This is a genomic window from Viridibacillus sp. KH_047, assembly GCF_057838945.1.
In genome coordinates, this window is record NZ_CM174479.1 from 1 (window position 1) to 57,671 (window position 57,671).

The 57,671-nt window shown below is 39.0% G+C and carries 46 protein-coding genes, 1 tRNA gene, 6 rRNA genes, 1 other RNA gene, 1 pseudogene and 1 other annotated feature (1 of these 56 running past the window's edge); of the genes and pseudogenes, 49 read left to right on the forward strand and 6 right to left on the reverse strand.

Annotated features, from left to right (window positions below):
* The 18 genes from dnaA to AC3IS5_RS00090 all read left to right on the forward strand — a co-directional run bounded on the left by dnaA (nt 1) and on the right by AC3IS5_RS00090 (nt 25,286).
* A complete protein-coding gene (gene dnaA, locus AC3IS5_RS00005) occupies nt 1-1,344 on the forward strand; it encodes a chromosomal replication initiator protein DnaA (protein ID WP_038178759.1) in 1,344 nt (447 codons plus the stop codon).
* Between the two features lie 171 nt (nt 1,345-1,515).
* On the forward strand, nt 1,516-2,652 hold the full coding sequence (gene dnaN, locus AC3IS5_RS00010; RefSeq protein ID WP_489426063.1) for a DNA polymerase III subunit beta: 1,137 nt from the start codon (nt 1,516-1,518) through the stop codon (nt 2,650-2,652).
* Between the two features lie 178 nt (nt 2,653-2,830).
* Complete coding sequence (gene yaaA, locus AC3IS5_RS00015) at nt 2,831-3,058, forward strand: S4 domain-containing protein YaaA (RefSeq protein WP_038179148.1); 228 nt, start codon at nt 2,831-2,833, stop codon at nt 3,056-3,058.
* A 1-nt stretch (nt 3,059) separates the two neighbouring features.
* On the forward strand, nt 3,060-4,181 hold the full coding sequence (recF, locus tag AC3IS5_RS00020) for a DNA replication/repair protein RecF (RefSeq protein ID WP_489426064.1): 1,122 nt from the start codon (nt 3,060-3,062) through the stop codon (nt 4,179-4,181).
* Between the two features lie 73 nt (nt 4,182-4,254).
* The gene (gene gyrB / locus AC3IS5_RS00025; protein WP_489426065.1) at nt 4,255-6,180 is read left to right on the forward strand and encodes a DNA topoisomerase (ATP-hydrolyzing) subunit B; all 1,926 of its coding nucleotides are present in this window, start codon (nt 4,255-4,257) and stop codon (nt 6,178-6,180) included.
* Between the two features lie 26 nt (nt 6,181-6,206).
* A complete protein-coding gene (gene gyrA / locus AC3IS5_RS00030) occupies nt 6,207-8,738 on the forward strand; it encodes a DNA gyrase subunit A (protein ID WP_489426066.1) in 2,532 nt (843 codons plus the stop codon).
* Nucleotides 8,739-9,320: 582 nt separating this feature from the next.
* Entirely contained in the window at nt 9,321-10,334 is a 1,014-nt protein-coding gene (locus tag AC3IS5_RS00035) for an ABC transporter ATP-binding protein (RefSeq protein ID WP_489426067.1), read from the forward strand.
* The gene (locus AC3IS5_RS00040; RefSeq protein WP_390394437.1) at nt 10,331-11,278 is read left to right on the forward strand and encodes an ATP-binding cassette domain-containing protein; all 948 of its coding nucleotides are present in this window, start codon (nt 10,331-10,333) and stop codon (nt 11,276-11,278) included. The genes AC3IS5_RS00035 and AC3IS5_RS00040 overlap by 4 nt, the downstream gene beginning before the upstream one ends.
* Before the next feature lies 1 nt (nt 11,279).
* On the forward strand, nt 11,280-12,242 hold the full coding sequence (gene opp4B, locus AC3IS5_RS00045) for an oligopeptide ABC transporter permease (RefSeq protein WP_489426068.1): 963 nt from the start codon (nt 11,280-11,282) through the stop codon (nt 12,240-12,242).
* 33 nt (nt 12,243-12,275) lie between these two features.
* Nucleotides 12,276-13,187 carry an ABC transporter permease gene (locus AC3IS5_RS00050; protein ID WP_489426069.1) on the forward strand — a complete coding sequence of 304 codons (912 nt, stop codon included), beginning with the start codon at nt 12,276-12,278 and terminating at the stop codon, nt 13,185-13,187.
* A 16-nt stretch (nt 13,188-13,203) separates the two neighbouring features.
* Nucleotides 13,204-15,006, forward strand: a complete 1,803-nt coding sequence (locus AC3IS5_RS00055) for an oligopeptide ABC transporter substrate-binding protein (RefSeq protein ID WP_489426070.1) — start codon at nt 13,204-13,206, stop codon at nt 15,004-15,006.
* Between the two features lie 188 nt (nt 15,007-15,194).
* Entirely contained in the window at nt 15,195-16,295 is a 1,101-nt protein-coding gene (locus AC3IS5_RS00060; protein ID WP_489426071.1) for an HD-GYP domain-containing protein, read from the forward strand.
* A 408-nt stretch (nt 16,296-16,703) separates the two neighbouring features.
* A 16S ribosomal RNA gene (locus AC3IS5_RS00065) occupies nt 16,704-18,256 on the forward strand.
* Nucleotides 18,257-18,440: 184 nt separating this feature from the next.
* Nucleotides 18,441-21,370 (forward strand): 23S ribosomal RNA (locus AC3IS5_RS00070).
* 63 nt (nt 21,371-21,433) lie between these two features.
* Nucleotides 21,434-21,549 (forward strand): 5S ribosomal RNA (rrf, locus tag AC3IS5_RS00075).
* Together the 16S, 23S and 5S rRNA genes form the textbook arrangement of a ribosomal RNA operon.
* A gap of 226 nt (nt 21,550-21,775) precedes the next feature.
* Nucleotides 21,776-22,255, forward strand: a complete 480-nt coding sequence (locus tag AC3IS5_RS00080; protein ID WP_489426072.1) for a glutathione peroxidase — start codon at nt 21,776-21,778, stop codon at nt 22,253-22,255.
* Between the two features lie 105 nt (nt 22,256-22,360).
* On the forward strand, nt 22,361-23,827 hold the full coding sequence (gene guaB / locus AC3IS5_RS00085; RefSeq protein ID WP_489426073.1) for an IMP dehydrogenase: 1,467 nt from the start codon (nt 22,361-22,363) through the stop codon (nt 23,825-23,827).
* Between the two features lie 145 nt (nt 23,828-23,972).
* On the forward strand, nt 23,973-25,286 hold the full coding sequence (locus AC3IS5_RS00090) for a D-alanyl-D-alanine carboxypeptidase family protein (protein WP_489426074.1): 1,314 nt from the start codon (nt 23,973-23,975) through the stop codon (nt 25,284-25,286).
* Nucleotides 25,287-25,319: 33 nt separating this feature from the next.
* On the opposite strand, the gene pdxR is transcribed toward AC3IS5_RS00090, so the two are convergent.
* Nucleotides 25,320-26,729: a MocR-like pyridoxine biosynthesis transcription factor PdxR gene (gene pdxR, locus AC3IS5_RS00095; RefSeq protein WP_489426075.1), complete on the reverse strand. Its 1,410-nt coding sequence runs from the start codon at nt 26,727-26,729 to the stop codon at nt 25,320-25,322.
* 103 nt (nt 26,730-26,832) lie between these two features.
* On the opposite strand from pdxR, the gene pdxS reads away from it, so the two are divergent.
* The 3 genes from pdxS (at nt 26,833) to serS (ending at nt 29,971) form a co-directional block, all read left to right on the forward strand.
* On the forward strand, nt 26,833-27,720 hold the full coding sequence (gene pdxS / locus AC3IS5_RS00100; protein WP_489426076.1) for a pyridoxal 5'-phosphate synthase lyase subunit PdxS: 888 nt from the start codon (nt 26,833-26,835) through the stop codon (nt 27,718-27,720).
* A gap of 4 nt (nt 27,721-27,724) precedes the next feature.
* Nucleotides 27,725-28,318, forward strand: a complete 594-nt coding sequence (gene pdxT, locus AC3IS5_RS00105; RefSeq protein WP_489427784.1) for a pyridoxal 5'-phosphate synthase glutaminase subunit PdxT — start codon at nt 27,725-27,727, stop codon at nt 28,316-28,318.
* A 31-nt stretch (nt 28,319-28,349) separates the two neighbouring features.
* Nucleotides 28,350-28,564 (forward strand) — a binding site (T-box leader).
* A 120-nt stretch (nt 28,565-28,684) separates the two neighbouring features.
* Nucleotides 28,685-29,971 (forward strand): serine--tRNA ligase, encoded by a 1,287-nt coding sequence (serS, locus tag AC3IS5_RS00110; protein ID WP_193737880.1) that lies wholly within the window; start codon nt 28,685-28,687, stop codon nt 29,969-29,971.
* On the opposite strand, the gene AC3IS5_RS00115 is transcribed toward serS, so the two are convergent.
* The 3 genes and pseudogenes from AC3IS5_RS00115 to tadA form a co-directional block, all read right to left on the reverse strand.
* On the reverse strand, nt 29,953-30,138 hold the full coding sequence (locus AC3IS5_RS00115) for a hypothetical protein (protein WP_489427785.1): 186 nt from the start codon (nt 30,136-30,138) through the stop codon (nt 29,953-29,955). The genes serS and AC3IS5_RS00115 overlap by 19 nt on opposite strands.
* A gap of 24 nt (nt 30,139-30,162) precedes the next feature.
* Nucleotides 30,163-30,615, reverse strand: a complete 453-nt coding sequence (locus AC3IS5_RS00120; RefSeq protein WP_489427786.1) for an SF0329 family protein — start codon at nt 30,613-30,615, stop codon at nt 30,163-30,165.
* Nucleotides 30,616-30,636: 21 nt separating this feature from the next.
* Nucleotides 30,637-31,113: pseudogene (gene tadA / locus AC3IS5_RS00125) on the reverse strand (tRNA adenosine(34) deaminase TadA); the annotation flags it as partial.
* 89 nt (nt 31,114-31,202) lie between these two features.
* Here tadA and AC3IS5_RS00130 point away from each other — a divergent pair.
* From AC3IS5_RS00130 to AC3IS5_RS00145, 4 genes are all read left to right on the forward strand, one after another.
* A complete protein-coding gene (locus AC3IS5_RS00130; protein WP_489426077.1) occupies nt 31,203-32,345 on the forward strand; it encodes a glycosyl hydrolase family 18 protein in 1,143 nt (380 codons plus the stop codon).
* 173 nt (nt 32,346-32,518) lie between these two features.
* The gene (locus AC3IS5_RS00135) at nt 32,519-33,157 is read left to right on the forward strand and encodes a deoxynucleoside kinase (protein WP_489426078.1); all 639 of its coding nucleotides are present in this window, start codon (nt 32,519-32,521) and stop codon (nt 33,155-33,157) included.
* Nucleotides 33,154-33,825: a deoxynucleoside kinase gene (locus AC3IS5_RS00140; protein ID WP_489426079.1), complete on the forward strand. Its 672-nt coding sequence runs from the start codon at nt 33,154-33,156 to the stop codon at nt 33,823-33,825. Before AC3IS5_RS00135 ends, AC3IS5_RS00140 begins: the two co-directional genes overlap by 4 nt.
* A 143-nt stretch (nt 33,826-33,968) precedes the next feature.
* The gene (locus AC3IS5_RS00145) at nt 33,969-34,505 is read left to right on the forward strand and encodes an LOG family protein (protein ID WP_489426080.1); all 537 of its coding nucleotides are present in this window, start codon (nt 33,969-33,971) and stop codon (nt 34,503-34,505) included.
* A gap of 215 nt (nt 34,506-34,720) precedes the next feature.
* On the opposite strand, the gene AC3IS5_RS00150 is transcribed toward AC3IS5_RS00145, so the two are convergent.
* Nucleotides 34,721-34,813 (reverse strand) — tRNA-Ser (locus tag AC3IS5_RS00150).
* 269 nt (nt 34,814-35,082) lie between these two features.
* Between AC3IS5_RS00150 and ffs the strand changes: the two genes are divergently transcribed.
* The 18 genes from ffs to rsmI all read left to right on the forward strand — a co-directional run bounded on the left by ffs (nt 35,083) and on the right by rsmI (nt 50,729).
* Nucleotides 35,083-35,349: signal recognition particle sRNA large type (ffs, locus tag AC3IS5_RS00155), an RNA gene on the forward strand.
* Between the two features lie 144 nt (nt 35,350-35,493).
* Nucleotides 35,494-37,272 carry a DNA polymerase III subunit gamma/tau gene (gene dnaX / locus AC3IS5_RS00160; protein ID WP_489426081.1) on the forward strand — a complete coding sequence of 593 codons (1,779 nt, stop codon included), beginning with the start codon at nt 35,494-35,496 and terminating at the stop codon, nt 37,270-37,272.
* A gap of 29 nt (nt 37,273-37,301) precedes the next feature.
* Entirely contained in the window at nt 37,302-37,622 is a 321-nt protein-coding gene (locus tag AC3IS5_RS00165; protein WP_390395659.1) for a YbaB/EbfC family nucleoid-associated protein, read from the forward strand.
* Nucleotides 37,623-37,633: 11 nt separating this feature from the next.
* Nucleotides 37,634-38,230 (forward strand): recombination mediator RecR, encoded by a 597-nt coding sequence (recR, locus tag AC3IS5_RS00170; protein ID WP_489426082.1) that lies wholly within the window; start codon nt 37,634-37,636, stop codon nt 38,228-38,230.
* Nucleotides 38,231-38,247: 17 nt separating this feature from the next.
* Entirely contained in the window at nt 38,248-38,463 is a 216-nt protein-coding gene (locus AC3IS5_RS00175) for a YaaL family protein (RefSeq protein ID WP_081730036.1), read from the forward strand.
* Nucleotides 38,464-38,522: 59 nt separating this feature from the next.
* A complete protein-coding gene (locus AC3IS5_RS00180) occupies nt 38,523-38,801 on the forward strand; it encodes a pro-sigmaK processing inhibitor BofA family protein (RefSeq protein ID WP_489426083.1) in 279 nt (92 codons plus the stop codon).
* Between the two features lie 386 nt (nt 38,802-39,187).
* A 16S ribosomal RNA gene (locus AC3IS5_RS00185) occupies nt 39,188-40,740 on the forward strand.
* A gap of 184 nt (nt 40,741-40,924) precedes the next feature.
* A 23S ribosomal RNA gene (locus AC3IS5_RS00190) occupies nt 40,925-43,854 on the forward strand.
* Nucleotides 43,855-43,917: 63 nt separating this feature from the next.
* Nucleotides 43,918-44,033 (forward strand): 5S ribosomal RNA (gene rrf, locus AC3IS5_RS00195).
* Nucleotides 44,034-45,041: 1,008 nt separating this feature from the next.
* Nucleotides 45,042-45,668: a dTMP kinase gene (gene tmk, locus AC3IS5_RS00200; RefSeq protein WP_489426084.1), complete on the forward strand. Its 627-nt coding sequence runs from the start codon at nt 45,042-45,044 to the stop codon at nt 45,666-45,668.
* 72 nt (nt 45,669-45,740) lie between these two features.
* The gene (locus AC3IS5_RS00205; protein WP_489426085.1) at nt 45,741-46,070 is read left to right on the forward strand and encodes a cyclic-di-AMP receptor; all 330 of its coding nucleotides are present in this window, start codon (nt 45,741-45,743) and stop codon (nt 46,068-46,070) included.
* Nucleotides 46,071-46,089: 19 nt separating this feature from the next.
* Nucleotides 46,090-46,527 carry a YaaR family protein gene (locus tag AC3IS5_RS00210; protein ID WP_489426086.1) on the forward strand — a complete coding sequence of 146 codons (438 nt, stop codon included), beginning with the start codon at nt 46,090-46,092 and terminating at the stop codon, nt 46,525-46,527.
* Between the two features lie 67 nt (nt 46,528-46,594).
* Entirely contained in the window at nt 46,595-47,599 is a 1,005-nt protein-coding gene (gene holB / locus AC3IS5_RS00215; protein WP_076035405.1) for a DNA polymerase III subunit delta', read from the forward strand.
* Nucleotides 47,592-48,410 (forward strand): PSP1 domain-containing protein, encoded by an 819-nt coding sequence (locus AC3IS5_RS00220; RefSeq protein WP_489426087.1) that lies wholly within the window; start codon nt 47,592-47,594, stop codon nt 48,408-48,410. Before holB ends, AC3IS5_RS00220 begins: the two co-directional genes overlap by 8 nt.
* A 22-nt stretch (nt 48,411-48,432) precedes the next feature.
* Nucleotides 48,433-48,798, forward strand: a complete 366-nt coding sequence (gene yabA / locus AC3IS5_RS00225; protein WP_464940505.1) for a DNA replication initiation control protein YabA — start codon at nt 48,433-48,435, stop codon at nt 48,796-48,798.
* Between the two features lie 65 nt (nt 48,799-48,863).
* Nucleotides 48,864-49,613, forward strand: coding sequence for a tRNA1(Val) (adenine(37)-N6)-methyltransferase (locus AC3IS5_RS00230; protein ID WP_489426088.1), 750 nt, complete (start codon nt 48,864-48,866; stop codon nt 49,611-49,613).
* Nucleotides 49,597-49,860 carry a GIY-YIG nuclease family protein gene (locus tag AC3IS5_RS00235; protein ID WP_489426089.1) on the forward strand — a complete coding sequence of 88 codons (264 nt, stop codon included), beginning with the start codon at nt 49,597-49,599 and terminating at the stop codon, nt 49,858-49,860. Before AC3IS5_RS00230 ends, AC3IS5_RS00235 begins: the two co-directional genes overlap by 17 nt.
* On the forward strand, nt 49,857-50,729 hold the full coding sequence (gene rsmI / locus AC3IS5_RS00240) for a 16S rRNA (cytidine(1402)-2'-O)-methyltransferase (RefSeq protein ID WP_489426090.1): 873 nt from the start codon (nt 49,857-49,859) through the stop codon (nt 50,727-50,729). Before AC3IS5_RS00235 ends, rsmI begins: the two co-directional genes overlap by 4 nt.
* A gap of 146 nt (nt 50,730-50,875) precedes the next feature.
* On the opposite strand, the gene abrB is transcribed toward rsmI, so the two are convergent.
* Nucleotides 50,876-51,154 (reverse strand): transition state genes transcriptional regulator AbrB, encoded by a 279-nt coding sequence (gene abrB, locus AC3IS5_RS00245; protein WP_489426091.1) that lies wholly within the window; start codon nt 51,152-51,154, stop codon nt 50,876-50,878.
* 351 nt (nt 51,155-51,505) lie between these two features.
* Here abrB and metG point away from each other — a divergent pair, with 351 nt between their 5' ends.
* The 6 genes from metG to veg form a co-directional block, all read left to right on the forward strand.
* Nucleotides 51,506-53,473 carry a methionine--tRNA ligase gene (gene metG / locus AC3IS5_RS00250; RefSeq protein ID WP_489426092.1) on the forward strand — a complete coding sequence of 656 codons (1,968 nt, stop codon included), beginning with the start codon at nt 51,506-51,508 and terminating at the stop codon, nt 53,471-53,473.
* 341 nt (nt 53,474-53,814) lie between these two features.
* On the forward strand, nt 53,815-54,585 hold the full coding sequence (locus AC3IS5_RS00255; protein WP_390012204.1) for a TatD family hydrolase: 771 nt from the start codon (nt 53,815-53,817) through the stop codon (nt 54,583-54,585).
* 130 nt (nt 54,586-54,715) lie between these two features.
* Nucleotides 54,716-55,765, forward strand: a complete 1,050-nt coding sequence (locus tag AC3IS5_RS00260) for a 3D domain-containing protein (protein ID WP_489426093.1) — start codon at nt 54,716-54,718, stop codon at nt 55,763-55,765.
* A 179-nt stretch (nt 55,766-55,944) separates the two neighbouring features.
* Nucleotides 55,945-56,511, forward strand: coding sequence for a ribonuclease M5 (gene rnmV, locus AC3IS5_RS00265; RefSeq protein WP_340708328.1), 567 nt, complete (start codon nt 55,945-55,947; stop codon nt 56,509-56,511).
* Nucleotides 56,504-57,385 carry a 16S rRNA (adenine(1518)-N(6)/adenine(1519)-N(6))-dimethyltransferase RsmA gene (gene rsmA / locus AC3IS5_RS00270; protein ID WP_489426094.1) on the forward strand — a complete coding sequence of 294 codons (882 nt, stop codon included), beginning with the start codon at nt 56,504-56,506 and terminating at the stop codon, nt 57,383-57,385. Before rnmV ends, rsmA begins: the two co-directional genes overlap by 8 nt.
* A gap of 158 nt (nt 57,386-57,543) precedes the next feature.
* Nucleotides 57,544-57,671, forward strand: partial view of a biofilm formation stimulator Veg gene (gene veg, locus AC3IS5_RS00275; protein WP_038179237.1) — the beginning only. The gene runs 136 nt beyond the window's last position; the window shows 128 of its 264 coding nt (coding positions 1-128); its start codon is at nt 57,544-57,546; the stop codon falls past the right edge of the window.

Consider the following 57,671-nt stretch of genomic DNA (forward strand, 5'->3'; position numbering starts at 1 on the left):
TTGGAACATTTAGAAGAGTTATGGGACAAAGTGCTCTCACAAGTTAAACAAAAGATCTCAAAACCAAGCTTTGAAACTTGGCTTAAATCCACGAAGCTACTTTCTTACAAAGGTGATACCGTAACTATTGCAGCGCCAAATTCATTTGGGCGTGAATGGTTGGAAAATCACTATGTACAGCTAATTGCTTCTATTTTGGCAGAATTAACAGGAAAAGATTTGCATATCCGTTTTGTAGTTCAACAAGACCCAGGCTTTGATGATTTTGATATTCCATCGCCACGTGTCCAAGAAAAACAAGATGATCGTCCAGATTTCTCCCCTGGTATGCTGAATTTAAAAAACACATTTGATACATTCGTTATTGGGTCTGGTAACCGCTTTGCACATGCCGCTTCGCTAGCTGTTGCAGAAGCACCAGCAAAAGCATATAACCCATTATTTATATATGGGGGAGTAGGTTTAGGAAAAACCCATTTAATGCACGCAATTGGCCACTATGTATTAGAACATAACCCTAATGCTAAGGTGGTTTATTTGTCATCTGAAAAATTCACAAATGAGTTCATTAACTCTATCCGCGACAACAAAGCTGTAGAATTCCGTAATAAGTATCGTAGCGTAGATGTCCTACTAATTGATGATATTCAATTCTTAGCTGGAAAAGAATCAACTCAGGAAGAATTTTTCCATACATTTAATACTTTACACGAGGAATCGAAGCAAATAGTTATTTCTAGTGATCGACCTCCAAAGGAGATTCCAACTTTGGAAGACCGCTTACGCTCACGCTTTGAATGGGGTCTAATAACAGATATTGCACCACCTGATTTAGAAACGAGAATTGCAATATTACGAAAAAAAGCAAAGGCCGATGGATTAGATATTCCAAATGAGGTTATGCTATATATTGCAAACCAAATTGACTCTAATATTCGTGAATTAGAAGGTGCTTTAATCCGCGTAGTAGCTTACTCATCGCTTGTAAATCAAGATATTACGGCTGAATTAGCTGCACAAGCATTAAAGGATATTATTCCAAACTCCGTACCTAGAATGGTAACGATTTTAGATATTCAAAAGGCTGTCGGAGAACACTTCCATGTAAAATTAGAGGATTTTACTGCGAAAAAACGTACAAAATCAATTGCATTTCCACGTCAAATCGCTATGTATTTATCACGCGAGTTAACCGATTTTTCATTACCTAAAATTGGTGAAGAATTTGGAGGTCGTGATCATACAACGGTCATCCATGCACATGAGAAAATCTCAACCATGTTTAAAGAAGATCAGAAATTGCAGCAAGATATTAAACAGATAAAAAGTATGCTAGGTAAGTAAAAACCTGTGGATAACCAGAAAAGTTAACAACATACTTATACACAGCCTGTCTACACCCGGATAGGCTGATTTTATTCGTTAAATTAGACTTATCCACAAATCCACAGGCCCTACTACTATATCTATTAATCTTTTAATAAATAATAATATATATAAGTGAGGTATAATTTTATGAAATTTGATATCATGCGAGATCGTTTATTGGATGGACTAAATGATGTCATGAAGGCAGTTAGTTCAAAAACAACAATCCCTATTTTGACAGGGATAAAAATTGATGTAAGCGAAGAAGGAATGCGTTTAACTGGTAGTGATGCAGATATTACGATTCAAACGTATATACCTGTTGAAGAAAATGGCGAACAATTAATCAATGTTGAAAAACCAGGTTCAATTGTGCTGCAAGCAAAAATGTTCAATGAGATCGTTCGTAAGCTACCTACTAATGACGTTGAATTTGAAGTATCAGAGAAATTCCAAACACGTATCCGTTCAGGTAAATCCGATTTTCACTTAATTGGTTTAGATTCAACTGAATATCCTTTATTACCAGAAGTGAGTGAAGACAATCAATTTACTGTACCTGCTGATTTATTAAAATCAATTATTCGCGAAACAGTATTTGCAGTATCAACAAGTGAAAGTCGTCCAGTGTTAACAGGTGTTCACTGGCAAATTAAAGATGGGGAACTTGTATGTGTTGCAACTGATAGCCATCGTCTTGCTCGTCGTAAAGTTACTTTAGAACATTTACCAAGTGAACAATCTAGTGTTGTTGTACCTGGGAAAAGTTTGACTGAATTAAGTAAAATATTGAACGATGCAACTACTCCTGTAGATATTGTTATGACAAACCAACAAGTTTTATTCAAAACAAATGATGTTTTATTCTTCTCACGTCTACTTGAAGGGAATTATCCTGATACATCTCGACTAATTCCTGAAGAATATAAAACAGATGTGACTGTAAATGGTCGCTCTTTACTTCAAGCCATTGACCGTGCTTCTTTACTTGCACGTGAAGATCGTAACAACGTAGTACGTTTTACAACAATGCAAGATGACACGATTGAAATTTCTTCTAATTCACCTGAGGTAGGAAAAGTGGAAGAACAAATTCAAGTTAGTTCACTTGTAGGGGAAGAATTGAAAATTTCTTTTAGTGCAAAATATATGATGGATGCATTAAAGGCAATTGATGGACAAGATGTTGTCATTCAATTTACAGGTGCTATGAGACCATTTATTATTCGCTCTGTACATGACGATGCTATATTACAATTGATTTTACCTGTTCGTACTTACTAAAAATAACTATTTTAATATAACGATGAACGTGAATTATTTCCCAAGATTATTTATGACCAGGTCATAAATAACTGGTTTTGCTAAAGGATAGTCGTTTTGATGACTATCCTTTTTACTTATGAACAAAAGTTCGGTAAAATATAGGGATAAAGAAAAAAAGAAGAGGATGAAATTAACCGTGAATGAAATTGCTATTGATACTGAATTTGTAACGCTTGGCCAATTATTAAAAATAACAGATGCTATTAGCTCAGGCGGAATGGCTAAATGGTTCTTACAAGAGAACGATGTCTATGTAAACGGGGAAGTAGATAATCGCCGTGGACGTAAATTATATGTTGGAGATACTGTGAACATTCCTGGAACAGGGAGATTTCAGATAACTGGTCCAACGAACGGAGAATAACATGTATATAGATCGGTTAAAGCTGACGAATTACCGTAATTATGAATCGTTAGACTTGTCATTTTCTCCGAAAATTAATGTTTTCTTAGGAGAAAATGCACAGGGGAAAACAAATGTTATGGAATCTATATATGTTTTATCGATGGCAAAATCGCATCGTACTTCGAATGAGAAAGAATTGATACGGTGGAGCGAAGATTATGGTAAAATAGAAGGTGACGTTCAAAAAAAGTATGGTCATCTACCTTTGGAATTAACTCTTTCTAAAAAAGGAAAAAAAGCAAGGGTTAACCATTTAGAACAAAGCCGTTTAAGTGATTATATTGGACAGATGAATGTCGTGATGTTTGCCCCGGAAGATTTAACTGTAGTAAAAGGCAGTCCCCAAATCAGAAGACGTTTTCTCGATATGGAAATCGGGCAAATTTCTCCAGTATATTTACATGATCTATTAACATTTCAAAAGCTATTAAAGCAACGAAATCATTTATTGAAAAAAAACCAAGGAAAATCGGCATTGCAAGATGTAATGTTTGATGTATATACCGAACAATATATTCAAGCTGCAGTAAAAGTTATTCATAAAAGATTTCAATTTATGGATTTACTTCAGGAGTGGGCAGAACCAATTCATTTTGGTATCTCTAGAAATTTAGAGAGATTACAAATTCGTTATCGTCCAGTAAGCGGTATGAATCCGGATTGGACAATTGTCGAAATGGCTGATTTCTTGGAGAAGAAGTTACAAGATGCTTTGCCTCGCGAGCTTGAACGAGGTGTCACATTAATTGGGCCACACAGAGATGATTTGCAGTTCCTTGTGAATGACTATGATGTACAAACATACGGATCTCAAGGTCAGCAACGTACGACGGCTCTATCACTCAAATTAGCTGAAATTGAACTTATTAAACAAGAAGTTGGGGAAGCGCCAATTTTGTTACTAGATGATGTTCTTTCAGAGTTAGATGATTACCGTCAGTCACACTTACTAAATACTATTCAAGGTGAAGTTCAGACCTTTGTGACAACAACAAGTGTTGAAGGAATTGACCATGATACAATACGAGAAGCAGCGATGTTTCATGTGAAACAAGGTTCTGTTGAAGTAGAGGAAACCTAGTATTAATACAGGTCAGTGGTTAGTAAAATAATTTAAAACGCATACTGATGTCATGAAAGAGTAGGTGGAACAAATGGCAATGGAAGAAAATAAACAGCCTGCTGCATATGATGCAGATCAGATACAAGTATTAGAAGGTTTAGAAGCAGTTCGTAAACGTCCGGGTATGTATATTGGTACTACGAGTTCTAAAGGTCTTCACCATTTGGTGTGGGAAATTGTAGATAACAGTATTGATGAAGCTTTAGCTGGATATTGTAATGAAATTAAAGTAACAATCGAAAAAGATAACTGGATCCGTGTCGATGATAACGGTCGTGGTATCCCTGTAAGTAATCAAGAAAAAATGGGGAAACCAGCTGTTGAGGTTATTATGACAGTGTTACATGCCGGAGGTAAATTTGGCGGTGGCGGATACAAAGTATCTGGTGGTCTACATGGTGTTGGTGCATCTGTAGTAAACGCATTATCAGTTTCAACTGAAGTGTATGTAAAACGCGATGGTCATATACATTTCTTAAGTTTTAGTCGCGGTAAAACAGATCAACCACTTCAAATTATTGGCGATTCTGAAGAAACAGGAACAACAACACGCTTTAAAGCGGATCCTGAAATTTTCAAAGAAACAACAGTTTATGAATTTGATATATTAGCACACCGTATTCGTGAACTAGCGTACTTAAATCGTGGTATTAGTATTACGATAGCAGATGAACGTGGTGAAGAAGTACGTTCAAATACATACCACTATGAAGGTGGTATTAAATCGTATGTTGAACATATTAACGAAAAGAAAGAACCTCTTCATGAAGCAATTGATTTAAAGGGCGAAAAAGATGGTATTACGGTTGAAATCGCTATGCAGTATAATGCCGGATTTGCCTCTAATATTTTCTCGTTTGCTAACAATATCAATACGTATGAAGGCGGTACGCATGAATCTGGATTTAAAACAGCTTTAACGCGAGTTATTAACGATTATGCGCGTAAAAATAATCTAATTAAAGATGCCGATGCAAATCTGTCAGGTGAAGATGTACGCGAAGGTTTAGTTGCTATCGTATCGATTAAACACCCGGATCCGCAGTTTGAAGGGCAAACGAAAACAAAATTAGGTAACTCTGAAGTAAGTACAATTACAAACTCATTGTTCTCAGAACGCTTTGAGCGATTTTTATTAGAAAATCCTGCTGTTTCTAGAACAATCGTTGATAAAGGTTTGATGGCAGCTAGAGCACGCGTTGCAGCTAAAAAAGCACGTGAGTTTACTCGTCGTAAATCCGCTTTAGAAGTTTCTAGCTTACCAGGTAAATTAGCTGACTGTTCTTCTCGTCATCCTGATGAGAGTGAAATTTACATCGTAGAGGGTGACTCTGCCGGTGGTTCAGCTAAATCAGGTCGTGATCGTCACTTCCAGGCAATATTACCTTTGCGTGGTAAAATTTTAAACGTTGAAAAAGCACGTCTTGACAGAATCCTATCGAATGCTGAAATTCGAGCAATGATTACAGCAATTGGTACAGGTATTGGTGAAGATTTCGAGCTGAAAAAAGCACGTTATCATAAAATTGTTATCATGACCGATGCAGATGTAGATGGAGCACATATTCGAACTCTATTATTAACATTCTTCTTCCGATTCCTGCGACCGATAATCGAAGCAGGATATATCTATATTGCACAGCCCCCTTTGTATCAAGTAAAACAAGGGAAACATATTGAATATTGCTATAGCGATGAAGAACTTCAAGAAATTTTAGAGCGTCTCCCAAACTTACCAAAGCCGGGTATTCAGCGTTATAAAGGTCTTGGTGAAATGAATGCAGAGCAATTATGGGATACGACAATGGATCCAGAACATCGTACATTACTGCAAGTTGAACTAGATGACGCAATAGAAGCGGACCGCGTATTTGAACAATTGATGGGAGACGAAGTAGAACCACGTCGTCTATTTATCGAGGAAAATGCTGTTTACGTGAAAAATCTAGATATTTAACGAGCTAGTGAAGGGAGGTAAGCGCTTTGTCAGAAATTAATAATCCTGGTGTTAAGGGGATTAACATAAGTAAAGAAATTAAGACTTCGTTTTTAAGTTATGCAATGAGTGTTATCGTCTCTCGTGCTTTACCTGATGTCCGCGATGGTTTAAAACCAGTACATCGTCGTATTTTGTACGGTATGCAAGAGTTAGGTAGTACTTCTGATAAGCCATATAAAAAATCAGCACGTATCGTTGGTGACGTAATGGGTAAGTATCACCCTCATGGTGACTCATCTATTTATGATGCTATGGTACGTATGGCGCAAGATTTTAGCTATCGTTATATGTTAGTTGATGGTCATGGTAACTTCGGTTCTGTCGATGGTGATGGGGCTGCTGCCATGCGTTATACGGAATCCCGTATGTCTAAAATTGCAATGGAAATGCTGCGCGATATTAATAAAGACACAATCGATTACCAAGATAACTATGATGGCAATGAAAAAGAGCCAATCGTCTTACCTGCACGTTATCCAAACTTACTTGTTAACGGCGCTTCAGGTATTGCTGTTGGTATGGCTACTAATATTCCTCCTCATCAATTAGGTGAGGTTATTGATGGCGTTTTAGCAATCTCTGATAATCCAGCAATAACAACGGAAGAATTAATGGAAATTATCCCAGGACCAGACTTCCCTACAGGTGGTACAATTCTAGGCCGAAGTGGAATACGTCGTGCTTATGAAACTGGCCGTGGTTCTATTATTATTCGTGCTAAAGTTGAAATAGAACAAAAATCGAATGGTAAAGATACAATTGTTATTCACGAACTTCCTTACCAAGTAAATAAAGCAAAATTAATCGAAAAAATTGCGGAGTTAGTACGAGACAAAAAAATCGATGGTATTACAAATATTAACGATGAGTCTGACCGTAATGGTATGCGTGTAGCTATTGATATTCGTAAAGATGCAAACTCTAATGTTGTATTGAATAATTTATATAAACAAACAGCGATGCAATCAAGCTTTGGTATTAACATGCTTGCATTAGTAGATGGACAACCAAAAGTTTTAAGTTTGAAAGAATCTCTTTATCATTATTTAGAACATCAAAAAGTAGTAATTCGCAGACGTACGCAATTCGAATTGAAAAAAGCTGAAGACCGTGCACATATTTTAGAAGGTTTACGTATTGCACTAGATCATATTGATGAGATTATTCACTTAATTCGCAGTTCACAAACAGGTGACGAAGCGAAAAGTGGCTTAATGGACAAATTCAGCCTAAGTGAACGTCAAGCACAAGCAATTTTAGATATGCGTTTACAACGCTTAACAGGCTTAGAACGTGAGAAAATCGAAGGTGAATATCAAGAATTACAAGCTTTAATTGCTAAGTTACGTGAAATTCTTGCGGACGAAGGTAAAATTCGCCAAATTATTCATGAAGAATTGCTTGAGGTAAAAGAACGTTTCAATGATAAACGTCGTACTGAAATCACTGCTGGCGGTATGGAAATGATTGAAGATGAAGATTTAATTCCTCGTGAGAATTCAGTTATTACCCTTACGCACAACGGCTATATCAAACGTTTACCTGCGAACACATATCGTAGCCAAAAACGTGGAGGTCGTGGTGTTCAAGGGATGGGTACAAACGATGATGACTTTGTTGAACATCTAATGAATACATCTACGCATGATACAATTGTATTCTTTACATCTAAAGGTAAGGCATTCCGTGCAAAAGGCTATGAAATCCCTGAATATGGTCGTACAGCCAAAGGTTTACCGATTGTTAACTTATTAAGCGTTGATAAGGATGAACAAGTAACAGCAATGATACGTGTTCCTTCGTTTGAAGATGATGCTTACTTTATCTTCACTACGCGTACTGGTGTAACGAAGCGTACTCCAGTATCATACTTTGCTAATATTCGTAACAATGGTTTAATAGCTATTTCTCTACGTGAAGATGATGAATTAATTTCTGTTCGTCTTACAGACGGCAAGAAAGAAATCATCATTGGTACACGAAATGGTATGCTTGTACGATTTAATGAAGAAGACATTCGATCAATGGGTCGTACAGCTGCAGGGGTTCGTGGTATCCGCTTAAAAGATGATGACTATGTTGTCGGAATGGAAATGATTGAGCCCGGACAGGAAATTTTAGTTGTAACAGAAAAAGGTTACGGAAAACGTACGCCAGAAGAAGAATATAGAATTCAAACTCGTGGTGGCGTAGGTATTAAAACTTGTCAAATTACAGATAAGAACGGTCCTTTATCTGCTGTGAAAACAGTGGACGGTTCAGAAGACTTAATGCTTATTACAATTAACGGTATGTTAATTCGTATGGATATTAATGATATCTCTGTAACAGGACGTAGCACGCAAGGTGTCCGTCTAATTCGCCTAGGCGATGAAGAGCTTGTTGCAACAGTTGCAAAAGTTGCAAAGGAATCAGAAGATGATGAAGAATTAGATGAAAATGAAGAATCTGTTGAATTAGAAGAAGTATCAGTAGAAGAAACTGATGCAGATTCTGAACCAACAGATACAGAATAATTTTATTTATTAATATGAAGAACCTCGATTAAGACTCATCGAGGTTCTTTTTTTATTATTATTTTCATAACTTTATTAGACGGGGGGTAATTAGGAAAGGAAACCAACTATAATTTGCCTGACTTTAGGAATGAGCAAAGGATGAGGCGACATGATAAACAAGGAAACCCAATATTATAGGGTTTTTTAGGAAACTTTATTTATAATTCTACAAAAAACGACAAAAAAAGATTTCGCTCTGGGAATAAATAAAATACTATAGAAAATCATATATTATATTTAAATATTTTATTTAAATACTTTTTCACTTTAAAGTAATAGATTAATAGATACTGTTAAACACTTTACACCTCAAATAGATTGAATCTTCATATTTTTATACTATATTAAGAAAAAATAATTAAATAGATTGACTAAAATTGGAATGAGTGTGTAAAATGTAAATCAATATATAACATTTGTATGGGTTTTTTAAAGTAATTGACATATTATTTAATTTTTTGTATATGTTCTCACTCGGTACACTGTTATTATTTTCTTAATATTCTTTCTACACTACGAGTTTTTGAAAGGAGATATATTTTGGCTAGCTCAGAGAATTTATTAACTATCAGGAATTTACATACCGGTTTTCGAATAAAAGATACATATTACAATGCTGTTGATGATATTTCTATTAATTTAAATAAAAATGAGATTTTAGCTATTGTTGGAGAGTCGGGTTGTGGTAAAAGTACACTTGCTACTTCAATTCTTGGTTTACACGTTGCAAATAACACTAAAATCACAGGTGAGATTCTCTATAAAGATTTAAACCTTGCAGGACTTTCTGAAGATAAGTTTAATGATATTCGTGGTAATGATATAGGGATGATATTCCAGGATCCATTATCTGCATTAAATCCTTTAATGCGAATCGGTGAACAGATTTCAGAATCTTTAGTCTATCATACGAAATTTACAAAAGAGCAGAGGGCCGAACGTGTTCTTGAACTGTTAAATCAAGTGGGAATACCTAATCCTGAAAGAGTTGCAAAACAGTTTCCACACCAATTATCAGGCGGAATGCGTCAACGTGTCATGATTGCCATTGCTATTGCTTGCAAACCAGCCATTATCGTAGCGGATGAGCCAACAACAGCGCTGGATGTTACGATTCAAGCACAAATACTAGATTTATTGAAAGAATTACAAGCAGAGACAAAGAGTGGCATCATATTGATTACACATGACCTTGGAGTAGTTGCAGAAGTTGCAGATCGTGTTGCGGTTATGTATGCGGGTCAAATTATTGAGGAAGCGCCTGTAGAGGAGTTATTTAATAACCCTAAGCATCCTTATACAAGATCATTACTTAACTCAATTCCTCAGATGAATAGCGAAAATGAGAAACTTCAAGTAATTAAGGGTTTAGTACCATCACTCAAAAACTTACCACGTCAAGGATGCCGTTTTTCATCTCGGATTCCGTGGCTTGCTGCAGATACACATGAAGAAAACCCAGTATTACATGAAATTTCCCCTGGTCACCATGTGAGATGTACTTGCTGGAAACACTTTGATTTCGAAGGTGCAGAAGGGGGGCAACTAAGATGAGTTTTATGCAAATAAAAGATTTATGTGTACATTACCCAATTCGCGGTGGCTTTTTCAATACCGTTGTTGATCACGTTTATGCAGTTGATGGTGTTAGCATGGAGTTTGAAAAGGGTAAGACGTATGGTCTAGTTGGTGAATCTGGTTCTGGTAAATCAACCACAGGGAAAGCAATTATCGGACTTGAGAAAATTACATCGGGTAGCATTATTTATGAAGGTAAAAATGTTACTAATCAACGTCGTGAAAGAACTTCACCGTATAATCGAGATATCCAAATGATTTTCCAAGATTCACATTCTAGTATGAATCCAAGGAAGCGTATAAAGGATATTATTGCAGAACCTATTCGGAATTTTTTGAAATTAAGTGATCAAGAGGAAAATAAGCGGATTAATGAATTGCTAGCAATTGTAGGGATGCCAGAGGACGCTAAATATAAATATCCACATGAATTTTCAGGAGGACAAAAGCAGCGTATTGGTATTGCACGAGCAGTTGCTTGTAATCCGAAAATGATTATTGCAGATGAACCAGTTTCTGCGCTTGATTTATCAGTACAGGCTCAAGTTTTAAACTTTATGAAAGATATTCAACAGGAATATGGCTTGAGTTATCTATTTATCTCACATGATTTAGGCGTTGTAAAACATATGTGTGATCATATCTCAATTATGTATAAGGGGCGTTTTGTTGAAACCGGCCGTCGTGAGGATGTTTATAAAAATCCTCAACACATATATACACAACGCTTATTATCAGCAATTCCCAATATTGAACCTTCTACTCGTATTGCGCGTAAAGCAGAGCGTCAAGGAGTAGAAGCACTTTATCAAAATGAACAACATAAGTATTATGATGAAAATGGCAAAGTCTATGCTCTAAAACAATTAAGTAGTACGCATTCGGTTGCCATGAATATGCAAGAAAAAGGAGGCAACTGAAATGTGGAAAACAGTATTAAGACGATTTTTAGTTATGATTCCACAGTTATTTGTCCTAAGTTTACTTATCTTTATCATGGCGAAGTTTATGCCTGGTGATCCATTTACAGGGTTAATAACACCACAAACAGATCCAAACGTAATAGAAGAATTAAAGATAAAATCTGGATTCTATGATCCTTGGTATGTCCAATACTACAATTGGATTACAAATGCTCTCCAAGGTGATTTTGGTGATAGCTATACATTTAAAGTAGCGGTTTCATCACTTATCGGTGAGCGTGCTTTAAATACATTTTGGCTATCGTTATTAAGTGTCATTTTATTATATGCCATTGCCATTCCGTTAGGTATTCTGGCTGGTCGTTATCAGGATTCGTTGATAGATAAGGGAATTGTTTTATATAGCTTTATTAGTTATGCGATTCCTACATTTGTATTAGCGCTGATTTTCTTATTTATGTTTGGGTATAATATTCCAATTTTCCCAACTAGCGGAACAGTTGATGTTTCACACGATCCTGGTACTTGGGGCTATTTCTGGAGCAAAGTGTATCATATGCTTTTGCCAGCTATCACATATGCATTACTAGCTACTACTGGAATAATTCAATACTTACGTACGGAAATAATCGATGCGAAATCAATGGATTATGTTAAGACAGCGCGTAGTAAAGGTCTTCCGATTTCGAAAGTTTATACTAAACATATTTTCAGAAACTCATTATTACCAATCGCTGCCTTCTTCGGATTTACAATAACAGGATTATTAGGCGGATCGGTATTTATCGAAACAATCTTTGGCTACCCGGGGATGGGGCAGTTATTTATTTCATCTATTGCATCGCGTGACTATAGCGTAATTACAACGCTTGTCATGTTATTCGGCTTCTTAACATTATTAGGTAGTCTACTGTCCGATATTATTATGAGTATTGTTGATCCAAGAATTCGGATAGAATGATGAATCTTAATGACAAAGGAGAGGTGAATAGAGATGACACAACAAACAGAAAGTGCAATTACGACGCAAGATACAATTAGCTCTCCACCGACTGGATTCCAAGTCATATTAAGGGAGTTTAAAAAAGACAAACTAGCAATGTTCTCTTTAATTTTATTAGGGTTAATCATTGTGGGCATTTACGTATCCTCATTTTTCATCGATCAACAGGAACTAATGCGTATTAGTATAAGAGGTAAATATGCGGCACCAGGTGAAGAAGGTTTTATACTTGGAGCAGACCATGGTGGGCGATCCATTTTAGGGCAATTAATTATTGGGGCTAGAAACTCAATCACAATTGCAATTATTATTACGATCATCACTGGTATTGCCGGTGTTGTTATAGGTTTAGTAACAGGCTACTTTGGTGGACTTATCGATAATATATTTATGCGTATTATTGATTTCTTTTTGACGCTGCCAACGACTATGATTATTATCGTGTTCGTTACAATTATTCCAAAATATACCGTGACGACTTTTATATTGATAATGAGTCTCTTCTTATGGATGGGTACTGCAAGACTTATACGTAGTAAATCCCTATCAGAAAGCAGAAGGGATTATGTTAGTGCTTCTAAGACAATGGGAACTCGTAATTCAACTATCATCTTCAAAGAAATCATGCCGAATATAAGTTCTCTTATTATTGTTGAATTGACATTGAACTTTGCAGGAAATGTCGGCATTGAAACAGGATTATCCTTCCTTGGCTTCGGTTTACCACCATCAACGCCAAGTTTAGGAACTCTTGTTAGTTACGCAGCAAATCCCGAAGTATTGTCTACGAAGTTATGGGTTTGGTTACCTGCAGCATTACTAATTTTAGTATTGATGCTAGGAATAAATTATGTTGGACAGGCATTACGTCGTTCAGCAGATGCAAGGCAGAGATTAGGATGATAAAGGAGGAAAAAAGATGAAGAAAAAGAATTGGTTTTTAGTTACTATGCTATTAGCTTTAGCGTTAGTTTTAGCAGCTTGTAGCGGAGACAAAGACAAAGACAAAGAATCTAGCGGTGGCGAAGAAAAGCCAAAAGATGAAGAAAAAGTGGATACAAGTGCATTCCCGACAGCTGTAGAAAACAATGATGAGGCAATCAAAGGTGGTACTTTACAAGTCGCACTTGTAAATGACTCACCGTTCAAAGGGATCTTCTCAGCTGAATTATACGAAGATGCTTACGACGATGAAATTATGGCCTTTGCAAGCAATTCAATCTTTAAGACAAAAGAAGACTTCTTAATCAGTGATGAAGGCATTGCTTCATTAAAAGTAGACGCTGATAACAATAAAGTAACAGTTAAAATTCGTGAAGGCGTAAAATGGTCTGATGGTGAACCTTTAACTATCGATGATGTTATTTACCCTTATGAGATCATTGGTCACAAAGACTATACAGGTGTTCGTTACGATGTTGATTTCAAAAATATTATCGGTGCTGCAGAGTACCATGCAGGTAAAGCAAAAACTATCTCAGGTTTGAAAAAAATTGATGATTTGACTTTAGAAATTACATTCAAAAAATTATCACCAGCTATTTATAATGGTGGTGACGGTTTATGGGGCTATGCAGCACCAAAACACTACTTAAAAGACGTAGCAATCAAAGATTTAATCAAATCGGATAAAATCCGTAAAACACCAGTTACTCTAGGTACATTTAAATTTGATAAAATTGTAAATGGTGAATCAGTACAATTCCTAGCTAACGAACATTACTGGAAAGGCAAACCTAAAATTGATAAAGTTGTATTAACAACTGTTCCGTCAACTCAAATTGCAGAAGGTCTAAAAGCTGGTAAGTATGACATTGCTACATCGTATAGAGCAACGAATTATGATGGAGTTAAAGATTTAACAAACGTAACAGTACTGGGTCGTAAAGAACTGGCTTACTCTTATATTGGTTTCAAACTTGGTAAATTTGATAGTAAAAAAGGTGAAAACGTAACTGATCCAAACGCTAAAATGGGTGATGTTAGTCTACGCCAAGCATTTGCATATGCAATGGATGTTGAGCAAGTAGCTGAAGAATATTATGATGGCTTACGTACACGTTCTAACTCATTAATTCCACCAGTATTCTCTGCATTCTATGATGATACATTAGAAGGATTCAAATATGATCCTGAAAAAGCGAAAAAATTATTAGATGATGCAGGATTTAAAGATGTTGATGGTGATGGATTAAGAGAAGATAAAAACGGTAAAAAACTTGAAATTAAAATGGCTGGTATGGCTGGCGATGATAAAGATGAAGCTATGATGCAATTTTACTTGCAAAATTGGAAAGACGTTGGTTTAAATGTTGTCTTAACAACAGGTCGTTTAATCGAATTCAACAGTTTCTACGATAAAGTAAAAGCTGATGACAAAGATATTGACGTATACATGGCTGCATGGGGTACTGGTACTAACCCATCTCCAGCAGGCATTTATGCACGTGATGCATCTTTCAGTTATAGTCGATTCACTTCACCAGAGTTAGATAAATTACTAGCTAATATCGATTCTAAAGAAGCAATTGATCCAGAATACCGCGCAAAAGCATTTAAGGATTGGCAAATCTACATGGCTGAACAAGCGCCAGTATTCCCAATTTACTACCGTACAGAAATTATGCCAGTTAACAAACGTGTGAAAAACTACAATAAAGACTGGGTTAACGAATCTGATCTAAACGAATTGGAACTTACTGCTGACGCACCAATTAAATAATATAGTAAGTAACTAATTTTAAAAAACTCCGAGCAATTGCACTATATGTGCGATGCTTGGAGTTTTTTTATTCTAACAAAAATTTAAATGACAAAAGGACTAAATATTTATATTACAATTAAAGTAAGTTTTAGATACAATATATACTAGGGCAAACTAATTATTTTTTTAAAAAGGAGTGCGTGCATATGAGCGCTACATTAGTGAAATTGGCTGATTTGCGATTGGGTAGTATTGTAGCCGAGGATATAATGGCAAATACACAATATCCTATTGTATATAAAGATACTAGAATTACTAGAGAGCATTTAATTGTATTTCAAGCTTTCCAAATACCAAAAATACCAGTGCTCACTACATCAATCGTTGAAAAAAAAGAAAAGGAAATTACGTTAGCTCCTGATAATGTTAAGGAAGATGAAGTGGAAGTTGAAAGTATGACACCATTTGCTAGCCAATATGGAAAAAGTGTTGAGGAATTCAAATCTGAATTCTTTAAATGGCAGGCGGGTAGTAAAGTTGACATTGTAAAGGTTCGTACTATCATACTTCCGTTAATAGATTACGTATTAAGAGATCGTGCACTTATTTTCTCATTAAATGAACTTTCAGATTCTAAAAATTATATTTATCATCATTCTGTTGCACTTAGTTTAATCTCGGCTGCAATTGCCCATAAGATGGGTTTAGCAAAAGGAGATATTATTCAAATTGCCAGTGCAGCTGCTTTAGCTGATTGCGGTATGGCAAAGGTAAATAAAAAGATTCTTGAAAAAGCGGGGGCTTTAACTGAGTTAGAACTTAAAGAAATTCAAGAACATCCATTTTATAGTGCACAATTAGTGAAAGACATTGCTCTTTTAAAATCCGATATGAAGATTGCTATATATCAGCATCATGAGCGATTAGATGGTAGTGGTTATCCGTTAGGTGAGAAAGGTAATTCCATTGCTGTGTACTCTCATATTATTGCAGTAGCCGATGTTTTCCATGCTATGACATGCAAACGAGTATACAGAGAAAAAGAATCCTCATTTAAGGTATTAGAAATGATCCGCGAATCGCAATTTGGCAAATTTAATATTGAAGTTGTTCATACTATATTTAGCTGTTTAGCAGATTTACCATTAGGAATAAAAGTAGAATTATCTAATTTTGCATTAGCAACAATTGTTTTTGTAAATAAAGATACACCTACTCGTCCGGTTGTTAAGTTAATAGATACATCAGAAATCATAGACTTATCAAGGAATCGTATATTATATATCGAAAGATTAATCGTCGAATAGCTTTTTTGATTCTATCCCTTAATTTAGTCATTCTATAGGAAGAAACTCTTTAGAAAGATAATTAGTTTTAAATGATAGGGATAGAATTCTATTTTTTTATTAAAAAGTGTTGACACTTATATAGAAAGTATTATATTATATTACTTGTCGCTAAGACGTACCGAACAAAACTTAATAACTTCACTTTCAAATAAAACTTTTCCAAAAAAGTTGTTGACAGTTGAAGATATAAATGTTAAGATTTAAAAGTCGTCAAAACAGCACGACAAAATGAACCTTGAAAACTGAACATGCAAGACGTTAATCAATAAATGTTTTTGAACATCAACTTAGTTGGTGGATCAAAACGAAAAATAGATATCATCTTCGGATGATACGCTAGCAAAGCTAATGAGCTTTCAAACTACTTTTATGGAGAGTTTGATCCTGGCTCAGGACGAACGCTGGCGGCGTGCCTAATACATGCAAGTCGAGCGAATGATGAAGAAGCTTGCTTCTTCTGATTTAGCGGCGGACGGGTGAGTAACACGTGGGCAACCTACCTAGTAGATTGGGATAACTCCGGGAAACCGGGGCTAATACCGAATAATCCATTTTGTCACATGGCAAAATGCTGAAAGGCGGTTTCGGCTGTCACTACTAGATGGGCCCGCGGTGCATTAGCTAGTTGGTGGGGTAACGGCCTACCAAGGCAACGATGCATAGCCGACCTGAGAGGGTGATCGGCCACATTGGGACTGAGACACGGCCCAAACTCCTACGGGAGGCAGCAGTAGGGAATCTTCCACAATGGACGAAAGTCTGATGGAGCAACGCCGCGTGAGTGATGAAGGTTTTCGGATCGTAAAACTCTGTTGTAAGGGAAGAACAAGTACGTTAGTAACTGAACGTACCTTGACGGTACCTTATTAGAAAGCCACGGCTAACTACGTGCCAGCAGCCGCGGTAATACGTAGGTGGCAAGCGTTGTCCGGATTTATTGGGCGTAAAGCGCGCGCAGGTGGTTTCTTAAGTCTGATGTGAAAGCCCACGGCTCAACCGTGGAGGGTCATTGGAAACTGGGAGACTTGAGTGCAGAAGAGGAAAGTGGAATTCCAAGTGTAGCGGTGAAATGCGTAGAGATTTGGAGGAACACCAGTGGCGAAGGCGACTTTCTGGTCTGTAACTGACACTGAGGCGCGAAAGCGTGGGGAGCAAACAGGATTAGATACCCTGGTAGTCCACGCCGTAAACGATGAGTGCTAAGTGTTAGGGGGTTTCCGCCCCTTAGTGCTGCAGCTAACGCATTAAGCACTCCGCCTGGGGAGTACGGCCGCAAGGTTGAAACTCAAAGGAATTGACGGGGGCCCGCACAAGCGGTGGAGCATGTGGTTTAATTCGAAGCAACGCGAAGAACCTTACCAGGTCTTGACATCCCAATGACCGCTCTAGAGATAGAGTTTTCCCTTCGGGGACATTGGTGACAGGTGGTGCATGGTTGTCGTCAGCTCGTGTCGTGAGATGTTGGGTTAAGTCCCGCAACGAGCGCAACCCTTGATCTTAGTTGCCATCATTAAGTTGGGCACTCTAAGGTGACTGCCGGTGACAAACCGGAGGAAGGTGGGGATGACGTCAAATCATCATGCCCCTTATGACCTGGGCTACACACGTGCTACAATGGACGATACAAAGAGTCGCTAACTCGCGAGGGTATGCTAATCTCATAAAATCGTTCTCAGTTCGGATTGTAGGCTGCAACTCGCCTACATGAAGCCGGAATCGCTAGTAATCGTGGATCAGCATGCCACGGTGAATACGTTCCCGGGCCTTGTACACACCGCCCGTCACACCACGAGAGTTTGTAACACCCGAAGTCGGTGAGGTAACCTTTATGGAGCCAGCCGCCGAAGGTGGGATAGATGATTGGGGTGAAGTCGTAACAAGGTAGCCGTATCGGAAGGTGCGGCTGGATCACCTCCTTTCTAAGGATAATTACGGAAACAGATCTTGGATCTGTCGATTAACGTCTTGCGTTCAGTTTTGAAGGCTCATTGTAAAATGATCTTCAAAACCTTGTTCTTTGAAAACTGGATAAAACGACATTGAAGCAAATTAAGTAACACATTTTTTATTATTAAGTTTTTTAGGCTTAATAACTAACTTTTAGGTTAAGTTATTAAGGGCGCATGGCGGATGCCTTGGCACTAGGAGCCGAAGAAGGACGGCACTAACACCGATATGCTTCGGGGAGCTGTAAGTGAGCTTTGATCCGGAGATTTCCGAATGGGGGAACCCACTGTTCGTAATGGAGCAGTATCTTGACGTGAATACATAGCGTCTTGATGGCAGACCCAGGGAACTGAAACATCTAAGTACCTGGAGGAAGAGAAAGAAAAATCGATTCCCTGAGTAGCGGCGAGCGAAACGGGAATAGCCCAAACCAAGAGGCTTGCCTCTTGGGGTTGTAGGACACTCTATATGGAGTTACAAAGGAATGAGTTAAATGAAGCGGTCTGGAAAGGCCCGCCAGAGCAGGTAACAGCCCTGTAGTTGAAAGTTCATTCTCTCTTGAGTGTATCCTGAGTACGGCGGAACACGTGAAATTCCGTCGGAATCTGGGAGGACCATCTCCCAAGGCTAAATACTACCTAGTGACCGATAGTGAACCAGTACCGTGAGGGAAAGGTGAAAAGCACCCCGGAAGGGGAGTGAAATAGATCCTGAAACCATGTGCCTACAAGTAGTTAGAGCCCGTTAATGGGTGATAGCGTGCCTTTTGTAGAATGAACCGGCGAGTTACGATTACATGCGAGGTTAAGTTTTAGAAGACGGAGCCGTAGCGAAAGCGAGTCTGAATAGGGCGAATGAGTATGTGGTTGTAGACCCGAAACCAGGTGATCTACCCATGTCCAGGGTGAAGGTAAGGTAACACTTACTGGAGGCCCGAACCCACGTACGTTGAAAAGTGCGGGGATGAGGTGTGGGTAGCGGAGAAATTCCAATCGAACCTGGAGATAGCTGGTTCTCTCCGAAATAGCTTTAGGGCTAGCCTCGTGATAGAGAATCCTGGAGGTAGAGCACTGTTTGAACTAGGGGTCCATCCCGGATTACCGAATTCAGACAAACTCCGAATGCCAGTGATTTATGCACGGGAGTCAGACTGCGAGTGATAAGATCCGTAGTCAAAAGGGAAACAGCCCAGACCACCAGCTAAGGTCCCAAAGTAATTGTTAAGTGGAAAAGGATGTGACGTTGCTTAGACAACCAGGATGTTGGCTCAGAAGCAGCCATCATTTAAAGAGTGCGTAATAGCTCACTGGTCGAGTGACGCTGCGCCGAAAATGTATCGGGGCTAAACAATTCACCGAAGCTGTGGATGGACATCTTAGATGTCCGTGGTAGGAGAGCGTTCTAAGTGCTGTGAAGTCAGACCGGAAGGACTGGTGGAGCGCTTAGAAGTGAGAATGCCGGTATGAGTAGCGAAAGACGGGTGAGAATCCCGTCCACCGAATGACTAAGGTTTCCTGAGGAAGGCTCGTCCGCTCAGGGTTAGTCGGGACCTAAGCCGAGGCCGATAGGCGTAGGCGATGGACAACAGGTTGATATTCCTGTACCACCTATTTACCATTTGAGCAATGGGGGGACGCAGTAGGATAGGGTAAGCATGCTGTTGGTTATGCATGTTCAAGCAGTGAGGCGTGAAATGAGGCAAATCCCATTTCTATAACGTTGAGCTGTGATGACGAGGACGTATGTCCGGAGTTCCTGATTTCACACTGCCAAGAAAAGCCTCTAGCGAGGTAAAAGGTGCCCGTACCGCAAACCGACACAGGTAGTCGAGGAGAGAATCCTAAGGTGTGCGAGAGAACTCTCGTTAAGGAACTCGGCAAAATGACCCCGTAACTTCGGGAGAAGGGGTGCTCTAGTAGGGTGAAAGCCCGAGAGAGCCGCAGTGAATAGGCCCAGGCGACTGTTTAGCAAAAACACAGGTCTCTGCAAAACCGTAAGGTGACGTATAGGGGCTGACGCCTGCCCGGTGCTGGAAGGTTAAGAGGAGTGCTTAGCGCAAGCGAAGGTGCGAATTGAAGCCCCAGTAAACGGCGGCCGTAACTATAACGGTCCTAAGGTAGCGAAATTCCTTGTCGGGTAAGTTCCGACCCGCACGAAAGGCGTAACGATCTGGGCACTGTCTCAACGAGAGACTCGGTGAAATTATAGTACCTGTGAAGATGCAGGTTACCCGCGACAGGACGGAAAGACCCCGTGGAGCTTTACTGTAGCCTGATATTGAATTTTGATACATCTTGTACAGGATAGGTAGGAGCCAGAGATTCCGGAGCGCCAGCTTCGGAGGAGGCGTTGGTGGGATACTACCCTAGATGTATTGAACTTCTAACCCATGCCCCTTAGCGGGGTAGGAGACAGTGTCAGGCGGGCAGTTTGACTGGGGCGGTCGCCTCCTAAAGAGTAACGGAGGCGCCCAAAGGTTCCCTCAGAATGGTTGGAAATCATTCGTAGAGTGTAAAGGCATAAGGGAGCTTGACTGCGAGACCTACAAGTCGAGCAGGGTCGAAAGACGGGCTTAGTGATCCGGTGGTTCCGCATGGAAGGGCCATCGCTCAACGGATAAAAGCTACCCCGGGGATAACAGGCTTATCTCCCCCAAGAGTCCACATCGACGGGGAGGTTTGGCACCTCGATGTCGGCTCATCGCATCCTGGGGCTGTAGTCGGTCCCAAGGGTTGGGCTGTTCGCCCATTAAAGCGGTACGCGAGCTGGGTTCAGAACGTCGTGAGACAGTTCGGTCCCTATCCGTCGTGGGCGTAGGAAATTTGAGAGGAGCTGTCCTTAGTACGAGAGGACCGGGATGGACACACCGCTGGTGTACCAGTTGTTCTGCCAAGGGCATCGCTGGGTAGCTATGTGTGGACGGGATAAGTGCTGAAAGCATCTAAGCATGAAGCCCCCCTCAAGATGAGATTTCCCATTACGCAAGTAAGTAAGATCCCTCAAAGACGATGAGGTAGATAGGTTCGAGGTGGAAGTGTGGCGACATACGGAGCTGACGAATACTAATAGATCGAGGACTTAACCAAATTTTACTTAACAAACTTCAATGTAATTTATCCAGTTTTGAGAGAACAAGTTCTCTAATATAGTCTAGTGATGATGGCAAAGAGGTCACACCCGTTCCCATGCCGAACACGGAAGTTAAGCTCTTTAGCGCCGATGGTAGTTGGGGGTCTCCCCCTGTGAGAGTAGGACGTTGCTAGGCACATTAAAGCACAGCTGATTTAATCAGTTGTGCTTTTTTTATATATTCCATAGTATTATATACCCTAAAGCTAAATATTTGAGGATTTCTATGTATCTATCATGATTTAGGTTTAAATACTCTATTTGAATTCATTTTTCTTGTACAAATATCAAATAAAACATATGGTTAAAAGAAATACAATCAAATAGAATAGCAGAACTTATTCTAATAGGAGGTATGAAAAATGACGGTAGTTTATGATTTTACGGTTAAGAAGATAGACGGAGATCAACAGAATTTAAGTGAGTTTACTGGTAAACCATTGTTAATTGTGAATACAGCAAGTAAATGTGGTTTTACGCCACAATTTAAAGAACTACAAGCAATGTATGAAGAATATAACGAACAAGGATTTGAAATTTTGGGCTTTCCTTGTGATCAATTTAATAACCAAGAGTTTGCTAATATCGATGAAACAATGCAATTTTGTCAAAGAAATTTTGGAGTAACCTTTCCAATGTTTGCAAAGGTGGATGTAAAGGGTGACAATGCTGATCCATTATTTAAACATTTAGTTTCAGAGAAAAAAGGGTTACTAACTGAGGGGATTAAATGGAATTTCACTAAGTTCTTAATAAATAAAGAGGGGAAGGTTGTAGCGCGTTATGCACCTCAAACTTCACCTGCTAAAATTGAAAATGACTTAAAATCTACATTGAAGTGAAAAATTCTAAATAATCTTATTTATCGAAGAGTCCTTGACAAGTGAATAGCCACGTTGTTAATCTTACAATTAATATTCTTTTACAAAACAGGAGGAGTTACCGAAATGTGGGAAACGAAATTTGCCAAAGAAGGTTTAACGTTTGATGATGTATTGCTTGTACCAGCACATTCTGAAGTATTACCGAAAGATGTAAGTTTATCAGTTAATTTAACACCAAAAATTAAATTGAATATCCCTATTATTAGTGCTGGAATGGATACAGTAACTGAGGCACCAATGGCAATTTCTATGGCTCGTCAAGGTGGTATTGGTATCATTCACAAAAATATGAGCATTGAAGAGCAAGCGGATCAAGTAGAGAAAGTAAAACGCTCTGAAAATGGAGTTATTACAAATCCGTTTTTCCTAACACCGTCTCATCAAGTATTTGATGCAGAACATTTAATGGGAAAATACCGTATTTCCGGTGTTCCAATTGTAAATAATGATAAAGAACTTAAATTAGTAGGAATTATTACAAACCGTGATTTACGCTTTGTACAAGACTACTCTCAAAAAATTGATGAAGTTATGACTAAAGAAGATCTAGTTACAGCTCCTGTTGGAACAACTTTAGACGATGCAGAAAAAATACTTCAACAATATAAAATCGAGAAATTGCCAATCGTTGATGATGAAGGCGTCTTAAAAGGCTTAATCACAATTAAAGATATAGAAAAAGTTATGGAATTCCCGAACGCTGCTAAAGACCATTTAGGTCGTTTACTTGTAGGTGCTGCAGTTGGTGTTACGAAAGATTCTATGGTTCGTGTACAAAAATTAGTAGACGCACAAGTAGATGTAATTGTAATCGATACAGCACATGGTCACTCACAAGGTGTTTTAGAAGTAGTAAGAGATATTCGCGCAGCATTCCCAGATTTAGATATTATCGCTGGTAACGTTGCAACAGGTGAGGCTACAAAAGCTCTTTATGAAGCTGGCGCTGATGTAGTTAAAGTAGGGATTGGGCCTGGTTCAATTTGTACAACTCGTGTTGTTGCAGGTGTTGGTGTACCTCAAATTACAGCAATTTATGATTGCGCAGCAGAAGCTCGTAAACAAGGTAAAACAATTATTGCTGATGGCGGTATTAAGTACTCAGGTGATATTATTAAAGCTTTAGCTGCTGGCGGACATGTAGTAATGCTAGGTAGCTTACTTGCAGGTACTTCTGAATCTCCAGGAGAAACTGAAATCTTCCAAGGTCGTCGATTTAAAGTATATCGTGGCATGGGTTCAGTAGGAGCTATGGAAAAAGGTTCAAAAGATCGTTACTTCCAAGAAGATGCGAAAAAGCTTGTTCCAGAAGGTATTGAAGGACGTCTTCCTTACAAAGGGCCTCTAGCAGATACGATTCACCAATTAGTTGGAGGTATTCGCTCAGGTATGGGATATTGCGGTACGAAAGATCTTCGCGATTTACGTGAAAATGCACAGTTCGTTCGTATGACTGGTGCTGGTTTACGTGAAAGTCATCCACATGATGTTCAGATTACGAAAGAATCGCCGAACTACTCAATCTCATAATTTCGAAACTTTCCCATCCTTTCTACGTCAAACTAGATGTAGAAAGGGTGTTTTTTTATACACCGTAGTTGCGAGCGCTGATTCTATGTTAAAATGAGCGGAGTAAGAGGAGTAATATGAACACAACACATATGGAGGTATTATGGTGAAAACATCAAGAAAAAACACATGGTTACGTATTATCATGGTTTCTGCTTTGCTGTTAAGTATGTTTGTAACAATACCTAAAGCAGCTAATGCAGAAGACGAACTTAATCTGCGCGTTAAAGGCGCTATTTTAATCGATGCAGACTCAGGTAAAATTTTATACCAAAAGAATGCGGACAAGTCTTTAGGAATTGCTAGTATGTCAAAAATGATGACAGAATATATATTACTAGATGCAATTAAAGAAGGTAAAATTACTTGGGATCAAAAATATAAAGTGACAGAGTATGCATATAAAATTTCCCAAAATCGTGCACTTAGTAACGTACCTCTACGCGCTGACGGTGAATATACAATTCGTGAATTATATGAAGCAATGGCAATTTACTCAGCAAATGGAGCGACTATTGCAATTGCAGAAACAATTGCTGGCTCAGAAACAGAATTTGTGAACATGATGAATAAAAAAGCAAAAAAAATGGGTTTGAAGAATTATACTTTCGTTAACTCAACAGGTTTAAATAATGCACAACTAGACGGTATGGAACCAGCAGGTACTGGTAAAACTGCTGAGAATAAGATGCCCGCAAAATCTGTTGCTAAATTAGCCTATCATTTATTAAAAGATCACCCTGATGTATTGAAAACTTCAAGCATTACGAAAAAAACATTCCGTGAAGGTACAGATGATGCAATAGACATGTCTAACTGGAATTTCATGCTACCTGGTCTAGTATTTGAATATGAAGGTGTAGATGGATTAAAAACGGGTACAACTGATTTTGCTGGGTACTGTTTCACAGGTACTGCAACACGCAATGGAACACGTCTAATTGCAGTTGTTTTAGATGCTGTAGATGCTAAAGGTGAAGGAACATATAAAGCTCGTTTTGACGCAACTCGCGCATTATTCGACTATGGTTTCAATCAATTTACTACAGAAGAAATTGTCCCGGCCAACTATACGTTTAAAGGACAAAAAACGATACCTGTAATTGATGGTAAAGAAGATAAAGTGAACATTGCTACAAAAGAAGCAATTTCAATTATGGTAAAAACTTCAGATAGAGATTTATATAAACCAAAATTAGTTTTAGATAAAAAAGAACTAGACGCACCTGTTAAAAAAGGTGCTGTTGTTGGACATGTTGAAATCGAAAAAACTGAAGGTAAAGATTATGGATTTATTGATGGAGAAGTAAACAATGCAGAGGTAGTCACTACAGCTACTGTTGAGAAATCTGGATGGATTTCCCGAGCATTCAAAGGTATTGGTAACTTCTTCTCTGATTTATGGAATAAAATATTCTAATATAAAAAAGGCAATCATAACGATTGCCTTTTTTTATGCTCTAATTCCCCAAGCTTTCATTAATTGTTGCACAGATTGATTAATTTCTTCATCTTTAATTCCCCCAAAACCGAGTAGAAACTGTGTCGATTTTTCATTTAGAAATGTATCCATCATATATTCCTGAATGGGTATAATACGAATACCTTTTCCTTGTGCCAAGTCTTTCAATTCTGTTGCATTTTTTGTGTGGGAGATTGTTAGTACGATATGCATACCTGCTTGTTCGCCGGAAATTTTAACAGTTGGTGAAAATGGTTCTAGAGCCATTGTAAGCTTTTCTAATTTTTTACGATAGATTTTACGCATTCGATTTAAATGCTTCGCAAAATGGCCATCTCGCATGAACTGTGCGAGAATATGCTGTTCGAAGCGAGGTACAGTTGATGTATAGTAATTAAACGCCTGATTGTACACTTCTACTAACTTTGGAGGTAGTACAAAGTAGGCAATGCGTAGTGAAGGCATGAGTGATTTAGAAAAGGTACTTATGTAAATCACGCTATCACTTTTATCCATTCCTTGTAATGCAGCAATTGGTTTCCCAATATAACGAAATTCACTATCATAGTCGTCTTCGATAATATAACGATCATCCTTTTGAGAAGCCCAGTTTAAAAGCTGTGCTCTCCTCGGAGCAGATAATACTGCACCAGTAGGAAATTGATGCGAGGGCGTGACATAGACAACATTAGCCCTAGAGTGCTCCAAATCATTGACCAATAGACCCTCATCATCAACATTTATCGGTATAGCAGGACGATCTGTTTGCTTAAAGATGTGATGAGTTAATGGGTAACCTGGATTTTCAATTGCAAAGCGAGAAGAGGCTCCTAGAAGGCGAATAATCATAGGCATAAGTTGTTCTGTCCCAGAGCCAATTACAATTTGATTGGGTGCGCATATAACACCTCTTGATTGATACAAATACGTTGCAATTTCCTCGCGTAATTCTTGCTCTCCTTGGGGTGAACCAATTAGTAATAATTCTTGAGATTGCTCATCAATTGCTTCCTTCGCATATTTTCTCCAAAGATGGAATGGGAATGATTCTGTATCAATTTGTCCCGGATTAAAATCTATTTTAAATGTTTCTCGGGATAAGGAAGTTGGAATCGCTGGATGTTGAGAATCCTTTTCTATATAAGCAAGTTCTTCAACAGCTTCAACGAAATATCCGACACGGGCCTTTGATGCAATAAAGCCTTCTGCTAGTAATTGTGCATAGGCTAGTTCAATTGTTGTTTGACTAATATTTAAAAATTCTGCTAATTTTCTTTTTGAAGGAAGTTTAGATTCAGTTGGTATTGTACCTTCTGTAATGCCTTTCTTAATGCCTTCGTAGAGCTGTTCGTACATAGGTTTATTAGAATTTCTTTCTAGCTGAAACATAAGCATATCCATCATATCACCTCTTCTGACCATATGGTTTACATATAAACTGAATCTTTTTATATGGTCAATTTTCATTATACTAACATCATACAAGAAAATGGAGGCGATGGAAATGGCAAATCAAACAGGTACAGATCGAGTAAAACGTGGAATGGCAGAAATGCAAAAGGGTGGCGTAATTATGGATGTAATTAATGCTGAGCAGGCGAAAATTGCGGAGGAAGCGGGCGCAGTTGCTGTTATGGCCCTTGAGCGTGTACCTTCTGATATTCGGGCTGCTGGTGGAGTAGCACGTATGGCAGATCCTCGTATTGTGGAAGAAGTGATGTCAGCCGTATCAATTCCTGTAATGGCGAAAGCTCGTATTGGCCATATTGTAGAAGCTCGTGTTTTAGAAGCAATGGGCGTAGATTACATTGATGAAAGTGAAGTGTTGACACCAGCAGATGAAGAATATCATTTGCTAAAAAGCGATTATAAAGTACCTTTTGTTTGTGGATGTCGTGATTTAGGTGAAGCGACACGTCGTATTGGTGAAGGGGCATCGATGCTTCGTACAAAGGGGGAGCCAGGAACGGGTAATATAGTTGAAGCTGTTCGTCATATACGTCAAGTGAATGCACAGGTACGTAAAGTTGCAAACATGACACCGGATGAGCTAATGACAGAGGCAAAAATTTTAGGTGCACCTTTTGAGCTTTTATTAGAAATCAATCGTTTAGGTCGATTACCGGTCGTGAATTTTGCCGCTGGTGGTGTAGCAACTCCTGCTGATGCAGCGTTGATGATGGAGCTTGGAGCAGATGGTGTTTTTGTAGGCTCAGGTATTTTTAAATCTGAAAATCCTGCCAAGTTTGCAAAAGCCATTGTAGAAGCAACTACTCATTACAAGGATTATAAATTAATCGCTGAAATTTCGAAGGAACTAGGGGTTCCGATGAAAGGTATCGAAATTTCTCGCTTAAACCCACAAGATCGTATGCAAGATCGAGGCTGGTAAGATGGTGAAAATCGGTGTTTTAGGTTTACAAGGCGCGATACGTGAGCATGTTCAGGCTATAGAAGCAGCTGGTGCTGTTGCAATCATTGTAAAGCATGCAGAACAACTAAGGGAGCTTGAAGGTCTTGTACTACCGGGTGGTGAAAGTACAACGATGCGGAAGCTAATTGACCGTTACGGCATGATGAAACCTCTTCGTCAATTTGCTGACGATGGTAAACCAATATTCGGTACTTGTGCAGGATTAATATTATTAGCTAAAAATGTCATTGGTCAGCAATCACCACATATTGGTGTAATGGATGTTATTGTTGAGCGGAATTCATTTGGTAGACAGGTTGATAGCTTTGAAATACCTCTCTCTATAAAAAACATTGGTGAAAACTTCCCGGCAATATTTATACGTGCACCTCATATTGTAACAGTGGGATCGAACGTTGAAGTATTAGCACAGTATGATGGGCGCGTTGTTTTAGCGAAAGATGGGCAGTTTCTAGGCTGTTCTTTTCATCCTGAATTGACAGAAGATCAACGAATTATGACATACTTTGTGCAGATGGTTGAACAAAGTGTTTTGACCATACTTGCAAAACGATGAAATCTATTGTAAAGTATGGATAAAATTCATATTAAACACGATGATAGGAAGTAGTAGCAAGAAAGTTTTTTTATAGAGAGTCGACGGTTGGTGTAAGTCGATAAAAAACCTTGTGAATCCGTCCTGGAGTTGCTCAGCTGAATCTTTAGTAGGCTGTGGCCGGCCAACAAGCCGTTATGAAACAAGTGGATTGCATCTAGATGCAATCAATTAGGGTGGCAACGCGGGTATGCTCTCGTCCCTTTCATGGGGATGAGGGCTTTTTTGTTGCTTATTTTTAGTGCAACCTAGACCTAAAGTATTGTTTTGTAAGATAACCTTGATACATTTCTATTATCGAATTTACAAAACTGGAGGAATGGACATATGTTAGATATTAAACGAATCCGTGATAATTATACGGAAATTAAAGAGAAGCTATCTCACCGTAATGAAGATTTAGGGACTTTTGATCAATTTGAAACTCTTGATCAACAACGTCGTGATTTAATCGCAAAAACAGAAGTATTAAAAGCTGAGCGTAACCAAGTTTCTGAACAAATTGCTCAAAAGAAACGTAATAAAGAAAATGCGGATGCTGAAATTGCACATATGCGTAAAGTTGGCGATGACATTAAAGCATTAGATACAGATCTTCGTGAAGTAGAAGGTAAATTCCAAGATATGATGATGCGTTTACCAAATATTCCACATGAAAGTGTACCAGTTGGAGACACGGAAGATGATAATGTGGAAGTAGCTAAATGGGGCGACATTCCAGAGTTTGATTTTGAGGTTAAAGCGCACTGGGATTTAGGTACAGATTTGAACATCATCGATTTTGAAAGTGCTGCAAAAACAACAGGTAGCCGTTTTGTATTTTACCGTGGCTTAGGTGCTCGTTTAGAACGTGCTTTAATGAGTTTCATGATGGACTTACATTCTGAAGAACACGGTTATGAAGAGATGTTACCACCTGTAATCGTTAACCGCGATAGCTTAACAGGTACAGGTCAGCTGCCGAAATTTGAAGAGGACGTCTTCAAATTAGCGGATACAGATTACTTCTTAATCCCAACTGCAGAAGTACCGGTAACAAACTTCTTCCGTGATGAAATTTTAGATGCAGATGTTTTACCGAAAGGTTTTTCAGCTTATAGTGCTTCGTTCCGTTCTGAAGCGGGATCTGCAGGCCGTGATACGCGTGGTTTAATTCGCCAACATCAATTTAACAAAGTAGAACTTGTACGTTTCGTGAAACCAGAAGATTCTTATGAAGAATTAGAAAAATTAACTGGTCATGCTGAAAAGGTTCTTCAACTTTTAGGGTTACCATATCGTAAATTGAAAATGTGTACATCTGATTTAGGCTTTACTGCTGCGAAAAAATACGATTTAGAAGTATGGATCCCAGCGCAAGGTACGTACCGTGAAATCTCTTCTTGCTCTAACTTTGAAGATTTCCAAGCGCGTCGTGCCAATATCCGTTTCCGTCGTGAAACAGGAGCAAAACCTGAATATGTACACACATTAAATGGTAGCGGTCTAGCAATTGGTCGTACAGTTGCAGCTCTTCTTGAAAATTATCAACAAGCGGATGGCTCTGTAGTTATTCCTGAAGTTTTACGTCCATATATGGGCGGTAAAGAAGTAATTCAAGCACCAACTAAATAATTTATAAACGAAAAGGCTAATGCTAGGGGGCTCTCCTGCATTAGCCTTTTTTTATTTAAAATGCCCGCTGCTTCACAGCGGATTTGATAAAATTGCTGAATAATTGGATGAGCTCCAGCCATGTTTGAATTTTGTAATCTACGTTTTCCTAAACGGTAATCAAATATGGCTAAAACTTAAATGAGTGTATTTTAGTGGATACCTTCTGCCTCACAACGGATTTGATAAAACTTTCGCTCTAATGAAGATTGTGGTGCAGTCATGTTTTTTAATTTACGTTTCCCTATTCGACGATCAAGTAATGCGTATGCACGAATAATTGGGTTTGTGGAAGCAAGTGCATCTACAATTGATAAATGGGGGTATTGAGTAAATGCGTCATATAAATGTAAGCTAGCCATTTTGTTTTGCTCGTCTATTGGTGCTTCTGTAGAGAGTATTTCGGGATTGTAATTACCTTGAAGTTGTTCGTTAATAAATGCTGTATCCGCTACATTAAAAATTTGATCTTTATTTAGCGTTAGCCAAATGTGTGGTCTATCATCACGGGATTGATTATGTGTAGCAGATTGAAGTTCGACCTTTTCTTGTAATGGCTCGCATAAGAAACTTTCAACGTCTGATTTTAACTTGGAAAATGGTATAACTTTAGGGACAGAAGTTGCTCGTTCAGCTTTTTTCTTACTACGTAAACTACTGAAGAAATCGCTTAATAATTGACCACATTCCGCTGTTAATATGCCCTCCGTTACTTCACACTTATGATTAAATCGTGAGTCATCTAGTAAATGATAGAGTGAATCTACACAACCTGCTTTGCTATCTCTAGCTCCATAAACGACACGTGGCACTCTGGATTGTAAAATTGCTCCCGCGCACATAGGGCAAGGTTCTAACGTAACGTAGAGAGTTGTTTCTTCTAATCGCCAACTACCAATTTTGTTGCAGGCTTGTTGAATTGCCATGAGTTCAGCATGGGTAACTGCATTCTGTGAAGTTTCGCGTAAATTGTGTGCACTGGCGATGACTTCATCCTTGTAGACAATGACGGCCCCGATTGGTACCTCTCCTAGTGCTGCAGCCCTTTTTGCCTCTTCGATGGCCAATTTCATAAAGTATAGATCTTTTTTTAATACGTCCATAGATTCATCGCTCCTTGCCAAATAGTGTAGCACGGTTTAAACCCAATTCGCATATATTACTGGAGAAATAATGCTAGAGGAGGTTGCACTTGATTTATGTAGTGAAGCAAGGTGATAACTTATATAATATCGCCAGGGCGCATAATACGACAGTCGCGACGATTGTTGCACTTAATGAAATTCCAGATCCAGATGTTCTAGTTGTTGGGCAAGCACTTGTATTACCTGAAACACCAAATCCAAATCGCCCTACAATTGATACAAATGGTTATGTCGAATGGTATACAGCAGAAATTCCAGAAAGTTTAATAGCTCAACTGAGAAGACGTGCCCCATTATTAACTTATATGATGCCATTTTCATATGAAGTAAAACGTGATGGCACTCTTACACCGCTGGACTGGGGAAGTATATCAGAGATAGCGAATGCTAATCAGTCGGCAACAGCCATCGTATTAACAAATATAGAGAATAACGCTTTTAGTGATACATTAGCACATACTATTTTAAATGATACTACATTACAAGATTTAATCATTGGAGCTGCTTTAAGTGAAGCTTCTAAAAAAGGGGCAAAAGATATTCACTTAGATTTTGAGTACTTGTTAGCTGAGGATAAGCAACGTTACGTTGAGTTTTTGAACAGGTTCAGACAAAGAGCTCATGCTCAAGGATTAACAATTTCAGCAGCAGTACCACCCAAGACGAGTGCAAATCAGCCAGGGAAATGGTATCAAGGGCACGACTATAAAGGAATAGGTGAAGCGGTTGATTTTGTTGTCATTATGACATATGAATGGGGATATAGCGGAGGGCCACCAATGGCAGTATCACCAATTGGTCCAGTACGCCAGGTGTTAGAATATACTATAACCGAAATACCCGCTGAAAAAGTAATGATGGGGCAAAATTTATATGGATATGATTGGACATTACCATATAAAGCAGGAAATCCGCCTGCAAGAGGATTGAGCCCTCAACAGGCTGTTGCTCTGGCAAGAAACCAAAATGCGGCGATTTCGTATGACCCAATAGCTGAAGCGCCATTCTTCCATTATTGGAGTAATGGGGTAGAGCATGTCGTGTGGTTTGAAGATGCACGTTCTATTGAAGCGAAGTTCAATTTGCTAAAAGAACTAAAGTTAAGGGGTATAAGTTATTGGCATATGGGTTTTGCCTTCCCTCAAAACTGGGCGCTTATACAAGAGATGTTCTACGTGAAAAAACGGTAATATTAAAACCTTCAGTTGATACTGGGGGTTTTTTTGCACATAATGGTGGTTTTGAATCTAGCATATGAGTTATTTTTATTAATCAAATGTACTAAACGAGTCGCTTCTGCTTTTCTTGTTACTATGATAAAATGATAAGCACTGACTAAAAAGACGATGAAGGGGGACTTCTGATGCCTGTACCGTTTATCACGGTTGAGGGGCCAATTGGCGTCGGAAAAACGTCACTTTCTAAAATAGTTGCTGAGACTTTTCAGTTTCACTTATTAAAAGAAATCGTGGACGAAAATCCGTTTTTAAATAAATTTTATGAAGACATTGATGAGTGGAGTTTCCAGACAGAGATGTTTTTCTTATGTAATCGCTATAAACAATTAACAGATATAAAGAATCATATACTATCACATGAAAAAGCTGCAGTTGCAGATTATCACATTTTTAAAAATTTAATCTTTGCTAAAAGAACATTAAAAGAGTCTGAATTTCACAAGTATGAAGAAATATATCGGATATTAACTGCTGACATGCCATGTCCAAATGTAGTCGTTTATCTTCATGCAAGCGTCGATACTTTGATGAAACGAATTGCCATGAGAGGTCGAGAATTTGAGAAAATGATTTCAAGAGAGTATATGGAGCAGCTCGTTGCGGATTACCATGTATTTATTGAACGATTTGAAAAACAAAACCCAGATATTCCGGTAATACGTATCAATGGTGATGAAATTGATTTTGTAAAAAAACCATCAGATTTACAAAAAATCTTAAAAACTGTTGAAGAAACATTAGAAAAAGGGAGTTTCGAGTCATGAATTTAAGAGAGAAATACGGCATTCCTGCTAATGCAGTTATTACAATCGCTGGAACAGTAGGTGTCGGCAAATCGACAATGACAAAGGCATTAGCAAATGCATTAAATTTCCGTACGTCATTTGAAAAGGTCGATTCGAATCCTTACTTGGACAAGTTTTACGATGATTTCGAAAAATGGAGCTTCCATTTACAAATTTATTTCTTAGCTGAACGTTTCAAGGAGCAAAAACGCATTTTTGAATATGGTGGTGGCTTTATTCAAGATCGCTCAATCTATGAGGACACAGGAATTTTTGCTAAAATGCATGAAGAAAAAGGCACGATGAGCAAAACCGATTATGAAACATATAAAAACTTATTCGATGCAATGGTCATGACACCTTATTTTCCTCATCCAGATTTGCTAATTTACTTGGAAGGACCAATTGAAGATATTTTAGAGCGTATTGAAGAACGTGGTCGTCCAATGGAGCAACAAACACCAAAGGACTATTGGTATGAAATGCACGGATGTTATGAAAACTGGATCGACAGTTTTAATGCATGTCCGGTATTGCGTTTAGATATCAACGACTACGACTTAATGGAAAATCCAGATACAGTAGAAGTAATTGTGGAACGCATTAGTCACTTTATGGAACAGACATCACATTTACGTCGTAAATAATTATATTAGAAAGACTGTCATTTAAACGACAGTCTTTTTTTATAGCAATTAATAATACGTTTAGAATTAATATAAGAAATGGCGGAATATAATCATATATAAGTACATTATTTTATATTTTGACATAAAAAGGGGTGTATTTTATGAAAGTAGCAATTTACTGTGGATCCAAGATGGGGGAAAATCCTATATATGCTGAGAAGGCAATAGAGCTCGGTAAGTTTTTGGCTATAAATGGTGTTGGGGTTGTTTATGGGGGATCGATTGTAGGTCTAATGGGTAAAGTGGCAGATGAGGTATTAGCTCATGGAGGGGAAGTAATTGGTGTTATGCCGACTTTTATGCAATGGAAAGAGGTTACGCATCAAGGTTTATCAGAATTGGTGTTTGTAGATACTATGTATGAGCGTAAGTCTAAAATGGGCGAGTTAGCAGATGCCTTTATTGCTTTGCCCGGTGGCGCGGGGACGATGGATGAGTTTTTTGATGTACTAACACTTTCCCAAGTAGGTCAGCATTCGAAAGCGGTATGCTTATATAATATCAATCATTATTATGATTTCCTTCAAGCGCATTTACAACATACTGTCGATGAAGGCTTCATGTTGAAAAGTCAGCAGGGGCAAATCGGTGTTGTAAGTTCGCCTGAAGAGCTCTTACTATTTATAAATCAATCATAGAAGTATGGAAGTAATGTATAGGTGTGGATATATTGATGTTGCTTTTGAAAAAGAACTACATCAATTCAGGTAACTCGTTTTTAATGGAAGACAAAAAAAGAAACAAACATAAATGCTTGTTTCTAAAATTTCTGACTATATGTATTAGAGAAAAAATTCGTCACTTTAGCAACGAATACAATCTCAATATTATGCGCGTGTTTTTAAAAATAAAATGGAGGAGGAAGAGGGATTCGAACCCCCGCGCGGTATGACCCGCCTGTCGGTTTTCAAGACCGATCCCTTCAGCCAGACTTGGGTATTCCTCCGAAGAAAGTATGTTGTTGTCTTTCTGACAAGTAATACTTTATCATGTATTGAATATCTCGTCAACACTTTTTAATAAAAAAATTAAAATAATATTTAGAAGGTCTATTTTATGGAGTTTTTATAGTGAAAAGCATTTTAAATTAGAAGGTGAAGAATGGCCTGAAATAAGATGTTAATCGATCTTATAACCATTCCTTTATTAATTGTAATATTTCGTTTCATGCTTTTATATTGATTTTTTTTATTATTCTTCGTATACTAATAGATGCCGTGCTAGGTGGGAAGGTAGCGGTGTCCTATAACTCGCAATCCGCTCTAGCGAGACTGAAGTCCTTTTCTAAGGCTGTCCGTATGTTTGGTCTGCCTTTTGCACGTAGTGTTGACGATTGGGTCCTACGCAATGCGTACCCGCGAACCATGTCAGGTCCGGAAGGAAGCAGCATTAAGCGGATTATCGCATGTGCCGTAGGGTTGCCTAATCAGAGCTAACGACAAAAGTAACGCTTATGTACGGCTGTCGAAGGAAGGTGCACGGCATTTATCGTGCAAATTTCAAACTCATTCGTCGTTTTCGGCGAATGAGTTTTTCTTTTATCTAAAGGTATTGAGCGGCTTTAAGAAGCGCTCTTATGGTATAATATACACATTAAACTAATCGGCAAAAAAGGAGAGATAAACGTTGACGTATCAAGCTTTTTATCGTGTGTATCGCCCACAATCATTCAGAGAAATGTCAGGACAGACGCATGTTAAACGGACACTCCAAAATGCTCTCCTTGCCAATAAAACTACGCATGCTTATTTATTCTCTGGTCCTCGAGGTACAGGGAAAACAAGTACGGCGAAAATATTTGCAAAAGCATTAAATTGTGAGCATGCACCAACTGAGGAACCGTGTAATACATGTGCGACATGTATTAGCATTACAAATGGGTCACATCCTGACGTCATTGAATTTGATGCTGCATCTAACTCTCGCGTGGAAGAAATGCGTGAGATTATTGAAAAAGTACGCTTTGCACCTGCAAGTGCTCGTTTTAAAGTGTATATCATCGATGAAGTTCATATGCTATCTACAAGTGCCTTTAATGCCTTACTTAAAACTTTAGAAGAACCGCCTGCGCATGTTGTTTTCATATTGGCAACGACGGAGCCGCATAAGCTGCCGGCGACGATTATTTCACGTTGTCAAAGATTCGATTTTAAACGGCTTTCTTCTATTGACTTGTTAGAACGTATGAAAATTGTTTTAGAAGATATAGAACTACAATATGATGAGCAAGCATTAAAAGTCATTGCTCAATCTGCTGCCGGAGGTATGCGCGACGCGTTGAGTATGCTGGACCAAGTTGTATCTTTCAGTGGGGACAAGCTAACACTAGAGGATGCACTATTCGTGACAGGCTCTATAAGTCAGGAAGTCTTCTATGATTTAGCAAAAGCATTAGGAGACAAAGATATTGCACAAGTATTAGCGCTTTTGGAAAAGCTAATGAGCGAAGGAAAAGATGCTGTTCGTCTATCGGAGGATCTCATCACATTTTTCCGTGACCTATTACTAATTCAAACAGCTCCTGATCTAGAGGATCTACTTGAGCTTGCCTCGTCAGATGAAAAGTTCAAAACTCTAGCCAACCAATTTACCACTGATACATTATATGGCTATGTTGATATCCTTTCAAAGACGCAACAAGAGATGCGCTTTTCACATCATTCCAAAATTTACTTAGAAACGGCCATGTTGAAAATGGCACAATTTGCTCCAGGTCAACCCATCATTCAAGCGCCTACTCAAGCAAATAGTCCACTGATGCAATCTACCGGTGAATCACCTAATGTTGCAGACCTTGAAGCGAAGATTGCCTCATTAGAACAAATTGTTCACCAATTACAACAGGGTGGTCAACAACAACACAATACAGCACCTGCTCAACAACGACAACGACCAAAAGTAGATAGTGGTATGAAAATAAATGTTGGTCGAATTCAAGAGGTACTTAAAGTAGCGACGAAAAAAGATTTACAAATGATAAAATCAGCGTGGTCTGAAGTGCTAAATCAGCTTCAAAAATCACAATCAGCGCTTTTGGAAGACGCTGAACCTGTGGCAGCATCTTCTAATGCATTTGTGTTAAAATTGAAGCAGGGAGTTTATTGCACGATAGGTACTAATAATGGTACATTTTCAGCGATGTCTACAATCTTACAACCATTAACAGGTGTGGCCTATGAAATTGTAGTAGTGCCCGAGGATAATTGGCTGAAAATACGTGCAGACTTCATACGTCAGCATGGTCTGGACAAACAGGTGCATTCATTAGAAGAAACACCTGCAGATAATGTAAACGAAATGACAGAACCTCTTTTTGTAGAGGAGCGAATTCCTTCAGAGGACCCGCTTGTCGCAAAAGCAGAGGAGCTTTTTGGTAAAGGTTTTGTAGAAATACTAGAAGAGTAAATTTTAATTATTTTGAGGAGGAAACTAATATGCGTGGTATGGGAAATATGAATAACATGATGAAACAAATGCAGAAAATGCAAAAGAAAATGATGGAAGCTCAAGAAGAACTAGCTACTCAGGTGTTTGAAGGTGTAGCTGGTGGAGGTATGGTGAAAGTCGTTATATCTGGTGAGAAAAAAGTAACTGACGTTATTCTTGATGAATCAGTAGTAGATCCGGAAGATATTGAAATGTTACAAGATCTAATTATCATTGCTACAAACGAAGCAATCAAAAAAGTAGACGAAACTACAAATGCTACAATGGGACAATTCACGAAAGGCATGAACCTTCCCGGCATGTTCTAGGAGGAATTGATATGCATTACCCTGAACCAATATCAAAATTAATCGATAGTTTTATGAAATTGCCAGGTATCGGGCCGAAAACCGCGGCTCGTCTGGCGTTTTTTGTGCTAACAATGAAAGAAGACACTGTTCTATCTTTTGCAAAAGCGTTAGTTGATGCTAAACGTAACTTAACGTATTGTTCAGTTTGTGGTCATATTACTGATGTGGATCCATGTCATATTTGTCAGGATAAACAACGTGATGTTTCGACGATCTGTGTTGTTCAAGATCCTAAAGATGTGATCGCCATGGAAAAAATGCGTGACTATCACGGGTTATATCATGTACTTCATGGTGCGATCTCACCGATGGACGGTATAGGTCCCGAAGACATTAATGTACCTACATTATTGAAAAGATTGCAAGATGATCAAGTACAAGAATTGATTTTAGCTACAAACCCTACTATAGAAGGTGAAGCTACTGCAATGTACATTTCGCGCTTAGTGAAACCGTCAGGTATACGTACAACTCGTATAGCTCATGGTTTACCTGTAGGCGGCGATTTGGAATATGCTGATGAAGTAACTTTATCAAAAGCGTTAGAAGGAAGACGCGAACTGTGAAGTAAGGGGCGAATATGATGTTTTTTCGTAAACAAAAGTTACGTCAAGAGTTTGATGAGAAGTTAGTGGTTCTTATGAGAGAAACTAAAGAAGATTGGCAGCAGACGCAAGAAATTGAAGGTTTACTAGATGATTATGATCTAGATACAATCGCGCAGCGTAAAATTGCCGAAAGTAAACACTTCTATCTATTTAAAGAAGCGCGTATTCGAAAAATCTTATTAAGAAAATGAATTAAAAACAGCATCCCAATCATATATTTCACTACTATCTTAAAAGGAGTTGGATATATATGATGTGGAAACCGATTGTTGGTTTCGTAGGGGTGTTGTTTTTTTTCTTCCTATTAATGAGAACGAGAAAGCACTGGGGTAAAGCGATCGAGTGGCTATCAATTTTTTGGTTTCGTATAGCATTTTCTTTTGTCCTATTGTTCGCGCTACACTATTTATTAGGTTTTGCAGGATTGTTTCTTCCTATTAACTTTTTCTCAAGCTTGTTGGTTGCGCTATTAGGTATACCAGGAGTAGCCTCTGTAGTAGCAATATCTATCTACTATAACTTTTTTTAAAAAACACTTGCACAGGTTTATAAAGCGTGTTATATTAATTAAGTTGCTAATTTAAGTAACACATCAACTTAAAAATAACTTAAAAAAGTTGTTGACACCGAGAGGTGAGGTTGATATAATATAAAGGTTGCTACTGAAACAAGGCAACTTATCAGGACAATAACTAAAAAGAAATTTTAAAAAAGTTATTGACAAAGAAGTGTTATCCTGATATAATATTAAAAGTCGACTAGACATCGACCAAACACAATGAACCTTGAAAACTGAACATGCAAGACGTTAATCAATAAATGTTTTTGGACATCAACTCTGTTGGTGGATCAAAACAAAAATAGATATCATCTTCGGATGATACGCTAGCAAAGCTAATGAGCTTTCAAACTACTTTTATGGAGAGTTTGATCCTGGCTCAGGACGAACGCTGGCGGCGTGCCTAATACATGCAAGTCGAGCGAATGATGAAGAAGCTTGCTTCTTCTGATTTAGCGGCGGACGGGTGAGTAACACGTGGGCAACCTACCTAGTAGATTGGGATAACTCCGGGAAACCGGGGCTAATACCGAATAATCCATTTTGTCACATGGCAAAATGCTGAAAGGCGGTTTCGGCTGTCACTACTAGATGGGCCCGCGGTGCATTAGCTAGTTGGTGGGGTAACGGCCTACCAAGGCAACGATGCATAGCCGACCTGAGAGGGTGATCGGCCACATTGGGACTGAGACACGGCCCAAACTCCTACGGGAGGCAGCAGTAGGGAATCTTCCACAATGGACGAAAGTCTGATGGAGCAACGCCGCGTGAGTGATGAAGGTTTTCGGATCGTAAAACTCTGTTGTAAGGGAAGAACAAGTACGTTAGTAACTGAACGTACCTTGACGGTACCTTATTAGAAAGCCACGGCTAACTACGTGCCAGCAGCCGCGGTAATACGTAGGTGGCAAGCGTTGTCCGGATTTATTGGGCGTAAAGCGCGCGCAGGTGGTTTCTTAAGTCTGATGTGAAAGCCCACGGCTCAACCGTGGAGGGTCATTGGAAACTGGGAGACTTGAGTGCAGAAGAGGAAAGTGGAATTCCAAGTGTAGCGGTGAAATGCGTAGAGATTTGGAGGAACACCAGTGGCGAAGGCGACTTTCTGGTCTGTAACTGACACTGAGGCGCGAAAGCGTGGGGAGCAAACAGGATTAGATACCCTGGTAGTCCACGCCGTAAACGATGAGTGCTAAGTGTTAGGGGGTTTCCGCCCCTTAGTGCTGCAGCTAACGCATTAAGCACTCCGCCTGGGGAGTACGGCCGCAAGGTTGAAACTCAAAGGAATTGACGGGGGCCCGCACAAGCGGTGGAGCATGTGGTTTAATTCGAAGCAACGCGAAGAACCTTACCAGGTCTTGACATCCCAATGACCGCTCTAGAGATAGAGTTTTCCCTTCGGGGACATTGGTGACAGGTGGTGCATGGTTGTCGTCAGCTCGTGTCGTGAGATGTTGGGTTAAGTCCCGCAACGAGCGCAACCCTTGATCTTAGTTGCCATCATTAAGTTGGGCACTCTAAGGTGACTGCCGGTGACAAACCGGAGGAAGGTGGGGATGACGTCAAATCATCATGCCCCTTATGACCTGGGCTACACACGTGCTACAATGGACGATACAAAGAGTCGCTAACTCGCGAGGGTATGCTAATCTCATAAAATCGTTCTCAGTTCGGATTGTAGGCTGCAACTCGCCTACATGAAGCCGGAATCGCTAGTAATCGTGGATCAGCATGCCACGGTGAATACGTTCCCGGGCCTTGTACACACCGCCCGTCACACCACGAGAGTTTGTAACACCCGAAGTCGGTGAGGTAACCTTTATGGAGCCAGCCGCCGAAGGTGGGATAGATGATTGGGGTGAAGTCGTAACAAGGTAGCCGTATCGGAAGGTGCGGCTGGATCACCTCCTTTCTAAGGATAATTACGGAAACAGATCTTGGATCTGTCGATTAACGTCTTGCGTTCAGTTTTGAAGGCTCATTGTAAAATGATCTTCAAAACCTTGTTCTTTGAAAACTGGATAAAACGACATTGAAGCAAATTAAGTAACACATTTTTTATTATTAAGTTTTTTAGGCTTAATAACTAACTTTTAGGTTAAGTTATTAAGGGCGCATGGCGGATGCCTTGGCACTAGGAGCCGAAGAAGGACGGCACTAACACCGATATGCTTCGGGGAGCTGTAAGTGAGCTTTGATCCGGAGATTTCCGAATGGGGGAACCCACTGTTCGTAATGGAGCAGTATCTTGACGTGAATACATAGCGTCTTGATGGCAGACCCAGGGAACTGAAACATCTAAGTACCTGGAGGAAGAGAAAGAAAAATCGATTCCCTGAGTAGCGGCGAGCGAAACGGGAATAGCCCAAACCAAGAGGCTTGCCTCTTGGGGTTGTAGGACACTCTATATGGAGTTACAAAGGAATGAGTTAAATGAAGCGGTCTGGAAAGGCCCGCCAGAGCAGGTAACAGCCCTGTAGTTGAAAGTTCATTCTCTCTTGAGTGTATCCTGAGTACGGCGGAACACGTGAAATTCCGTCGGAATCTGGGAGGACCATCTCCCAAGGCTAAATACTACCTAGTGACCGATAGTGAACCAGTACCGTGAGGGAAAGGTGAAAAGCACCCCGGAAGGGGAGTGAAATAGATCCTGAAACCATGTGCCTACAAGTAGTTAGAGCCCGTTAATGGGTGATAGCGTGCCTTTTGTAGAATGAACCGGCGAGTTACGATTACATGCGAGGTTAAGTTTTAGAAGACGGAGCCGTAGCGAAAGCGAGTCTGAATAGGGCGAATGAGTATGTGGTTGTAGACCCGAAACCAGGTGATCTACCCATGTCCAGGGTGAAGGTAAGGTAACACTTACTGGAGGCCCGAACCCACGTACGTTGAAAAGTGCGGGGATGAGGTGTGGGTAGCGGAGAAATTCCAATCGAACCTGGAGATAGCTGGTTCTCTCCGAAATAGCTTTAGGGCTAGCCTCGTGATAGAGAATCCTGGAGGTAGAGCACTGTTTGAACTAGGGGTCCATCCCGGATTACCGAATTCAGACAAACTCCGAATGCCAGTGATTTATGCACGGGAGTCAGACTGCGAGTGATAAGATCCGTAGTCAAAAGGGAAACAGCCCAGACCACCAGCTAAGGTCCCAAAGTAATTGTTAAGTGGAAAAGGATGTGACGTTGCTTAGACAACCAGGATGTTGGCTCAGAAGCAGCCATCATTTAAAGAGTGCGTAATAGCTCACTGGTCGAGTGACGCTGCGCCGAAAATGTATCGGGGCTAAACAATTCACCGAAGCTGTGGATGGACATCTTAGATGTCCGTGGTAGGAGAGCGTTCTAAGTGCTGTGAAGTCAGACCGGAAGGACTGGTGGAGCGCTTAGAAGTGAGAATGCCGGTATGAGTAGCGAAAGACGGGTGAGAATCCCGTCCACCGAATGACTAAGGTTTCCTGAGGAAGGCTCGTCCGCTCAGGGTTAGTCGGGACCTAAGCCGAGGCCGATAGGCGTAGGCGATGGACAACAGGTTGATATTCCTGTACCACCTATTTACCATTTGAGCAATGGGGGGACGCAGTAGGATAGGGTAAGCATGCTGTTGGTTATGCATGTTCAAGCAGTGAGGCGTGAAATGAGGCAAATCCCATTTCTATAACGTTGAGCTGTGATGACGAGGACGTATGTCCGGAGTTCCTGATTTCACACTGCCAAGAAAAGCCTCTAGCGAGGTAAAAGGTGCCCGTACCGCAAACCGACACAGGTAGTCGAGGAGAGAATCCTAAGGTGTGCGAGAGAACTCTCGTTAAGGAACTCGGCAAAATGACCCCGTAACTTCGGGAGAAGGGGTGCTCTAGTAGGGTGAAAGCCCGAGAGAGCCGCAGTGAATAGGCCCAGGCGACTGTTTAGCAAAAACACAGGTCTCTGCAAAACCGTAAGGTGACGTATAGGGGCTGACGCCTGCCCGGTGCTGGAAGGTTAAGAGGAGTGCTTAGCGCAAGCGAAGGTGCGAATTGAAGCCCCAGTAAACGGCGGCCGTAACTATAACGGTCCTAAGGTAGCGAAATTCCTTGTCGGGTAAGTTCCGACCCGCACGAAAGGCGTAACGATCTGGGCACTGTCTCAACGAGAGACTCGGTGAAATTATAGTACCTGTGAAGATGCAGGTTACCCGCGACAGGACGGAAAGACCCCGTGGAGCTTTACTGTAGCCTGATATTGAATTTTGATACATCTTGTACAGGATAGGTAGGAGCCAGAGATTCCGGAGCGCCAGCTTCGGAGGAGGCGTTGGTGGGATACTACCCTAGATGTATTGAACTTCTAACCCATGCCCCTTAGCGGGGTAGGAGACAGTGTCAGGCGGGCAGTTTGACTGGGGCGGTCGCCTCCTAAAGAGTAACGGAGGCGCCCAAAGGTTCCCTCAGAATGGTTGGAAATCATTCGTAGAGTGTAAAGGCATAAGGGAGCTTGACTGCGAGACCTACAAGTCGAGCAGGGTCGAAAGACGGGCTTAGTGATCCGGTGGTTCCGCATGGAAGGGCCATCGCTCAACGGATAAAAGCTACCCCGGGGATAACAGGCTTATCTCCCCCAAGAGTCCACATCGACGGGGAGGTTTGGCACCTCGATGTCGGCTCATCGCATCCTGGGGCTGTAGTCGGTCCCAAGGGTTGGGCTGTTCGCCCATTAAAGCGGTACGCGAGCTGGGTTCAGAACGTCGTGAGACAGTTCGGTCCCTATCCGTCGTGGGCGTAGGAAATTTGAGAGGAGCTGTCCTTAGTACGAGAGGACCGGGATGGACACACCGCTGGTGTACCAGTTGTTCTGCCAAGGGCATCGCTGGGTAGCTATGTGTGGACGGGATAAGTGCTGAAAGCATCTAAGCATGAAGCCCCCCTCAAGATGAGATTTCCCATTACGCAAGTAAGTAAGATCCCTCAAAGACGATGAGGTAGATAGGTTCGAGGTGGAAGTGTGGCGACATACGGAGCTGACGAATACTAATAGATCGAGGACTTAACCAAATTTTACTTAACTAACTTCAATGTAATTTATCCAGTTTTGAGAGAACAAGTTCTCTAATATAGTCTAGTGATGATGGCAAAGAGGTCACACCCGTTCCCATGCCGAACACGGAAGTTAAGCTCTTTAGCGCCGATGGTAGTTGGGGGTTTCCCCCTGTGAGAGTAGGACGTTGCTAGGCACATTAAAGCACAGCTGATTTAATCAGTTGTGCTTTTTTTATTGGTTTTGAAAAATATAATACCCTTGTATGGTGAAACGAGCTTGTCTGTAGTTGTTTCCTCTGTTTATCCAATCAAGGGACCTTTGTTTAATTAAATTAGTTGGATCAATAGAGAATCAAATAGATCCCTATCGAGTTACTAGGTACTCTCCATATGCTGGTTAAGAAATTAGCAATATTGTTGCGATACTCATGATGATGTTGAGCAATGGTAGTTATTACTGCAATTACAAATACAGCAGTAATTATTGGATTAGGTAGTATGGATAAAGTACTATCATCATTACAGTTGTGATCGATGCAATAACAGATAACTGTTCATTTAGATAGTATTTCGATAATTGCAATACGTAAGGATATATAGATACTTTACTTGTAAAAAACGAACTTGGATGCTTAGCCACAAATAGAAATGTTGAAGTTGAGTAAGAATTAGAATAAATTTAAATCCCCATAGTTTCGTAGAAAAGATTACAAGACGAAAAGGGATAACGGATTTGGTATTATATATTGCAAGTAAATCAGCAAAAGGTATGAAAAGGTAAGTCGTTTTTGTAGAGAGGCTATCTCATTCAATGATATGTAAAAATAGTAGCTTTAAGTCAATTTAAAATTGGCTTAAGGCTTTTTTGTTTGAAACATTTCAATTAGAACCATTTAGTCTAAAAAAACTAATATAATACAGTGGTGTTATATGTGCAATTTTGTGGAGGGGCGCATGTTTTTTATCGAAAAAAATTAGTGAGTGTGTCTATTTTTTTGAGTGCAATTATTAGTTGGTGTAATACAATTTTAATCATTAAATAACTCGATGCATTATAGATTAATCGATTTAATACTATTTTTAGTATGGACTGTTTGATTGATGAAATTATGCATGAGTGACGGGTTTTAAGAATAGATATTGTATAATAGAGTAAATCGAAATTAATCCAAACTAATCCGTTATCGGAGGAATATATAATAATGAAGAAAAATTTATTTATAACAATTGAAGGACCAGAGGGAGCAGGGAAAACTACGGTTTTGAAGATGGTTGTTGAAAGGCTACAAAGGGAGGGCAAGAAGTTCGTTGCAACACGTGAACCAGGGGGCAACGAAATAGCCGAAAAGATTCGCGATATCATTTTAAATCCTGCCCATACAGCAATGGATGCACGGACGGAGGCTCTATTATATGCAGCTGCTCGCAGCCAACATTTTGCGGATAAGGTAGAACCAGCTTTAGCTTTAGGTATCCCGGTCTTATGTGATCGCTTTATTGACTCATCATTAGCTTATCAAGGACATGCTAGAGGCCTTGGAATGGAAGGGGTGCGTTCTATCAATGAGTTTGCTATTGGGGATAGAATGCCTGATTTGACGATATTATTTGATTTAGAGCCAGAGGTTGGACTTGCACGAATTAATGCGCATAGTGAACGTGAAATAAACCGTTTAGATGTGGAGAGCTTAGCATTCCATACAAAAGTTTGCGAAGCGTATAAATTATTAGCCGATCAAAATCCAGAACGTTTTCGTATAGTAGATGCAAGTAAAAGTTTAGATGAAGTAGTGGAGAGTGTTTGGGAAATTTTGAAAAATGAATTATAAAGAAAATGAAGAAATTAGCTTGTTTGTGTTATAATTATTTAAAGAACCTATTTAATTAAGGGGTGAGTGCCGATGAAATTAGTTGTAGCAGTTGTACAAGATCAGGATAGTAACCGTCTTTCAAACGCTTTGACGAAAAATGAGTTTCGTGCAACAAAATTGGCAAGTACTGGAGGATTCCTGCGCTCAGGAAATACAACATTCCTTATAGGTACTGAAGATTCATTGATTCCAAAGGCTTTAGATATCATTCGTGATAATTGTCGTGCTCGTGAACAAATGGTAGCACCAATATCACCGATGGGTGGGAATGCAGATTCATATATTCCATATCCTGTAGAAGTTGAGGTTGGGGGAGCTACGGTTTTCGTATTACCGATTGAACAGTTCCACCATTTCTAATAATGGAGGCGACTGGTAATTGAAAATTAATCAAGACTTACGAACTGGCTTAGATCAATCACGTCAGCCGCTACAAAATCATCAACCCGTAACACGTTTTGGTGATGTAGTAGTGAAGCAAGGGCAGCGATTGCAAACAGAGCAACTAACAAGACTATTAGGTGATATTTCAACAGCTGGCGATCGCATTGCCAAATCTCGTAATTTACGTGATTTAGCTAAATTTAAAATGCTTGTAAAACGCTTCTTAAAAGAGGCGGTTGATCATGGTATGGAGCTTAAACAATCGCATACATGGAATCGTTTTGGTGAAGGTCGACGATTGAAGGTTGTGTCAACAATTGATGAAAAGCTTATCGAATTGACAGAGGACATTTTAGACCAGGAGAAAGACTCCGTTGACTTATTAAGTAAAATAGGTGAAATTAAAGGGTTGTTAATCAACTTATATACGTAAATAAACCCCGTGCCTTTCGGAACCCCGGAGCACGGGATTTTTTCAAACAATGAAAAGGTGATGAATGATGGTGCAGACAGCTGAAGAGCTACTGAAATTACAACCTGTAGTAATGAAGCAGCTCCAAACAATTTTCGATAAAAAAAGACTGGGTCACGCTTACATATTTGAAGGTGGAAAAGGCTCTGGAACTGAAGCTATAATGCATTTCTTTGTGCAATTAATGTTTTGTGAGGAACCTCGGAAAAATGTTCCATGTGAAACATGTCGAAATTGTCAGCGTATAAAATCAGGAAATCACCCAAATTTCCACCAAATATACCCGGATGGTCAATTTATTAAAGTGGCAGCCATCGAAGCTTTGTTACATGAAATGAATAAGACAGGTTTAGAAGCAGGGCGAAAAGTATATGTCGTTCATGAGGCCGACCGTTTAAATCCGCAATCTGCCAATAAATTATTAAAATTTCTTGAAGAGCCTGAAGGTATTGTGACGGCAATCTTCATTACGGATAATATTAATGCTATGTTGTCGACTATTCGTTCGCGTTGCCAGCATATAAAGTTTCAAGGAATATCGAAAGACGCTATGATTAAAGAGCTTGTAGCAGAGGGAATTACGGTTTCAATGGCTGCTACGGTTAGCATGGTGACAAGCGATTTAGAGGAAGCTTTTTCTCTATCAAAAGATGATGAGTTTGCGCAGGCCCGAAAAACAGTGTTAAAATTGGTTGAAGCAACCTTTACTAATGTGCATGAATCTATGTTATCGGTACATGAAGATTGGCTGCCACTATTTAAAGAGAAAGAGCAAATGGAGTTGGCATTAGATTTACTGCTATTTGCATTTCGTGACATTGTTGCGATTAAAGCAAATCCCGAAGCAGTGTGTACGTATCCAGATTGGTTATCGTACTGGAAGAAGGTTGCATTGCAGACGACATATGCTCGTTTATCGACGCAGTTACAAGCGATATTACAAGCTCGTCAGCAATTACAGCGCAACATGAACCGAACGCTGATGATGGAGCAGCTTATGCTGAATCTGCAGGAGGGAAAATCCTTTGTATAATGTAGTTGGTGTCCGCTTTAAAAAAGCGGGTAAAATATATTATTTTGATCCTGGAGAATTTTTATTAAATAAGGGTCAATATGTAATTGTCGAAACTGCGCGTGGTATTGAGTATGGCAAAATTGTTGTTCCAATGAAACAAGTAGGAGAAAGCGATGTTGTACTACCATTAAAGCAAGTCGTACGTCCAGCTGATGAACGCGACCGATTCCAGGTTGATGAAAATGCTATAGAATCTAAACGTGCTTTTGAATTGGCAACAGAAAAAATTTCAGAACATGAACTAGAAATGAAATTAGTTGATGTTGAATATACATTTGACCGCAATAAAATTATATTTTATTTTACAGCGGAAGGTCGAGTAGATTTCAGAGAGTTAGTAAAAGACTTAGCTGCTATTTTCCGCACACGAATCGAACTTCGCCAAATTGGTGTGAGAGATGAGGCGAAGATGCTTGGCGGTATAGGTCCGTGTGGAAGAATGTTATGTTGTTCTACATTTTTAGGTGATTTTGAGCCAGTTTCTATAAAAATGGCGAAAGATCAAAACTTATCGCTTAACCCTTCTAAAATTTCAGGGTTATGTGGTCGTTTAATGTGTTGCTTGAAATATGAAAACGACGAGTATGAAGAAGCAAGAGAGCAAATGCCTGATATTGGTGCTGTAATTACAACACCAGATGGTAGTGGAAAAGTAGTAGGTATGAATATATTAGAACGCGTGCTACAAGTTGAGCTTTCTGAGCAACAACGTATTTTGGATTATACATTGGAAGAAATTTTACAACACGAAAAAAGTTCTGTCCAATAGTGGAAATAATGAGGTGGCTTGAGTGGAGGACCGTAATTTCTTAGATACTGTTATGGAGTTCGAACAACAGCTAGAATCGATGCAAAAACAATTTGAGGCACTGAAGAAATTCGTTGCACTCATGATGGAAGAGCATCAAACACTCCAAATGGAGAATCGTCATCTTCGCACACGTCTAGAGGAAGTACTCTCTTCTAAACCTGAGGGGAAGGTTATTAAAGACGTTTCAGCGAAAAAAGTAGAAATCATTGATGTCGGTGAGGGTTATGATAACTTGGCACGACTTTATCATGAAGGATACCATGTATGTCATGTCCATTTTGGAGGATCACGTAAAGGCGAGGATTGTTTATTCTGCCTATCATTTTTAAATAAACAAAACGGCTAAACAAAGACTGATTCCATTTTCTTGAAAAGTGGAGGTCAGTCTTTTGCTATGTTGGAGGTAATTATATGGAACAGTGGTTGAAAGAAGATGAGAGACTCGATTATCTTTTAGCAGAGGAATTACGCATTATCCAGAGTCCGTCGGTGTTTTCATTTTCTCTTGATGCAGTGTTACTTGCAAAGTTTGTGAATGTACCTTATCAAAGGGGAAAGCTTGTTGATTTATGTGCTGGTAATGGAGCCATTCCGTTGTTCTTGAGTGCTCGGACAAAAGGGCATATTACTGGTGTAGAATTGCAAGAACGTCTTGTTGATATGGCCCAGAGAAGTGTTCATTATAATAAATTAGAACTACAAATTGAGATTATGCAAGGTGATGTGAAGACAATTGCATCTGCACTTGGCGCGGAAAAGTATGATGTTGTGACATGTAATCCACCTTATTTCCCTGCGCATGAAGCGAGTGATAAAAACTTGAAGGAGCATGTCGCGATTGCTAGACATGAAATCCATTTAACATTAGATCAAATGATTTTTTCCGCAAGTAAATTGTTAAAGCAAGGTGGAAAGGTAGCATTTGTCCATCGCCCGAGTCGTTTACTTGATATTATAACGGCGATGCGTGCAAATCGATTGGAGCCCAAACGCATCCGCTTTGTTTACCCGAAAGCTGGTAAAGAAGCGAATACATTATTAATAGAAGGAATTAAAGATGGCAAGCCAGATTTAAAGATTTTGCCCCCACTTTATGTATATGGAGAAGATGGTGAATATACAGCTGAAGTGAGAGAGATGCTATATGGAAAAGAGCAATAAGCATCTCATGTATGTACTAGAATGTGGTGATGGAACTTACTATACAGGTTACACAAATGATTTAGAACATCGACTCGGTGTGCATAATCAGGGGAAAGGTGCCAAGTATACAAGGGCACGTTTACCTGTACGTTGCATTTACTTTGAAGAATACGAGACAAAGCAAGAAGCGATGCGAGCTGAATACGCATTTAAACAATTAACACGTAAACAGAAGATCGACCATATAAGGAGCGGAGAACTGTGAAATCACAAAAAAGTACCATGCATGAAAATACGAGTTGCTTATATTTAGTCGCTACACCTATTGGCAATTTGGAAGACATGACTATGCGAGCTATTCGTATACTAAAAGAAGCTGATGTCATCGCAGCAGAAGATACGCGTAATACTAAGAAACTTTGTAACTACTTTGAAATTGATACACCACTTGTTAGTTACCATGATCACAACAAAGAGTATGGTGGCGAAAAGCTTCTAAATTATTTGCGTGAAGGTAAAACAGTAGCATTAGTAAGTGATGCAGGACTACCGTGTATTTCAGATCCAGGTGCAGATATTGCTGCAAAGGCAATTGAAGAAGACTTTGCGGTTGTACCGATACCTGGTGCTAACGCGGCTATCACCGCTTTAATCGCTTCAGGTTTAATCCCTCAACCATTTTTCTTCTATGGATTTTTGAGTCGTCAAAAGAAGGAGCGTAAAGAAGCCTTAGAAAAATTAAGTAAGAGACAAGAGACGATTCTATTTTATGAAGCTCCTCACCGTTTGAAAGATACATTAAAGGATATGCAAACGATACTTGGTAATCGTCGGATTGTTTTAGCACGAGAATTGACGAAGAAATTTGAAGAGTTTTTAAGAGGCACAATTGATGAAGCGTTAGAGTGGGCAATTGAAAGTGAAATTCGCGGAGAATTTTGTATTGTTTTAGAAGGTAATGTAAATGCTGACGAAGAAGAGGAAGCAACTTGGTGGGATGAGCTAACGGTTGTCGATCACATAAATAAGCTAATAGAAGAACAGCAACTATCTTCTAAAGATGCTATTAAAGAAGTGGCAAAAGTAAGAGGTCTTACAAAGCGAGAAGTGTATCAAGCCTATCATGTGGAATAATTAGATCTATTAATAGAAAAAAACATCCGAAATGGCGAACATTTCGGATGTTTTCTATATATGAAATCACATTTGAAAAACAAGATAGGTAATAATCTATTTGTTATTGAATAACTTGTTACTCGAATATAATTAAATCCTCTAAATTATTTAGTTAATTTAGTTTGGATTTCTTTTACAAGGATTTCAGCGCCTTCAGGGCTTAGGATTAAGCTACCACCAGCAAGACGGAAGTTATCATCAGACACTTCGCCTGTTACAGCGCAAGTCATATTAGGTAAGTATTTTTTTAAGATGATTTTATCATCATCAACGTAGATTTCAAGAGCGTCTTTTTCAGCAATGCCTAGAGTACGGCGAAGTTCGATAGGAATAACCACGCGACCTAATTCATCAACTTTGCGGACGATACCAGTAGATTTCATGACAAGAATTCCTCCTATATTATTATTATTTTTCGTCAAATTTCGACATATATTCTGTGTCTGTTGAATATCATACCAACTAATGCCATAAACGTCAATTATTTTTGTTTGAAAAATGATATTTTATTTCAAAAATATTCCGTTCTTTAAGTAGAATTTACATACGAATTTGATTAATTTCCTCGAAAATGCATAAAACGCATGAGTTTTTTGCTATATTTAAGTATCTCGAATTCGAAAAGTAATATTCGACATTTTTCGTCAAAAAGTCATTTAATAAACTTTGATTGAAAGGTTTTTCGTACTTGGTTAGAATAGAAAGTATACTGTAGAACACTGGAGGAAGTTTTCGTGGACAATCAAAAGAAAACATTCTATATAACAACACCTATTTATTACCCTAGTGGTAAATTTCATATTGGAACTGCATATACAACTGTAGCTTCTGATACGATCGCACGCTATAAACGTTTGAAAGGATATGACGTACGTTTCCAAACGGGTATGGACGAGCATGGGCAAAAAATTCAAGAAAAAGCAGCTGAGGCTGGTAAAGAACCACAGCAATATGTGAATGAAATTGCTGAATCAGCAAAAGCTGTTTGGAAGTTAATGGACATCTCTTATGATGATTTTATCCAGACAACAGAAAAACGTCATACAGACGCTGTCGAAAAGATTTTCCAAAAATTCTTAGACAACGGTGATATTTACAAAGGGGAATATGAAGGTTGGTATTGTACACCGTGTGAATCATTCTTTACTGAATCACAATTGGACAATGGTAACTGTCCTGATTGTGGTCGCCCTGTTCATAAGGTAAAAGAAGAATCGTACTTCTTTAATATGAAGAAATACGCTGATCGCCTTTTGAAATATTATGAGGATAATGTTGAATTTATCGAACCAGAGTCTCGTAAAAACGAAATGATCAATAACTTTATCAAACCTGGTTTGGAAGACCTATCTGTTTCTCGTACTTCTTTTGACTGGGGAATTAAAGTTCCTGGAGATCCAAAGCATGTTATTTATGTATGGGTTGATGCTTTAACAAATTATATTACAACGTTAGGCTATTTATCTGAGGATGATACATTGTTTAAAAAATACTGGCCAGCAGATGTACATGTAGTTGGTAAGGATATAGTACGTTTCCATACAATATATTGGCCAATCTTCTTAATGGCTTTAGATTTACCATTACCTAAAAAAGTATTTGCACATGGTTTCATCATGATGAAAGATGGTAAAATGTCGAAATCTAAAGGTAATGTTGTATATCCTGAGATGTTAGTTGAGCGTTATGGATTAGATGCAACACGTTACTTCTTACTACGTGAGTTACCATTTGGATCAGATGGGGTATTCTCACCAGAATCATTTGTCGAACGTACAAACTTTGATCTTGCTAATGATCTTGGAAACTTATTAAACCGTACTATTTCTATGATGAACAAGTATTTCGATGGACATATACCGACTGAAGGTTTAGAACCAACAGAATTTGATGCAGCATTAATCGCACAAGCTACGGATACAAAAGTGAAATATGAAGAAAACATGGAAAAAATGCAATTTAGTGTAGTTCTTTCTGACGTATGGGCATTAGTTTCACGTACAAACAAATATATTGATGAAACAGCACCATGGGTATTAGCAAAAGATGAAGCACTAAAAGGTCAATTAGCAACGGTAATGGCTAATTTAGCAGAAAGCTTACGACAAATAGCTGTTATGATTCAACCATTTATGACAATTGCACCAAAGCAAATTATGGAACAGCTTGGATTAGATGAAGAATTATTGGCTTGGGATACACTAGATACATTTGGTGCAATACCATCTGGTAAAAAAGTCATCGAAAAAGGTGTACCAATTTTCCCTCGTCTAGATAATGAAGTAGAAGTTGGCTATATTCGCGAACAAATGCAAGGTTCAGTTAAGCCGGTTGAAGAGCCTAAAAAAGATGCGGTAGCAAAAAAAGAAGAAGATGTACCTGAAATTTCTTTTGAAGATTTCATGAAAGTGGATCTTCGTGTTGCAACTGTCATTGCATGCGATAAAATTCCAAAAGCAGATAAATTATTAAAATTACAATTAGAGCTAGGATATGAGCAACGCCAAGTTGTATCAGGTATTGCAGAGTATTACAAACCGGAAGAATTAGTTGGGCGTAAAGTAATCGTTGTTGCTAACTTAAAACCAGTAAAACTTCGTGGTGAACTTTCTCAAGGGATGGTTTTGGCAGGAAGTAAAGATGGTGTTTTAACTTTAGCAACTGTCGATGAAAAACTAGAAAACGGCGCAAAAGTAAAATAAATATTTAATAACTACTAAAGAATCATCTTATTGATAATGAAGAAAGTCTAAATTTCCTCAAATATCGCGATTTTTCTTAAGTTTACTGAAAAACCAAGAGCCTACTGTATGACATAGTAGGCTCTTGGTTCTATTTATGGATATGATATTTTTTTGTGGAACTGCATTTTAGGGATGTGTTATTAGTATAAAAATAACATGGTGAAATTTTAATACCTATAAATATCCCTTTAAATGGTTAATGAAATAATCCAGAGAGCCTTGTAATCAAATTGTAATATGAATGACAACTCTGAAATCTGTTATTTGTCTAAAATAAAACTACTGTGAGGAGAATGACGATGTTTATCGATACACATGTGCATTTAAATGCTGACCAATACGAAGAGGATTTACAAGAAGTGATCCAACGCGCATTAGATGCTGATGTAAAAGAGATGGTTGTCGTAGGTTTTGACAGACCAACAATTGAGAAGGCGATGAAATTGATTGATGAATATCCATTTTTGTATGCAGCAATTGGTTGGCATCCTGTAGATGCAATTGACTGCACAGAAGCGGATTTACAATGGATTGAGGAATTAGCAGCTCATCCAAAGGTGGTAGCAATCGGTGAAACAGGACTTGATTATTATTGGGATAAATCTCCAAAAGAAATACAACAGGAATTATTGCGTAAACAAATTCGATTGGCACAAAAATTAGATTTACCAATTGTCATTCATAATCGTGATGCAACAGAAGATTGTGTGCGCATCTTGAAAGAAGAACATGCAGAAATTACGGGTGGAGTTATGCACTGTTATAGCGGTAGTGTAGAAATTGCAAAAGAGTGTATTAACATGAATTTTATGATTAGCTTAGGTGGTCCCGTTACTTTCAAAAATGCAAAAAAACCAAAAGAAGTTGCAACAGAAATTCCACTTGAGTATTTGATGATTGAAACAGATGCTCCATACTTGGCACCTCACCCACATCGAGGTAAAAGAAATGAGCCATCTTTAGTACCGTTAGTTGCAGAAGAAATAGCGCGCCTAAAGGAAATATCGGTAGAAGAAGTAGCATCGGCAACAACTGCCAATGCCCACCGTTTTTATAAAATTACAAAATAAAATGCAAGGTCGCCTTCCTTACTTCGGATAGGAAAACTTGCTTCTATGTCAAAATTAGGTAAAAACCTTAGGTGTTGACAGCTAAAAAGAAGGTCTATATAATCCAACGAGTGATAAGGAGGCGTTTTTCATGACAAAAAATTCCATGAAAAACCTGTTCTCAAGATCATTGAGGAATAAGCAAACAGTGATGATGGTATTATCAATCGCACTAGTAATTGCTTTCGTAGCTTCGAATTTATTCGAAAGTACAAACACAGCCGTGGTAAACGGTGATCATCAAGAAGTTACAGCACAAAACAATATTGTTGGAGTTAAAGCATCTGACAATGATATAATACAAACCTCAGTGAATACGAATTTTAAAAATAATAATACAAATTCGTATGAACAGGCATTAAATTTAACCATCCAAGGTGATGGTAGCAACAAGATAGCAGGAACCACTTCGACTACGGTCGCTGACTTTTTAAAGCAACCAATAGTTGAGTCAGGCGAGATAGGACGCGCTCAACAAGACACTAAGGCGCTCGCTAAAACACCTAACACAACGGCTTTTGATGATGTTCGAGTACAAAAAGTCACCGATGTAGTGGAAGGCTCTAAAGGCTCCACAACTGACGTTAGCAACAAGAAAATTACACAAGTTAGCAAAGCCAAAACCTATAAAACTAAAGTTCGTTTGAATTTACGAAAAGGTGCGAGCACAAAATATAAAGTGCTTCTGACGATTCCAAAAGGTAAAAAAGTGACGTACAAAGGTAAAAAAGGTTCTTGGTATAAAGTGAAATATAACAATAAGACGGGTTATGTCTCATCAAAATATTTAACATCAATTAAAAAAGTTTCAAAGTCTAAGACACCATCTCGTTCAGGTGAGCCGTCTAGTGGTCGAACTATGTATGTAACAGCTACAGCTTACACTGCATTCTGTAATGGTTGTTCGGGTAAAACAGCTACAGGTATCGACTTACGAAAGAATCCAAATATAAAAGTAATTGCGGTTGATCCAAAGGTTATTAAATTAGGTTCTAAAGTTTGGGTAGAAGATTACGGTTATGCGGTTGCTGGGGATACTGGTGGCGCGATTAAAGGGAACAAGATCGATGTCTTTATTTCAAATAAGCAGTCTGTTTATAATTGGGGTCGCAAAAGAGTTAAAATAAAAGTATTAAACTAATACATGACGTTTAACATATAGATATGAAAAGCTTTCCTTGCAGTTGTAAGGGAAGCTTTTTTTATAGGGAACAGTCTTGCTGATTGAAAACGAGCCTTCTTGCTTAAGCTACTGTACAATATAAGTAATATAGCAGTAAAATGGTCAAAGGACGTTTTAGAAAAGAGGATAAGGTATCCGTGGAAATAAAAGAATTTATTGTGGTTGAAGGAAAAGATGATACGACAGCAATTAAACGGGCTGTTCATGCAGATACAATCGAAACGAACGGTTCTGCTATTTCAGAGGAAGTTCTACGACGAATTCAACATGCCCAAGAAAAAAGGGGAGTTATCGTCTTTACGGATCCGGATTATCCAGGGAGACGTATTCGTGCAATTATTGAACAAAGAGTGCCCGATGTAAAACATGCGTTTTTACCGAAAAAGAAAACTATTGCTAAAAACGGTAAAAGTCTTGGCATAGAACATGCGAAAGACGGTGATATCCGTTATGCCCTCTCAAACGTTTATACACCTAGAGTGGCATCAGAGGACGTACAGATTATCACATTAGATGATTTAATCGTGGCTCAGCTACTATCACATCCTAATGCGAAAGCACGTAGAGAACGTTTAGGTGAATTATTAAATATAGGTTCAACAAACGGCAAACAATTGCACAAGCGATTACAAATGTTTCAAATAACTTTAGAGCAATTCGGTGAAGCGATTGCACAGATAAATCAGGAGGAACAAAATGCATAAAGATATTGCAACGCCTTTACGCACGCAAGAGATTTTAAAGAAATATGGTTTTTCATTCAAAAAAAGTTTAGGGCAAAATTTTTTAATTGACCCTAATATTCTTCGTAACATTGTGAGCTACGCTGATTTAACAGAAGATAGTGTGGCAATTGAGGTTGGCCCAGGTATAGGTGCATTGACGGAACATTTAGCTCGCTCTGCAGGGCAGGTCGTATCATTTGAGATTGATCAACGTTTATTACCGGTTCTAGAAGATACATTAAGCCCATATGATAATGTGAAAGTTGTTCATTCAGATATTTTAAAAGCGAATGTAGCTGAGGAATTAAGTTCGGAATTTGCGAAGTATAAAGACATTATGGTAGTAGCAAACTTACCTTATTACGTAACAACTCCTATTTTGCTAAAATTATTAATGGAGAAATTACCTATACGCGGTATGGTTGTGATGATGCAAAAAGAAGTAGCAGATCGTATTTCTGCAAACCCTGGTACAAAAGCATATGGTTCACTTTCAATTGCTATCCAATATTATATGAAGGCTGAAGTAGTGATGACTGTACCTAAAACTGTCTTCATGCCACAGCCAAATGTAGATTCAGCAGTTATTCGCTTAACTCGTCATGCAGAGCCGCCCGTGCATGTAATCGATGAAGAATTCTTATTTGAAGTATCGAGAAGTTCCTTTGCGCAACGTCGTAAAACAATTTTAAATAACTTACAATCACAGTTGCCAAAAGGTAAAGAAAAGAAAGAGCAAATTCTAGAAGCACTAGCTGAGTGTGGTATTGACCCAACGCGTCGAGGTGAAACTTTGTCTATTATTGAGTTTGGTCGATTGGCTGATGCACTTTATCCTACCTTCCGTCAATAAACGTTTCTGTTACATTCTTAGCACACTCGTAAAAAAAAATATAGATTTTCGAATAAAAAACAATTGACATCACCAAGATGGATTGATAAAATAATTTATTTAACTTGACGAATTAAACATCCTCATGTATAATGGTTTATAGTGAGGTGTAAGCGAAAATGCCAAAAACTTTAGCCGACATTAAGAAGTCGTTAGATTGTCATTTGGGTAGACGTTTGCAATTAAAAGCAAACGGTGGTCGCAAGAAAACGGTTGAGCGCGCTGGAATATTACGTGAAACATATCG

Bases quoted from the DNA above. Each gene is read 5' to 3' on its own strand.
- dnaN (WP_489426063.1), top strand. From the start codon at position 1,516: ATGAAATTTGATATCATGCGAGATCGTTTATTGGATGGACTAAATGAT.
- recF (WP_489426064.1), top strand. From the start codon at position 3,060: ATGTATATAGATCGGTTAAAGCTGACGAATTACCGTAATTATGAATCG.
- gyrB (WP_489426065.1), top strand. From the start codon at position 4,255: ATGGCAATGGAAGAAAATAAACAGCCTGCTGCATATGATGCAGATCAG.
- AC3IS5_RS00040 (WP_390394437.1), top strand. From the start codon at position 10,331: ATGAGTTTTATGCAAATAAAAGATTTATGTGTACATTACCCAATTCGC.
- opp4B (WP_489426068.1), top strand. From the start codon at position 11,280: ATGTGGAAAACAGTATTAAGACGATTTTTAGTTATGATTCCACAGTTA.
- AC3IS5_RS00050 (WP_489426069.1), top strand. From the start codon at position 12,276: ATGACACAACAAACAGAAAGTGCAATTACGACGCAAGATACAATTAGC.
- AC3IS5_RS00055 (WP_489426070.1), top strand. From the start codon at position 13,204: ATGAAGAAAAAGAATTGGTTTTTAGTTACTATGCTATTAGCTTTAGCG.
- AC3IS5_RS00060 (WP_489426071.1), top strand. From the start codon at position 15,195: ATGAGCGCTACATTAGTGAAATTGGCTGATTTGCGATTGGGTAGTATT.
- AC3IS5_RS00080 (WP_489426072.1), top strand. From the start codon at position 21,776: ATGACGGTAGTTTATGATTTTACGGTTAAGAAGATAGACGGAGATCAA.
- guaB (WP_489426073.1), top strand. From the start codon at position 22,361: ATGTGGGAAACGAAATTTGCCAAAGAAGGTTTAACGTTTGATGATGTA.
- pdxR (WP_489426075.1), bottom strand. From the start codon at position 26,729: ATGGATATGCTTATGTTTCAGCTAGAAAGAAATTCTAATAAACCTATG.
- pdxS (WP_489426076.1), top strand. From the start codon at position 26,833: ATGGCAAATCAAACAGGTACAGATCGAGTAAAACGTGGAATGGCAGAA.
- serS (WP_193737880.1), top strand. From the start codon at position 28,685: ATGTTAGATATTAAACGAATCCGTGATAATTATACGGAAATTAAAGAG.
- AC3IS5_RS00135 (WP_489426078.1), top strand. From the start codon at position 32,519: ATGCCTGTACCGTTTATCACGGTTGAGGGGCCAATTGGCGTCGGAAAA.
- AC3IS5_RS00140 (WP_489426079.1), top strand. From the start codon at position 33,154: ATGAATTTAAGAGAGAAATACGGCATTCCTGCTAATGCAGTTATTACA.
- AC3IS5_RS00145 (WP_489426080.1), top strand. From the start codon at position 33,969: ATGAAAGTAGCAATTTACTGTGGATCCAAGATGGGGGAAAATCCTATA.
- AC3IS5_RS00165 (WP_390395659.1), top strand. From the start codon at position 37,302: ATGCGTGGTATGGGAAATATGAATAACATGATGAAACAAATGCAGAAA.
- recR (WP_489426082.1), top strand. From the start codon at position 37,634: ATGCATTACCCTGAACCAATATCAAAATTAATCGATAGTTTTATGAAA.
- AC3IS5_RS00175 (WP_081730036.1), top strand. From the start codon at position 38,248: ATGTTTTTTCGTAAACAAAAGTTACGTCAAGAGTTTGATGAGAAGTTA.
- AC3IS5_RS00180 (WP_489426083.1), top strand. From the start codon at position 38,523: ATGATGTGGAAACCGATTGTTGGTTTCGTAGGGGTGTTGTTTTTTTTC.
- tmk (WP_489426084.1), top strand. From the start codon at position 45,042: ATGAAGAAAAATTTATTTATAACAATTGAAGGACCAGAGGGAGCAGGG.
- AC3IS5_RS00205 (WP_489426085.1), top strand. From the start codon at position 45,741: ATGAAATTAGTTGTAGCAGTTGTACAAGATCAGGATAGTAACCGTCTT.
- holB (WP_076035405.1), top strand. From the start codon at position 46,595: ATGGTGCAGACAGCTGAAGAGCTACTGAAATTACAACCTGTAGTAATG.
- AC3IS5_RS00230 (WP_489426088.1), top strand. From the start codon at position 48,864: ATGGAACAGTGGTTGAAAGAAGATGAGAGACTCGATTATCTTTTAGCA.
- AC3IS5_RS00235 (WP_489426089.1), top strand. From the start codon at position 49,597: ATGGAAAAGAGCAATAAGCATCTCATGTATGTACTAGAATGTGGTGAT.
- abrB (WP_489426091.1), bottom strand. From the start codon at position 51,154: ATGAAATCTACTGGTATCGTCCGCAAAGTTGATGAATTAGGTCGCGTG.
- AC3IS5_RS00255 (WP_390012204.1), top strand. From the start codon at position 53,815: ATGTTTATCGATACACATGTGCATTTAAATGCTGACCAATACGAAGAG.
- AC3IS5_RS00260 (WP_489426093.1), top strand. From the start codon at position 54,716: ATGACAAAAAATTCCATGAAAAACCTGTTCTCAAGATCATTGAGGAAT.
- rsmA (WP_489426094.1), top strand. From the start codon at position 56,504: ATGCATAAAGATATTGCAACGCCTTTACGCACGCAAGAGATTTTAAAG.